General features: G+C 58.7%; 50 protein-coding genes and 2 pseudogenes (2 of these 52 running past the window's edge). 13 read left to right on the forward strand and 39 right to left on the reverse strand.

The window, feature by feature from the left end; all coding sequences use genetic code 11:
* From H8S56_RS05755 to H8S56_RS05770, 4 genes are all read right to left on the reverse strand, one after another.
* Positions 1-391 carry the beginning of a CheR family methyltransferase gene (locus H8S56_RS05755; protein ID WP_187518102.1) on the reverse strand. 884 nt of this gene lie to the left of the window's left edge, so 391 of the gene's 1,275 nt are visible here — the first part of the coding sequence; its start codon is at positions 389-391; its stop codon lies off the left edge, out of view.
* Positions 388-924 carry a chemotaxis protein CheW gene (locus H8S56_RS05760; protein WP_187518103.1) on the reverse strand — a complete coding sequence of 179 codons (537 nt, stop codon included), beginning with the start codon at positions 922-924 and terminating at the stop codon, positions 388-390. Before H8S56_RS05760 ends, H8S56_RS05755 begins: the two co-directional genes overlap by 4 nt.
* Before the next feature lie 9 nt (positions 925-933).
* A complete protein-coding gene (locus H8S56_RS05765) occupies positions 934-2,556 on the reverse strand; it encodes a methyl-accepting chemotaxis protein (RefSeq protein WP_187518104.1) in 1,623 nt (540 codons plus the stop codon).
* Positions 2,557-2,863: 307 nt separating this feature from the next.
* A complete protein-coding gene (locus H8S56_RS05770; protein WP_187518105.1) occupies positions 2,864-3,604 on the reverse strand; it encodes a tellurite resistance TerB family protein in 741 nt (246 codons plus the stop codon).
* Positions 3,605-3,894: 290 nt separating this feature from the next.
* On the opposite strand from H8S56_RS05770, the gene H8S56_RS05775 reads away from it, so the two are divergent.
* Positions 3,895-5,994 (forward strand): hybrid sensor histidine kinase/response regulator, encoded by a 2,100-nt coding sequence (locus tag H8S56_RS05775; protein WP_187518106.1) that lies wholly within the window; start codon positions 3,895-3,897, stop codon positions 5,992-5,994.
* 124 nt (positions 5,995-6,118) lie between these two features.
* Here H8S56_RS05775 and H8S56_RS05780 read toward each other — a convergent pair whose 3' ends face one another.
* The 3 genes from H8S56_RS05780 to H8S56_RS05790 form a co-directional block, all read right to left on the reverse strand.
* Positions 6,119-7,225, reverse strand: coding sequence for an NADH:flavin oxidoreductase/NADH oxidase (locus H8S56_RS05780; RefSeq protein WP_024685945.1), 1,107 nt, complete (start codon positions 7,223-7,225; stop codon positions 6,119-6,121).
* 111 nt (positions 7,226-7,336) lie between these two features.
* On the reverse strand, positions 7,337-9,052 hold the full coding sequence (gene recJ / locus H8S56_RS05785) for a single-stranded-DNA-specific exonuclease RecJ (RefSeq protein ID WP_024694832.1): 1,716 nt from the start codon (positions 9,050-9,052) through the stop codon (positions 7,337-7,339).
* 51 nt (positions 9,053-9,103) lie between these two features.
* Entirely contained in the window at positions 9,104-9,646 is a 543-nt protein-coding gene (locus tag H8S56_RS05790) for a YaeQ family protein (protein WP_003314240.1), read from the reverse strand.
* A 267-nt stretch (positions 9,647-9,913) separates the two neighbouring features.
* Between H8S56_RS05790 and H8S56_RS05795 the strand changes: the two genes are divergently transcribed.
* A complete protein-coding gene (locus H8S56_RS05795) occupies positions 9,914-10,801 on the forward strand; it encodes a TIGR02285 family protein (RefSeq protein ID WP_187518107.1) in 888 nt (295 codons plus the stop codon).
* Between the two features lie 161 nt (positions 10,802-10,962).
* Here the strand turns inward: H8S56_RS05795 and H8S56_RS05800 are convergent, their stop codons facing one another.
* On the reverse strand, positions 10,963-11,259 hold the full coding sequence (locus tag H8S56_RS05800; RefSeq protein WP_024685942.1) for a DUF3509 domain-containing protein: 297 nt from the start codon (positions 11,257-11,259) through the stop codon (positions 10,963-10,965).
* Between the two features lie 383 nt (positions 11,260-11,642).
* Here H8S56_RS05800 and H8S56_RS05805 point away from each other — a divergent pair, with 383 nt between their 5' ends.
* A complete protein-coding gene (locus tag H8S56_RS05805) occupies positions 11,643-12,305 on the forward strand; it encodes a response regulator transcription factor (protein WP_024685941.1) in 663 nt (220 codons plus the stop codon).
* On the opposite strand, the gene H8S56_RS05810 is transcribed toward H8S56_RS05805, so the two are convergent.
* The 11 genes from H8S56_RS05810 to ffh all read right to left on the reverse strand — a co-directional run bounded on the left by H8S56_RS05810 (position 12,278) and on the right by ffh (position 25,795).
* Positions 12,278-13,537 (reverse strand): EAL domain-containing response regulator, encoded by a 1,260-nt coding sequence (locus H8S56_RS05810; protein ID WP_456239163.1) that lies wholly within the window; start codon positions 13,535-13,537, stop codon positions 12,278-12,280. The two genes, H8S56_RS05805 and H8S56_RS05810, sit on opposite strands and share 28 nt — an antisense overlap.
* A gap of 124 nt (positions 13,538-13,661) precedes the next feature.
* Complete coding sequence (locus H8S56_RS05815) at positions 13,662-17,219, reverse strand: ATP-binding protein (RefSeq protein WP_408003781.1); 3,558 nt, start codon at positions 17,217-17,219, stop codon at positions 13,662-13,664.
* A gap of 187 nt (positions 17,220-17,406) precedes the next feature.
* Positions 17,407-18,816 (reverse strand): threonine synthase, encoded by a 1,410-nt coding sequence (gene thrC, locus H8S56_RS05820; protein WP_024694837.1) that lies wholly within the window; start codon positions 18,814-18,816, stop codon positions 17,407-17,409.
* A 63-nt stretch (positions 18,817-18,879) separates the two neighbouring features.
* Entirely contained in the window at positions 18,880-20,184 is a 1,305-nt protein-coding gene (locus tag H8S56_RS05825; RefSeq protein ID WP_024685937.1) for a homoserine dehydrogenase, read from the reverse strand.
* A 146-nt stretch (positions 20,185-20,330) separates the two neighbouring features.
* The gene (gene dsbC / locus H8S56_RS05830; protein ID WP_024685936.1) at positions 20,331-21,071 is read right to left on the reverse strand and encodes a bifunctional protein-disulfide isomerase/oxidoreductase DsbC; all 741 of its coding nucleotides are present in this window, start codon (positions 21,069-21,071) and stop codon (positions 20,331-20,333) included.
* Positions 21,072-21,216: 145 nt separating this feature from the next.
* Positions 21,217-22,113, reverse strand: coding sequence for a site-specific tyrosine recombinase XerD (gene xerD, locus H8S56_RS05835; protein ID WP_024685935.1), 897 nt, complete (start codon positions 22,111-22,113; stop codon positions 21,217-21,219).
* A 102-nt stretch (positions 22,114-22,215) separates the two neighbouring features.
* Entirely contained in the window at positions 22,216-22,566 is a 351-nt protein-coding gene (rplS, locus tag H8S56_RS05840; protein ID WP_002552524.1) for a 50S ribosomal protein L19, read from the reverse strand.
* A gap of 44 nt (positions 22,567-22,610) precedes the next feature.
* Positions 22,611-23,363, reverse strand: coding sequence for a tRNA (guanosine(37)-N1)-methyltransferase TrmD (gene trmD, locus H8S56_RS05845; protein WP_004878872.1), 753 nt, complete (start codon positions 23,361-23,363; stop codon positions 22,611-22,613).
* A 5-nt stretch (positions 23,364-23,368) separates the two neighbouring features.
* On the reverse strand, positions 23,369-23,908 hold the full coding sequence (gene rimM, locus H8S56_RS05850; protein ID WP_187518109.1) for a ribosome maturation factor RimM: 540 nt from the start codon (positions 23,906-23,908) through the stop codon (positions 23,369-23,371).
* A gap of 5 nt (positions 23,909-23,913) precedes the next feature.
* The gene (gene rpsP, locus H8S56_RS05855) at positions 23,914-24,171 is read right to left on the reverse strand and encodes a 30S ribosomal protein S16 (RefSeq protein WP_024685933.1); all 258 of its coding nucleotides are present in this window, start codon (positions 24,169-24,171) and stop codon (positions 23,914-23,916) included.
* Between the two features lie 247 nt (positions 24,172-24,418).
* Positions 24,419-25,795, reverse strand: a complete 1,377-nt coding sequence (ffh, locus tag H8S56_RS05860) for a signal recognition particle protein (protein ID WP_004878868.1) — start codon at positions 25,793-25,795, stop codon at positions 24,419-24,421.
* 213 nt (positions 25,796-26,008) lie between these two features.
* Here ffh and H8S56_RS05865 point away from each other — a divergent pair, with 213 nt between their 5' ends.
* The 3 genes from H8S56_RS05865 (at position 26,009) to H8S56_RS05875 (ending at position 29,700) form a co-directional block, all read left to right on the forward strand.
* Positions 26,009-26,821, forward strand: coding sequence for a cytochrome C assembly family protein (locus H8S56_RS05865; RefSeq protein ID WP_187518110.1), 813 nt, complete (start codon positions 26,009-26,011; stop codon positions 26,819-26,821).
* Positions 26,822-26,833: 12 nt separating this feature from the next.
* Positions 26,834-28,078 (forward strand): transporter associated domain-containing protein, encoded by a 1,245-nt coding sequence (locus H8S56_RS05870; protein WP_187518111.1) that lies wholly within the window; start codon positions 26,834-26,836, stop codon positions 28,076-28,078.
* A 299-nt stretch (positions 28,079-28,377) separates the two neighbouring features.
* Entirely contained in the window at positions 28,378-29,700 is a 1,323-nt protein-coding gene (locus H8S56_RS05875; RefSeq protein WP_187518112.1) for an MFS transporter, read from the forward strand.
* Between the two features lie 52 nt (positions 29,701-29,752).
* Here the strand turns inward: H8S56_RS05875 and purT are convergent, their stop codons facing one another.
* The 5 genes from purT to H8S56_RS05900 form a co-directional block, all read right to left on the reverse strand.
* Positions 29,753-30,934: a formate-dependent phosphoribosylglycinamide formyltransferase gene (purT, locus tag H8S56_RS05880; RefSeq protein ID WP_073163809.1), complete on the reverse strand. Its 1,182-nt coding sequence runs from the start codon at positions 30,932-30,934 to the stop codon at positions 29,753-29,755.
* Positions 30,935-31,037: 103 nt separating this feature from the next.
* Complete coding sequence (locus H8S56_RS05885; RefSeq protein WP_187518113.1) at positions 31,038-31,505, reverse strand: preQ0 transporter; 468 nt, start codon at positions 31,503-31,505, stop codon at positions 31,038-31,040.
* Between the two features lie 93 nt (positions 31,506-31,598).
* Entirely contained in the window at positions 31,599-31,817 is a 219-nt protein-coding gene (locus H8S56_RS05890) for a DUF1289 domain-containing protein (protein ID WP_024685927.1), read from the reverse strand.
* Positions 31,817-32,341 (reverse strand): gamma carbonic anhydrase family protein, encoded by a 525-nt coding sequence (locus H8S56_RS05895; RefSeq protein WP_024685926.1) that lies wholly within the window; start codon positions 32,339-32,341, stop codon positions 31,817-31,819. The genes H8S56_RS05890 and H8S56_RS05895 overlap by 1 nt, the downstream gene beginning before the upstream one ends.
* 58 nt (positions 32,342-32,399) lie before the next feature.
* Positions 32,400-32,996, reverse strand: a complete 597-nt coding sequence (locus H8S56_RS05900; protein ID WP_187518114.1) for a CoA pyrophosphatase — start codon at positions 32,994-32,996, stop codon at positions 32,400-32,402.
* 150 nt (positions 32,997-33,146) lie between these two features.
* On the opposite strand from H8S56_RS05900, the gene H8S56_RS05905 reads away from it, so the two are divergent.
* Both H8S56_RS05905 and H8S56_RS05910 read left to right on the forward strand, forming a co-directional pair.
* Entirely contained in the window at positions 33,147-33,698 is a 552-nt protein-coding gene (locus tag H8S56_RS05905; protein ID WP_024694847.1) for an NUDIX hydrolase, read from the forward strand.
* 54 nt (positions 33,699-33,752) lie between these two features.
* Positions 33,753-34,316 (forward strand): L,D-transpeptidase family protein, encoded by a 564-nt coding sequence (locus tag H8S56_RS05910; RefSeq protein ID WP_024685923.1) that lies wholly within the window; start codon positions 33,753-33,755, stop codon positions 34,314-34,316.
* A 115-nt stretch (positions 34,317-34,431) separates the two neighbouring features.
* Here the strand turns inward: H8S56_RS05910 and H8S56_RS05915 are convergent, their stop codons facing one another.
* Together H8S56_RS05915 and purL are read right to left on the reverse strand one after the other, a co-directional pair.
* A complete protein-coding gene (locus H8S56_RS05915; protein ID WP_187518115.1) occupies positions 34,432-34,743 on the reverse strand; it encodes a Nif3-like dinuclear metal center hexameric protein in 312 nt (103 codons plus the stop codon).
* A 17-nt stretch (positions 34,744-34,760) separates the two neighbouring features.
* Positions 34,761-38,657, reverse strand: coding sequence for a phosphoribosylformylglycinamidine synthase (gene purL / locus H8S56_RS05920; RefSeq protein ID WP_187518116.1), 3,897 nt, complete (start codon positions 38,655-38,657; stop codon positions 34,761-34,763).
* Positions 38,658-38,869: 212 nt separating this feature from the next.
* Between purL and mltF the strand changes: the two genes are divergently transcribed.
* The gene (gene mltF / locus H8S56_RS05925) at positions 38,870-40,360 is read left to right on the forward strand and encodes a membrane-bound lytic murein transglycosylase MltF (protein WP_080265998.1); all 1,491 of its coding nucleotides are present in this window, start codon (positions 38,870-38,872) and stop codon (positions 40,358-40,360) included.
* On the opposite strand, the gene tadA is transcribed toward mltF, so the two are convergent.
* The 5 genes and pseudogenes from tadA to H8S56_RS24835 form a co-directional block, all read right to left on the reverse strand.
* Entirely contained in the window at positions 40,357-40,869 is a 513-nt protein-coding gene (gene tadA, locus H8S56_RS05930; protein ID WP_024694850.1) for a tRNA adenosine(34) deaminase TadA, read from the reverse strand. The genes mltF and tadA overlap by 4 nt on opposite strands.
* On the reverse strand, positions 40,869-42,242 hold the full coding sequence (locus H8S56_RS05935; protein ID WP_187518117.1) for a multicopper oxidase family protein: 1,374 nt from the start codon (positions 42,240-42,242) through the stop codon (positions 40,869-40,871). The genes tadA and H8S56_RS05935 overlap by 1 nt, the downstream gene beginning before the upstream one ends.
* Positions 42,243-42,344: 102 nt before the next feature.
* Entirely contained in the window at positions 42,345-43,130 is a 786-nt protein-coding gene (locus H8S56_RS05940; protein WP_187518118.1) for a hypothetical protein, read from the reverse strand.
* A 486-nt stretch (positions 43,131-43,616) separates the two neighbouring features.
* Entirely contained in the window at positions 43,617-44,384 is a 768-nt protein-coding gene (locus tag H8S56_RS24830) for a methyl-accepting chemotaxis protein (protein ID WP_408003782.1), read from the reverse strand.
* A gap of 87 nt (positions 44,385-44,471) precedes the next feature.
* A pseudogene (locus H8S56_RS24835) lies at positions 44,472-45,557 on the reverse strand (cache domain-containing protein); the annotation flags it as partial.
* A 396-nt stretch (positions 45,558-45,953) separates the two neighbouring features.
* On the opposite strand from H8S56_RS24835, the gene H8S56_RS05950 reads away from it, so the two are divergent.
* Together H8S56_RS05950 and H8S56_RS05955 are read left to right on the forward strand one after the other, a co-directional pair.
* Positions 45,954-46,265, forward strand: a complete 312-nt coding sequence (locus H8S56_RS05950) for a hypothetical protein (RefSeq protein ID WP_187518120.1) — start codon at positions 45,954-45,956, stop codon at positions 46,263-46,265.
* A gap of 24 nt (positions 46,266-46,289) precedes the next feature.
* Positions 46,290-46,850, forward strand: coding sequence for a hypothetical protein (locus H8S56_RS05955; protein WP_235986749.1), 561 nt, complete (start codon positions 46,290-46,292; stop codon positions 46,848-46,850).
* A 363-nt stretch (positions 46,851-47,213) separates the two neighbouring features.
* On the opposite strand, the gene H8S56_RS05960 is transcribed toward H8S56_RS05955, so the two are convergent.
* Positions 47,214-47,387 carry a hypothetical protein gene (locus H8S56_RS05960; protein WP_187518121.1) on the reverse strand — a complete coding sequence of 58 codons (174 nt, stop codon included), beginning with the start codon at positions 47,385-47,387 and terminating at the stop codon, positions 47,214-47,216.
* A gap of 152 nt (positions 47,388-47,539) precedes the next feature.
* Positions 47,540-48,079 (reverse strand): AAA family ATPase, encoded by a 540-nt coding sequence (locus H8S56_RS05965; protein WP_187518122.1) that lies wholly within the window; start codon positions 48,077-48,079, stop codon positions 47,540-47,542.
* A gap of 282 nt (positions 48,080-48,361) precedes the next feature.
* Here H8S56_RS05965 and H8S56_RS05970 point away from each other — a divergent pair, with 282 nt between their 5' ends.
* Positions 48,362-48,934: a CHAD domain-containing protein gene (locus H8S56_RS05970; protein WP_235986750.1), complete on the forward strand. Its 573-nt coding sequence runs from the start codon at positions 48,362-48,364 to the stop codon at positions 48,932-48,934.
* Positions 48,935-49,322: 388 nt separating this feature from the next.
* Here H8S56_RS05970 and H8S56_RS05975 read toward each other — a convergent pair whose 3' ends face one another.
* The 6 genes and pseudogenes from H8S56_RS05975 to H8S56_RS06000 form a co-directional block, all read right to left on the reverse strand.
* Positions 49,323-50,945, reverse strand: a complete 1,623-nt coding sequence (locus H8S56_RS05975) for a methyl-accepting chemotaxis protein (protein ID WP_024685912.1) — start codon at positions 50,943-50,945, stop codon at positions 49,323-49,325.
* A gap of 824 nt (positions 50,946-51,769) precedes the next feature.
* Positions 51,770-52,379, reverse strand: a pseudogene (locus H8S56_RS05980) (tyrosine-type recombinase/integrase); the annotation flags it as partial.
* 164 nt (positions 52,380-52,543) lie between these two features.
* On the reverse strand, positions 52,544-54,121 hold the full coding sequence (guaA, locus tag H8S56_RS05985) for a glutamine-hydrolyzing GMP synthase (protein WP_024685910.1): 1,578 nt from the start codon (positions 54,119-54,121) through the stop codon (positions 52,544-52,546).
* A 105-nt stretch (positions 54,122-54,226) separates the two neighbouring features.
* Positions 54,227-55,696 (reverse strand): IMP dehydrogenase, encoded by a 1,470-nt coding sequence (gene guaB, locus H8S56_RS05990; RefSeq protein ID WP_024693960.1) that lies wholly within the window; start codon positions 55,694-55,696, stop codon positions 54,227-54,229.
* Positions 55,697-55,790: 94 nt separating this feature from the next.
* Entirely contained in the window at positions 55,791-56,339 is a 549-nt protein-coding gene (locus H8S56_RS05995; RefSeq protein WP_187518123.1) for a sugar ABC transporter ATPase, read from the reverse strand.
* Positions 56,340-56,414: 75 nt separating this feature from the next.
* Positions 56,415-57,194, reverse strand: coding sequence for a sulfite exporter TauE/SafE family protein (locus H8S56_RS06000; protein WP_187518124.1), 780 nt, complete (start codon positions 57,192-57,194; stop codon positions 56,415-56,417).
* A gap of 134 nt (positions 57,195-57,328) precedes the next feature.
* Between H8S56_RS06000 and xseA the strand changes: the two genes are divergently transcribed.
* On the forward strand, positions 57,329-57,671 hold the start of the coding sequence (xseA, locus tag H8S56_RS06005) for an exodeoxyribonuclease VII large subunit (RefSeq protein WP_187518125.1). 1,037 nt of this gene lie beyond the right edge of the window; the window shows 343 of its 1,380 coding nt (coding positions 1-343); it begins with the start codon at positions 57,329-57,331; its stop codon lies beyond the right edge, outside the window.

Raw genomic sequence — 57,671 nt, forward strand, 5'->3', positions numbered from 1 at the left:
CGATCTTGAACTGCCTGGGCCCCACCCCGGCATCGATAAGCGCCATGGCAATGGAGTACGGCTCCTCACCGGTCGAGCATGGCAAGCTGAGGATGCGCAACGGACGTGCGCCCGCGAGCCTGTCCAACTGCTCGCGCGCCAGCCTGCCAAGTGTTGTGAAGGACTCCGGATAACGGAAAAACCAGGTTTCCGGAACGATGACCGCCTCGATCAACGCTTGCTGTTCCTTCGGCGATGTCACCAGCAGGTGCCAGTAAGCATCGCTGTCTGAGCAGTGCGCGCTGGCCTCACGCTGGCGGAGGGCACGTTCGATGATGGCCTCGCCGACCGACGTGACGTCCAGCCCGATACGCTCCTTGAGGAAGCTGAAAAAACGCGAGTCGTCCGTCATGAAGCATCCTCGAGCAATTCCAGATCCAGCGGCGGCACCGGATACAGCAATTCGCGAACCGGCTCGCTCAGCAGTTCCTGCACATGAATCCATTGCAGCAGGCCCTGCTCGTCTTCCCGAACAGGCCCCAGATAAGGCGACAGGCGATTGTCCAGTCCGTACTCCTTGAACTGCGAAGCCGGGCAACGCAGGGTCTCGGTGGCCTGCTCAAGAATCAGGCCCAGCAGTTGAGCCGGATGCTGGTCGTCATGTCGATAGTGCACCAGCACCATGCGCGTGCTGGTGCGCGCGCTGGCAGGCTGGCCGCAGTTCAACGCACTGATGTCGATCACCGGAACGATCTCGCCCCGATGCGCAAAGATGCCCGCCACCCAGTGGGGCGCTCGCGCAATGGCCTTGAGTTTCACGCGTGGCAATATCTCGGCGATTTCGGTCGCTTCCAGCGCATAGCGGTCTTCGCCGATACAAAACAGCAGGAACAACTTGTTCGAAGCGGGCAGCGCAACGTTACGCCTGGGCGATTGATCCATCATGGGCGATGCTCAGACTTTGAATCGCGAAACGCCAGTGCGCAGCCCGACCGCCACCTGACTCAACTCGTCAATGGCGAAACTGGCCTGGCGCAATGACTCGACGGTCTGGCTGCTGGCATCGCCCAGTTGCACCAGCGCCTGATTGATCTGCTCGGCACCCGTGGCTTGCGCCTGCATGCCCTCGTTGACCATGAGTACCCGTGGGGCGAGCGCCTGGACCTGATGAATGATCTGCGACAACTGCTCGCCGACCTGGGTGACTTCGTACATGCCGCGACGTACTTCCTCGGAAAACTTGTCCATACCCATGACGCCAGCCGACACGGCGGACTGAATTTCGCGCACCATCTGCTCGATGTCATAGGTGGCGACAGCCGTCTGGTCGGCGAGGCGACGCACTTCGGTGGCAACGACGGCAAAACCACGTCCGTATTCACCGGCCTTCTCGGCCTCGATGGCGGCGTTCAGCGACAGCAGGTTGGTCTGGTCGGCCACCTTGACGATGGTCACCACGACCTGATTGATGTTGCCGGCCTTCTCGTTGAGGATTGCCAGTTTGGCATTGACCAGATTGGCCGCGCCCATCACCTGATGCATGGTGTCTTCCATGCGCGCCAGCCCCTGCTGGCCGGAACCGGCCAGAATCGAGGCCTGATCTGCGGCCGACGTGACCTCGGTCATGGTGCGCACCAGATCGCGGGACGTCGCCGCAATTTCACGCGAAGTAGCGCCGATTTCAGTGGTCGTTGCCGCGGTTTCAGTGGCCGTTGCCTGCTGTTGGCGCGACGTGGCGGCAATTTCAGTGACCGAGGTCGTGACCTGCACCGAGGAACGCTGAGCCTGCGCGACCAGCGCGGTCAGTTCGGTCATCATGTCGTTGAAGCCGGTTTCCACCACGTTGAACTCGTCCTTGCGCGACAGGCTAAGACGCGAACTCAGGTCGCCGGTACGCATGGTTTCCAGAATCCGCACAATGAGCTGCATCGGCGCGATGATCGAGCGCATAAGGAGCAAACCGCACGCTGCGGCGGCCATGATGGCGATCAACAGGGAGAAGACCATGCTGATCTTGGCACCCAGCACGGCATTGCCGATATTGTTGGTGGCGCGGTCCGCCAACTGCTTGTTGGCGAGGATCACTTCACCGAGCTGCTTGCGACCGTCAATCCAGGCTGGATTCACCTCGCCGTAAAACTGGGTGCGAGCCCCCTGGTAGTCACCCTGTTCATACTTGGCGTGAACGTCGGCGAGCAATCGGTAATAGGTGTCACGGTTTTTTTCAAAAACAGCAAAGCTGGCCCTGTCGGCATCTTCGAAAATGGACCTCTTGTAGCCGTCCATCTGAGTTTGCAGGTTGTCTTCGAACCCCCGAAGCTGGTCTTTTTCCTGCTTGGTCAACGCCCTGCCCTGGCCTTCGCCGATCAGCTCCAGCGTACGGATATAACTATCACTCCAGGCACTGCGCACCAGAGTGCTGTAATAAACGCCTGGCAAGGCGTCGAGACGAACCTGCTCTTCGCTGGACTGGATGGATAACAGACGGGAGTAAAACACAACAACCATTAACAGCATGATTGCAATGATGACGGCAAAACTCGCCAGAATTCGTTGGCGCAAGGTCCAGTTCTTCACAGTCAGCCCTCAGGAGTTCAACAACGGCATCCGGCCGTGTTCAAGAAGTGGACCGACAGACGGTCCAAGCCGCGTGAGTATAGCCCAGCGTTCTAACCATTAGCGTGTCATGTGAAAATGAAATCAAAGGCGGTTCTAACATGCCCGGATTTACAGCACGAAACCTGCGCTTGGGCGCAATAAAAAGAGTTTGACCAGGTGAAAAAAGGTCAACTATCGAAGCGATAAAGCTGGTGTGCACATGCGTCGGGAATGCACTGTCGGGGCGCGTGTGGGGTCGCACTCCGACAGGCACTTCACTAAAGCCTTACTGCGCGTCCCGGACCTGCCCCTCAAGCTCGGCCTTGAGACCAGGTTCCAGTTTCAACGCACGTACCAGCTCATCCAGATAGGCGCGCTCCATGAAATGCTCCTGATCCACCAGCATCACACTGGCGATGTACATTTCTGCAGCCATTTCCGGTGTGGTGGCCGCCCGGGCGACTTCAGCGGGATCCAGCGGCTTGTTCAACTCGGCATGCAACCAGCTTTGCAACGTCTGATCGGTGCTCAGCTTGTTGAATTCGCCTTCGATCAACTCACGCTCGCGCTCATCGACGTGGCCATCAGCCTTGGCGGCGGCAACCAGCGCGCGCAGTATTGCCTGACTGTGCAGCTCGGCTTCGGATTCAGGCAGGCGGTCAATGGTTTGCGGCTCGCGCTGGCCGGTCATGCCCTGGCTGGCCTGCCAGTTGTTGTAGGCCTTGTAAGCCAGCACACCCAGCGCTGCGAGGCCGCCATAGGTCAGTGCCTTGCCACCCATGCCCCGAGAGCGCTTGCCTTTGAGCAGGCTCATGGCGCCGGCCGCCAGCGCCCCGCCACCAGCACCTGAAAGCAGGCCGCCAAGTCCGCTCTGCCCGCCACTTTTGCCGCTGCCGAGCAGACTGCCCAGCCCGTTCATCAACGAATCACTGCCCGACGGCGTTTTGCCGGGCTTGCCGCTTGTCTTGTCCTGCAACATGTTCTGACCAGACTTGAGCAACTGATCGAGTAAGCCACGCGTATTCACAGAAACCTCCAGAGGGTTGTCAGATGAAATGATTGACCCGTAACTCAGCGAGATGTCGCTGAACGTTGACTACGGGTGTGCTTCCAGATGTTGCAAACGGGCATAATAAAGGTCCGGATTCGGCTGACCTGGCTGTGCGAAGAGCGTGCAACCCTGCCTGATTACAACGGTCAGTTCCTGTGAGCCTCAAAAAGAGCGGACAATGCAGGGCACTCCTATGAACGGGTCGTTACCGCTAACGCTCGTCGATACTTATTTACGACCCAGCAGCCATCAGGAGCTTGTCTGAAGTGATATCACATCTTGGTTTCCCCGCAGGCACCAGCGAAGCAGCCGGGGTAATCAGGTCCAGGGACTGGAGCCAGACCTCACTCGGCCCCATGGCCCAATGGCCTGCATCGCTCAAGCATGCACTGAACCTGATCCTGAACAACCCTGAGTCGATGTACGTGCTATGGGGGCGGGAGTTGGTCTTCTTCCACAATGACGCCTACGCACCGATCCTTGGCCCGCGCAAGCCGCATGCTATCGGTGCGCGGGTACATGAGCTGTGGGCCGATGTCTGGGATCAGGTGTCACCCCTGGCCGAGCAGGCGCTGAACGGCCAGCCAGGGCGCTGGACAGACATGCCGCTGACCATGGCTCGCTACGGAGAAATCGAACAGACCTGGTGGTCGTTTTCATTCTCGCCGTTGATCGATGAGCATGGCGTGACGGTGGGCGTACTCTGCGCGACCAACGAAACCACGCGGCACGTGCTTGACCAGCAAGCACTTGAAGAGAGCGAGCACAGGCGACAGGACCTGATCAAGCAGTTGATCGAGCTGGAAAGACAACAAACCGCCAAGCTTGAAGCGCGCACGCTGGAACTTGATACGTTCTGGACGATTTCACCCGACCCACTGGCCATGCTCGACTTCAACGGCATATTCCTGCGCGTCAACCCGGCCTGGACCTCAATCCTGGGCTGGACGGAGCACGAACTGGTCGGCACCTCGATCCTCAACCTGCTGCACCCCGACGATGTTGCCAGCACCCAAGATGCCTTAAAGCACACCGTCAACCACGTGTTGCCGCTGTTTGAGAACCGCTACCAGCATGTTGATGGTACCTACCACTGGTTCGGCTGGACCGCAGCACCTGGCAATGGCCTGATTTTTGCGCTGGGCAAGGACCTGACCGATGAGAAACAGCGCATTGAAGCGCTACGCCTCACTGAAGAAGCGCTGCGTCAGTCACAGAAGATGGAAGCCGTCGGGCAACTGACCGGAGGGCTGGCGCACGACTTCAACAACTTGTTGATGGGTGTGACCGGCAACATCGAGTTGCTGCAGTCGCGCGTGAAGCAGGAACGATTCTCGGAGCTGGATCGATACATCGGCTCGGCACTGGAAGGCTCACGACGGGCGGCCTCACTGACTCACCGTCTGCTGGCGTTTTCACGCCGCCAGACCTTGGCACCGAAGTCGACCGACCTCGACCAACTCGTGGCCGGCATGGACGAACTCATCAGGCGCACGGTCGGACCGTCCATCGACATGCAGGTACGTCCCTCACAAGGCCTGTGGTCGACCATGGTCGATCAGCACCAGCTGGAAAACTCCCTGCTTAACCTGTGCATCAACGCCAAAGATGCGATGCCTGATGGCGGCCAATTATTGATCGAAACCGCCAACCGTCATCTGGACGCGGTTTCCGCAGCGCGCTACGAACTGACAGCGGGACGTTACGTTGAGCTGACCGTCAGCGATACCGGCACCGGAATGACCAGGGACGTCATGGGACGGGCGTTCGATCCGTTCTATACCACCAAGCCCATAGGCATGGGCACCGGCCTGGGCCTGTCGATGATTTATGGCTTTGCCCGCCAGTCGGGCGGCGGTGTGAGCATTGAATCGCAAGTCGGGCGAGGCTCGAAACTCACCATCTTTCTGCCGATGTTTGAAGGCGAAGCGCAACTGCCCGAGCCCGACAGCAGCCTCATCCTGCCTGCACCGATCAGTGCCGGAGGCGAGACAATAATGGTTGTCGACGATGAAAAGGCCATCCGCCAACTGGTCACTGAAGTGCTTGAAGAGCTGGGTTATCAGGTATTGCAAGCCGAGCGTGGTGCCGAGGCGCTGGTCATTCTGCAATCGAAAACCGCAATTGATCTGTTGATTACCGATGTCGGCCTTCCGGGAGGCATGAACGGTCGCCAAGTGGCCGATGCGGCTCGGGCGGTGCGCCCGGATCTGAAAATCCTGTTCGTGACCGGCTATGCCGAAAACGCAGCCCTGGCGCACGACACCCTTGAGCCCGGCATGTACGTTCTGCCCAAGCCCTTCTCCATTGCGGCGCTGACCGCACGGGTCATGGAATTGCTGGAGAGTGCCAATGAGCGGTTGTAGCGCAGGCTGCCTGCCATGAAAAACACCCGACACTGAACAAAACCGGTTGTCTGTTTTCTGCAAGATGCCGCCATGCAAAAGACACGGCGGCATCTACCACACTACGCGCCAGGTGGCCCCTGCCTCAATCCCGAAGATCGGACTCGTGAATCGGCTGGTCCCGATGCGTTGCGCGCTGATATTGAGCGGGCCAGGTGGCCAGTCGGCCGCCCAGATCGTCATCGGCGTGCAGCGGCCAGTAAGGGTCGCGCAGAAGCTCGCGGGCCAGCAGGATGATGTCAGCCTGCCCGGTGCGCAGAATGTGCTCGGCCTGTGCGGGGTCTGTGATCATGCCTACTGTACCGGTTGCTATCCCGGACTCCTTGCGAACGCGTTCGGCAAAGCGGGTCTGGTAGCCCGGGCCGACCGGAATTTCTGCATGGGCAGCGGTACCGCCCGACGACACGTCGATCAGGTCTGCGCCCAGCGCCTTGAGGCGGCGCGCCAGCTCCACGGTTTCGTCCGGGTTCCAGCCATCTTCCACCCAGTCAGTCGCCGAAACACGCACGAACAGCGGCAGCTCTTGCGGCCAGACCGAGCGAACGGCCTCGGTCACTTGCAAGGTCAGGCGAATGCGGTTTTCGAACGAACCGCCGTACTCATCCGTGCGTTGATTGCTCAGCGGTGACAGGAATTGATGCAGCAGGTAGCCGTGCGCTGCGTGGATCTCGACCACTTTGAAACCCGCCGTCAATGAACGTCGCGCCGCGTCGACAAACGCCTTGATCAGCTCCTGAATCTGGATTTCGCTCAACTTCACGGGTGCAGTGTGCTGAGGATCGAAGGCAATCGCCGAAGGACCGACCGGGGTCCAGCCGCCTTCACTTTCGGGGATACTGCCATGCTTGCCCAGCCATGGACGCCAGGTGCTGGCCTTGCGTCCGGCATGCGCCAGCTGCACACCAGCGACAGCGCCCTGTGCAGTGATGAAACGCGTGATGCGTTGCAGCGGCTCGATTTGCTCGTCGTTCCACAGGCCAAGGTCTTCGGGGGTAATACGACCGTCAGGCGTCACCGCCATGGCTTCAGTAATCACCAGTCCCGCGCCGCCAACGGCACGGCTGCCCAGATGCACCAGGTGCCAGTCGTTGGCCAGGCCATCGACGCTGGAGTACTGACACATAGGCGATACGGCGATGCGATTACGCAGCGTCAATTGACGCAGGGTATAGGGCTCAAGCAGCAGGCTCATGGCAACCTCTCATGTTGAAAATTCGGGTGTCCCGGCTCGTTTTCAGTGAGCAGCTTTCAGTGGACAGAGCCTAGTCGACAACCTATGAGCCTGACGGGTTCCAGCTCATTCTCAACGTGGCGCGATGTGCACCACCATCAGTTGCACGGTTTCGTTGCCACGAAACTCGTTGAGATCCAGCTTGTAGGCCAGCTCGACCCAGCGGATGTTGGGGTTGGGCCAGATATCACGGTCCACGCTGAACGCAATACCGTCGAGCTTGACGCTGCCGCATTCGGTCTTGAGCACCATTTTCAAATGGCGTTCTCCGACCACCCGCTGTTCCACCAACTGAAACACGCCATGAAACAACGGCTCAGGAAAATGCTGGCCCCAGGGACCGGCGTTGCGCAGCGCGCGGGCCAGTTCCAGATGAAACTCTTCGACCGCCAACGAGCCGTCCGACAACAAACGCCCGGTCAAATCCTGTTCGTCGAGCTGACGCCGCACTTCCTGATCGAACGCCTCGGCAAAGGCCGGGAAATTCTCTTCAGGCAAGGACAAGCCCGCAGCCATGGCGTGCCCGCCAAACTTGCTGATCAGGTGCGGATGAGCTGCCGCCACAGCATCCAGTGCATCACGAATATGAAAGCCCGGCACCGAGCGAGCCGAGCCCTTGAGCACGCCCTCCCCTGCGCTGGCAAAGGCGATGGTGGGGCGGTGATAACGCTCTTTCATGCGCGAGGCCAGGATGCCGATCACACCCTGGTGCCAGTCCGGCTCGAACAGGCACAAGCCGAACGGCATCGATTCCAGCGGCAGATCCTTGAGCTGGGCCAATGCTTCGCGCTGCATACCTTGCTCGATGGATTTGCGATCCTGGTTCAACTCGTCCAGTTGCACGGCCATTTCCCGCGCCAGCGTCGGGTCATCGCACAGCAGGCATTCGATCCCGAGACTCATGTCATCCAGACGTCCAGCGGCATTCAGGCGCGGACCAAGAATGAAACCCAGGTCAGTGGATGTGATGCGTGACGGCTCGCGGCGGGCCACTTCCAGAATCGCGCGCAGCCCCGGACGCGCGCGACCGGCACGGATCCGCATCAGGCCCTGATGCACCAGAATGCGGTTGTTGGCATCCAGCGGCACCACGTCTGCCACGCTGCCCAATGCGACCAGATCCAGCAGCTCCCCCAGATTGGGCTGAGCGCGCTGATTGCTCTCGAACCAGCCGGTATCACGCAGACGTGCGCGCAACGCCATCAGCACATAGAAAATCACCCCCACGCCCGCCAGCGATTTGCTGGGGAACGTGCAGCCCGGCTGGTTGGGATTGACGATGGCGTCGGCGGCGGGCAGCTCATGGCCTGGCAAGTGGTGATCGGTGACCAGCACTTGCAGACCGGCAGCCTTGGCCGCCGCTACGCCTTCGACGCTGGAGATGCCGTTATCCACAGTGATCAACAACTGCGGTTCGCGCTGCAGCGCGACTTCGACGATCTCCGGCGTCAGGCCATAACCGTATTCGAAACGGTTCGGCACCAGATAATCGACGTGGGCTGCGCCCAGCAATCGCAGGCCCAGCACACCAACCGTGCTGGCGGTCGCGCCATCGGCATCGAAGTCGCCGACGATCAGCATGCGCTGGCCCTCGCGAAGTGCCGTCACCAGCAGGTCAACGGCGGCGTCGATGCCCTTGAGCTGCTGATACGGGATCAGGCGCGCCAGACTCTTGTCCAGCTCCGCCTCGCACGCCACGCCCCTTGCCGCATAAAGACGAGTGAGCAATGGTGGAAGATCGCCGAGGAATGGCAGGGTATCGGGCAACAGACGAGGTTCGATGCGCATGCGGGTCAGCTGATTCTCTTCGATGGGTCAGTAAATGTGGGCGGTGCGGTGTCAGCCGCGCTCGCCTGCGAGCCATTGCAATTGGACTTCGTGCTGGCCACGGTCATCGGTAACAAACACCGTGCCTTCGCTGATCATCACATCCCACTTGATGACGCGCGGCATGTCTTTGGCCAGTACCTCAAGCACCTCTTGCGGAACGGCAGCGATATTGACGTTCTTCAGATTCTTGATGGCCGGAATGACCTTGCCTTCCCAGACCCGCAGGCTGCCGTAAGCCAGCAGACTGGTGCGTTCGGTACGACGCGAGCACCAGGTCAGTCGGTCGGCATCGGGCTGGCCCACTTCGATCCAGTGCAGAACCCGGTCGTCCAGGCTTTTTTCCCAAAGCGCCGGTTCGTCTACATCAGACAGGCCGCGGCCAAAGGAAAGCTGCTCGTTGTACCAGAAGGCGTAGGCCAGCAAACGCACGGTCATGCGCTCTTCGGTTTCGGAGGGATGGCGGGCAATGGTCTGCTTGACGCTTTCGTAAACGCCCCGGTCGAGATCGGTGAGGTTCAGTTCGAATTTGTAGGTCGTGGACGGCTGGGCCATGAACGGGCTTCTAGAGTCTGGAGGAAAGAGCGCAAGTCTACCCGATGCGGGCCCGGCGAACGAATCGGCTCACCATCAAACCCAGAGACGGCGGCGTAATCAACGCGTAATCTGGCGGGCGTTCACTTGCCTGACAAGGAAATCGGGTTAGCCCGTTACTTGCCGTATCTACCGGCTGGATGTGACCCCGTCACGCTGGGGCGACTCAAAGCCTTGCAGTCTGGCAACCGTGACTGACTGAAAAACTTTCGGGGATGACACCAACGAATGACTTTTCGTGCCTCGTACTGCGCAATGCTCCGCATGCTGCTCGTGCTGCTGTTGCCTGCCATGTCGACCCCGAGTCAGGCACGCGAGACATTGACCTGGCTGCTGCGCGACCTACCGCCTTCGACCATCTTCTCGGGACCGATGCAGGGACAAGGCGCCATCGATCAACTCATGCCGCAACTGACTGCAAGGATGCCTGAATACGACCACGTACTGGTGCGAGTCAACAGGGCCAGGGCGATGCAAATGCTGACCGAGGGCACCTCACTCAGCTGCGACCCGACCATGCTCTGGACACCAGAGCGTGCCAGAACCATCGCTTTTTCAATCCCCACGTTCGTCCTGTTCAGTAGCGGGTTGATTGTGCGCAAAGAAGAAATGGACCGGTTCGAACCCTTCATTTCGCAGGGAAAGATCGACTTTGACGAGCTGATGGCCAGCAAGACGATCAAGCTGGGGATCGTGGCCGAGCGCAGCTATGGCGGGATGATCGACAAGACGCTGCAGACCAGCCAGAAGCAGGACTTGAGCCTGCATTACGGCACTGATGCCGTCGGCAGTCTGCTGCAGATGGCGCGAGCAGGCCGCTTGCAAGGGGTGCTTGGTTTCTGGTTCGAGGTGCGCTATCAGGCGCTGCAGCAAGGCATTGATCCAGAAGAGCTCGCCTTTGTGCCGATCAAGGACAACCCTGCCTACCAACCGGCCTACATCGGCTGCAGCAACACACCACAGGGCAGACAGGCGATTACTTTGATCAATCGGGAAATGCGCACCCTGCGCGAGAGCAGCCTGATGGGGCTTTACGCCCAGTGGCTGGCACCTGAACAGCGTGCGCAATACCTGCAGGACGTGAAGGCGATATTCGAGGCCAGCCAGGCCCCGTAACACCTGTATCCACAAAAAAGAAACCCCGGACAGCGGAGCGGCTGCCCGGGGTAAACATGGCCTTTAAGACCAGTACGTCAGACCCTGATCACCGGAGCACAATGCTCAGTCCTGACATACCGTATAAGAGCGCCGGACAACCATAAGGTTCCGGCCGGCAATCACCCGAAGGTCGGAGCGCCGACGAATGTACGACTGACTTCGGCATTGCGCATCGCGGCAATCATGCAGGGCTCGATCCTGCCCTCGGCGACCATCAGATCGCGGTGAAGCCCGTCGACAACGTCCGTCAACTGGCGTTTGTCACTGAGCTGATCTGCAGTGAATGTGCGTTCGATCACGCAAGCACCCGACATATCTTTCAGCGTCACCAGACGCTCACCGTGAGCGCCCGCCGGGCCGATACTGGCCTGATAGGGAGCAAGCGCTTCACTTAGCAGTAAGCTGATATTTTCCATATAGATCACCACTCAACAGTTTGAATGCAAAGGTGCTTATCAATGACCATTGGCACAGGCACAAAGTTCTTTCCTGCTGCCCGGTCACAGCGACTCTTTCGGCATTCGAGCATGCCTGTCGAATGTGACAGGGAAAAAACTGCACTTCAGAAGCCTATATTTGCGCCATGTCATGCATGAGCAAGTCGTTCAGGGTCATCAGGCCGTCATCATTGCGTAGGATTTTTCATCAATTATCAGATCAACATCCTACAAATCGCTTATCCACTGCCTGCCCTTACAAACAGCTACGTCAGATGCAATACCATTAGGAACTGTACGAAACGTCGGCGAGCGCAACCACTGTTCGTACCGAACCTAGCCATCCTTCATGGAGCCAGACCTTGAGCGCTTCCAACGCCCCGCCCTTGCGTATCATCGTGGCTGATGACCACCCTATCTTCCTGATCGGACTGCGAGTCGTTCTGGAGCAGGACGACACTGCAACCGTCATCGCCGAGGCAAGTGACCCGGACGAGCTGTTGGTGGCGCTCAAAAATCACGCCTGTGATGTGCTGGTGACGGACTTCATGATGCCTGCCGAAAAGCAGGGCGATGGGCTGCGTCTGCTGCAACGCATTCAACGGGATTTCCCCACGCTGCCTGTAGTGGTGGTGACCACGCTAAGCAACGCCGGCCTGTTTCAGTCCATGCTGGCGCTTAACGTCAAAGGCCTGTTGAGCAAAGCCAGCGTGGCGGGCGAGTTGCCGGTTGCGATTGAAAGCGTTCGCAGCGGTCAGGTATTTCTGGCCGACTCGGTGCGCAGGGTCCTGCAGGACGCACAGCATCACGGCCCTGACGCGCCTCTCGCGTTCGAGCATTTGTCCCCCCGAGAACTTGAAGTGCTGCGCCTGTTGTCAGCGGGCCATGCGGTAGGCCAGATCGCCACTCAGCTCAACCGCAGCAAGCAGACGGTGAGCGCCCAGAAGGTCAGCGCAATGCGCAAACTCGGGCTGGCGAACGAGGCCGCCCTGTTTATCTATTTGCAGGAACATGGGCTGTCCTGAACCACAGCATCATGGACAGCCACGCGCGTCCTGCTGCGCTCATCCAGCCAGCGAACAAGGTCCGCCGCGGCCATGGGACGCGCAATGAAGTAGCCCTGAATTGCCGATGCCTCCAGCGCCAGCAGGCTATGGTAGTCATCCAGAGTCTCGACACCTTCGACCACCACCGTCATCGACAACCGTTGCGCCATGAGCATCGCGCCCGCCACCACCGCTGACTTGCGCGCATCTTCGGCCATTCCCCGAACGAAGTCGGTCGGGATTTTCAGCTCACTGAAAGGTAGCAGCAGCAGGCGATCGATGTTCGACGCCCCCATGCCAAAGTCGTCGATCGACAGCTTGCAGCCCTGCATGCAAAGACGTAACAGCACCTCCAGCGGCCAGGCCTGCAGGCCTGCGTCATCCTGCTCGAGAATCTCCAGAGTCAGGGCATCGGCCGGCACCTGATGACGCGCCAGCGCTTGTGTGACCTGCTCCATGAAATCGGTCTGCTGCAAGACCTGCGGGGCGATGTTCACAGATACCGGTAGCGTCTGACCCCGCTCGCGCAGACACTGCGCAGACAACGCCAATGCCTGGTCCAGTACGCGCCAGGTCAACGGGACAATCAGCCCCTGCGCTTCGATGATGTCCATGAAGCTTCCGGGAGCCAGCAGACCGAGCACCGGGTGCTGCCAGCGAACCAGCGCCTCGACGCCCAGCACATCGCCATCCAGGCTGACCTTTGGTTGAAAGTGAGCAATCCACTGCGCTGCACTGGATGCATTCGAGGAGCCGCAGAACAATTGATGCGCACTCAAGGGTTCCTGCAATGGACAATCCGACCCGGGCTCATGGCGCTCGGCCGCAGTGTGCTCATAGGCATCGAGCAACTCGCGCAAGACCGCGGCCGAAGCTGGCTTCTGCAAACAGCCCAGGACTTCAAGCCCCTGGTCGGCAGCCAGTCGGGCTACGCCCTCCAGCACGTAGCTGGTCGTGCTGCTGAGCACGATCAAAGCGTTCGCCTGGCGTTCGGACGCCAGATGGCGAATCAACTCAAGACCGTCCGCCCCTTCCATCTGCAGATCACAAATGGCGATATCGACAGGACCACGACTGTGCAACGACTGCAGGGCATCCTCGACACTCTCGGCCGTGCGCACATCGAAAACCTGCAGGGCGTTGAGCATCTGATGCAACGCCATCAGTTGAAAGGGATGATCTTCGAGGATCAGAACCTTGAGTGAGCGCACAATCATGCCTATCGAGTCGCAGCCGTCAGGCCAGAAGAGCATTCACTCTAGACACTTGCGGTTCTGTATCCCATAGGACAAGTCTTAAAACGCACCTTGGCGTTCACGCGTTGTGCTCTGGCACTCAATCAGACTGAGGAGACAGTTCAGGCAGCTCGACGAGATGAACCTCTATGTCCTGACGCAAGCTGTCGATGGCCGCCTCAAGAACAGGCCAACGCTCGCGCAATTGTGCCGAGGCCTCGCGCAAGACGCTTTCGTCCAGAGCCGCACAAGCCTTTGCCAGCGGCAACGCATCGACCAGGCATGCTGCGCCCTTGAGACGATGCAGCGACGCACCCAGGCCCTGCCAGTCCTGCGCATGGACTGCCGACTCCAGGAGCGAATGCTCATGCAGCAGGTTTTTCCAGAGTTCAGCCAACAACCGCTGCATCTGTTGTTCATTGGCCTGAGTCATACGATGCAGCGTCTGGATATCGAACGTGGGTTCGGGAACCAGTCTTGCCAGCGATTGCGCCAGATGCTCCAGCGATACGGGCTTGGTCAGCAGGCCGTCCATCCCCGAACGCTCACAACGCTGCACCTCATCGTTCATGGCGTTGGCCGTACAGCCGATGACCGGGCAACGCCGATGCAACGTCTGCGCTTCGATCCGTCGAATGGCTTCGGTCAGGGTATAACCGCTTATACCGGGCATGTTGCAGTCGGTGATCACAGCGTCGAACCTGCCCTCCCGCCACGCCTGCAACGCCGCCTCTCCGCTCTGGACAGGGACGACCTGATGCCCCAGGAACTCCAGTTGCCGGGTCAGCACCATGCGATTGGCAGAAAGATCGTCGACCACCAGCAATTCCAGGCTCTTGTGCTGGGCGAGCGAACCAGGCATTTCGTTATCGGGCGCGATAGCATGCTCAACTCTGGCAAGCGTCAGGTCGATCGTCACCCGAGTACCTTTTAAAGGCTCGCTCTGCAGGCTGATCTGGCCGTTCATCAGCTCCACCAACTGACGAGAAATGCTCAGACCCAACCCACTGCCGCCATAACGGGCTGCGGTATCGACGCTGGCCTGGGTGAAGGGTTTGAACACCTGCTGCTGGCGCTCCGGCTCAATGCCTGCGCCACTGTCCTGAACATCGATGCGAATGTGCGAAGCCTGATCGGACCTATCAAGCAGCCGGACCGTCACTACCACCGCCCCCTCATCGGTAAACTTCAAGGCGTTGCCTACGACGTTATGCAGAACCTGCCGCAACCTTAGGGAATCCAGCCAGTAATCACCTTCGACCTGTGCAGAAAATTCCAGCCGAAGCTGCAGCCCCTTTGCCTTGGCCTGAGCGGAAAACAGCTGAACCACGCCTTCGAAGAACCCACGCAGCGACGTCACTGCGAGTGACAATTGCATTTCCCCGGCCTCGATCCTGGCCAGATCGAGGCTGTCGCCCACCAGTGCAACGAGTTCAGTGGCTGAACGGTGTGCCACCTTAAGGCCTTCGGAGGGCTCATGCCCTTCACGCAGCGCCTGCTCGCATTCCAGCTCAAGCAGCCCGATGATTGCTGCCATCGGTGTGCGAATCTCATGACTCATGCTGGCCAGAAAGGCGCTCTTGGCTTCGTTGGCCTGATCGGCGTGGCGCAGCGCTTCTTCGAGCTGATGCTCCAGACGCTTGCGCTCGGTGATGTCGACCCAGCCACCCAGCAAACCCTGCAACTGGCCATCAGCCCCGAAGAACGGCACCGTCCACTGCCAGGCGTCCAGGCGCTTGCCCAGGACTTCAAGTGTGCGATCGGCAAAGATCGGACGATGGTCTTCCAGTAACTTCAGGTAGTCCGTATGCATCTGCTCGGCGACCGGGCGCGGAATCAGGTCGACGTCCGTCAGGCGACGGCCGTTGAGCTGCTCGAAGCTGACACCCAGGCTGTCTTCGTAACTGCGGTTGCAGGAAATAAGACGTCCTTTCAGGTCGCGTACGTAGATGGGGTTGGGAATGCCGTCGAGCAACGCACGCTTGAAGGCCAACTGGTCGTTGAGTTGTCGCTCTACCTTGAGACGCTGGCGAATCTGCGTTTTGAGCCGACTGCTCCACACCAGCGAAACCAGCCCGACCAGCATCGCCACGGTCATTACCCAGATCGCCCAATCGGGAATGCGGCTCCAGAGGGAGGGCTGGGGCAGCATCGAACCCAGCCATTTCACCCGAATGGAGCGCAACTCGGCGACGGGAAACTCTTCGAGCGCCTTGTTCAGGATGCCGAGCAGTTCGGGCTGTGACTTGATCACCGAAAAGCGGTCGGGCGACCATTTCCCGTCCACACTGCGAGCCACCTTGAGCTTGCCGGAGGGAAACAGATAAGCGCCGGCCTCGTTCTGGATCGAGGCATCGGCAACGCCACTTTCAACCAGCGCGCGCGCCTGATCGTAGGTATGAACAAGCTTCAACTGGATGCCGGGGTACTCACGCCTGATCTGGTCTTCAAGCGCGTGACGAGCAGGTAACGCGAGCACACGCCCCTCAAGACCTGCCAGCGAAACATCCGAAGAGCTTTCGGAGCGCACCACGAACACCCAGTTGTTTCCGCCGAAGGAGTAGGTGAAATCGAGAAACCCTCGACGCTCGGCGTTCTCGGCAAGGGTCGTGTTCATGTCCGCCATGCCGTTACGAAGCGCTTCCATACTCTCACGGGTGGAAGGCACTTCGCGGTGGACGAACTGCAAGCCGGTCATGCGTGATATACGCGCCAGCACATCGATGTTGAGCCCCACCCAATGGCCGTGTTTGTCCTTGTAGATATAGGGTGGATGCTGAGTGGTCGATACAGTGACGACGGGATGTTTGAGCATCCAGCGCCGCTCGGCACCGGTGACGCTGACCCGCTGCCCTGCCAGATCAGCACCCAGCCCCATGGTCCAGCGACTCAACACCTCGCGACAGACCGAAGGATCGATAGCGGCCAGCGCACGGTCAAAAAGCGCAAGCAAACGCTGCTCCTGCTCGCGTACCGCAAACGCAAAGCCTACGGGAGGCAACGCGCTTTCGAATTTGATCTGCAACCCGAGATAGGGTCGCAACGCGATGTAGGAACGTACGATCACTTCATTGCCGATGAAGACATCCACCTCACCCTGGCTCAAGGCTTCCAGGGCACTGTACAGGTTGGGCGCGATGATAATCCTGCTGCCGGGATAAACACTGCGCACAACGTCTGAGTCGGCATAGCCGTCCAGCAGAACGACTTTCTTGCCCTCAAGCCCCAGAGACGGACTCAAGTCGTTGCCACGGCCCACCACGACAGAGCGGTCCGGCATGTACTCGGTGGAAAAGGCCAGGCCTTTGACGCCGCGCTCGAAGCCATTTGCGCTGGTCAGTACATCGATGATGCCCTTGCGCAATGCTTCGATGGCCTCGTCACGCTGGGCAAACCCGGTCACTTGCATCGACACGTTCAACTGATCACCGACCATGCTCAGGTAATCGGCGCTGATGCCTTGATAGCGGTTGCGGTCACTGGTGATATCAATGGGCTCGTAATCGGCAATGGCGATGCCGACCCGAATGACTTTGTGCTGGTCCAGCCATTGTCGATCCTGCGCATCCAGAGGCAGGTCCTCGGACACCAGAAACGGAGCGGTCAGGGTAAAGGGCAGACTTTGCGTTGCACCGACCGACTGAGTGAAGAAAACCATCAGCAGCAGGAACAACAGGCGCCATGCGCTGCCCTCCTCGACCCTGACTGTCATCCTGACGATCCTTCGCATACTTGCCTGCTTCACAACACCCGACCCGACTGAACTGAAAACATCCGAAGTTTGGCACGTAGAAACGAGAAGGCCCGCCAGATGGCGGGCCTAAAGTTGTTACACAACGATTCTGTCAGAGGGGCTTGCCGCGGTTCCCGTGCTGGCTGACGAACGCCTGTATGGCTTTCAGGTCATTTGGCAGGACCGTGCAGCGCTCGTCACGCTCGAAAAGATCAGACATATGTGCAGGTAGCTCTAGCGCTTTTCCTACGCCTGCCTTCTCCACAGCCTCGGGGAATTTGACCGGATGCGCCGTGCCCAGAATCACCATCGGCGTATCCAGGCTGCGACGGCATTCACGAGCCGCTTTGACACCGATCGCCGTGTGCGGATCCAGCAGCTCGCCGGTCTTGGCAAACACGTCGGCGATGGTTTCGCAGGTTTGCTCGTCACTGACCGCCAGGGAGTCGAACAGCTTGCGCGTTTCGGTCCAGCGCTCTTCTTCGACGCTGAAACCACTTCCTTGCCTGAAGCTGTTCATCAGTTCGGCAATGGCCAGACCGTTACGACCGTGCATGTCGAACAGCAAACGTTCGAAGTTGGAGGACACCATGATGTCCATCGACGGCGACAGCGTGGCGTGCAGGGTTTCCTTGACGTACTGATTGCCGCTCATGAAACGGTGCAGGATGTCGTTGCGGTTGGTGGCCACGATCAACTGATTGATCGGCAGACCCATGTTGCGTGCCAGGTAGCCGGCGAAGATATCGCCGAAGTTGCCGGTCGGCACCGAGAACGATACGGAACGCGCCGGGCCGCCCAGCTGCAGCGAGGCGTGGAAGTAGTAGACGATCTGGGCCATGATCCGTGCCCAGTTGATCGAGTTGACCGCGACCAGACGCGTACCTTTCAGGAAGCTCTGATCGGCGAAGCTGGCCTTGACCATTTCCTGGCAGTCGTCGAAGTTTCCTTCCACGGCGATGTTGTGGATGTTGTCACCGAAGATTGTGGTCATCTGGCGGCGCTGAACATCGGACACACGATTGTGCGGGTGCAGAATGAAGATATCGACGTTGTCGCAGCGGCGGCAGCCTTCGATGGCAGCCGAGCCGGTATCGCCGGAAGTGGCGCCAATGATGACCACGCGCTCGCCGCGCTTGGCCAGCACGTAGTCCAGCAGACGACCGAGCAATTGCAGCGCGAAATCCTTGAACGCCAGGGTCGGGCCGTGGAACAGCTCAAGCACCCACTCGTTGCCGTTCAATTGACGCAGCGGCGCGATCGCGCTGTGAGCGAAGACGCCGTAGGTCTCTTCAAGAATCTGTTTGAAGTCGGCGTCCGGGATGCTGCCGGTCACGAAGGGACGCATCACCCGGAAGGCCAGCTCGTGATACGGCAGGCCGGCCCAGGAAGCAATTTCTTCCTGGGTGAAGCGCGGCAGGTTTTCAGGAACATACAAGCCGCCATCGGTGGCCAGGCCAGCCAGCAGCACGTCTTCGAAATTCAGCGCAGGCGCTTGGCCGCGAGTACTGATATAGCGCATGGGATCAAACCTTTGGTTTGAGCTTCAAGCCCGCAGCGTGCTGCCGCAGGCTTGCAGCTGAAGTTAATTCAGATGTTCGACACGGATGCGGACCACCGGGCCCACTACGTCCTGCAAGGCTTCCAGAGCCTTGATGGCATCGTTGATGCGCTGTTCGATCACGCGATGCGTCAGCAGGATCATCGGTACCAGACCGTCATGCTCTTCGACTTCTTTCTGCATGATCGACTCGATATTGATGCCGCGCTCGGACAGAATGCTCGCCACCTGAGCCAGCACGCCCGGATGATCCTTGGCCTGAATGCGCAGGTAGTAGGCGCTTTCGCAGGCTTCGATTGGCAGAATCGGATGAGCCGACAGCGAATCGGGCTGGAAGGCCAAATGTGGAACACGGTTCTCGGGGTCGGAGGTCATGGCGCGGACCACGTCGACCAGATCGGCGATGACCGACGACGCTGTAGGCTCCATGCCAGCTCCTGCACCGTAGAACAGGGTCGAGCCCGACGCATCACCGTTGACCATCACCGCATTCATCACGCCGTTGACGTTGGCGATCAGGCGATCGGCCGGGATCAGGGTCGGGTGTACTCGCAACTCGATACCTTGGGCGGTACTGCGCGCAACACCCAGATGCTTGATGCGGTAGCCCAGCGCTTCGGCGTAGTTCACATCAGCGGTAGTGAGCTTGGTGATGCCTTCGGTATAAGCCTTGTCGAACTGCAACGGGATACCGAACGCAATGGACGCCAGAATCGTCAGCTTGTGCGCCGCATCGATACCTTCGACGTCGAAGGTCGGATCGGCCTCGGCGTAACCCAATGCCTGGGCTTCAGCCAGCACGTCAGGGAACGTGCGGCCCTTTTCACGCATTTCAGTGAGGATGAAGTTACCAGTGCCATTGATGATGCCGGCGACCCAGTTGATGCGGTTCGCCGACAGGCCTTCACGAATCGCCTTGATAACCGGGATACCGCCCGCGACGGCTGCTTCGAAGGCGACAATGACGCCCTTCTCGCGCGCCTTGGCAAAGATCTCGTTGCCGTGAACGGCAATCAGCGCCTTGTTGGCGGTGACTACGTGCTTGCCGTTCTCGATGGCCTTGAGCACCAATTCGCGCGCGATGGTGTAGCCACCGATCAGCTCGATGATGATGTCGATTTCAGGGTTGCTGGCAACGGCGAACACATCACTGGTCGTAGGCGTACCGGTAATCTGGCAGTTGGGGTTTGGTGTACGAACCGCAATTTGCGCGACCTCGATTCCACGCCCGGCACGGCGGGCAATCTCCTCGGCGTTACGCTTGAGTACGTTGAAAGTACCGCCACCGACAGTACCCAGCCCACATATGCCTACTTTGACCGGTTTCACTGATGAACTCCCCGAAAAACAGCCGAACCTGAATCGACTGTGAAAAACAGTCGCGTATCGCCACGCGACCACAATTTAGCGAGACGACGGCAGGGCCGTCATGTCAGGTCGCGGGCGTGCCCGACGACCAGAACGCCTGACACGAACTACTTGGCACCCAGTGCCAGTTTGGCAACCTGGGCTGCGGGTTGATAGCCCGGAATGACCTGACCGTCGGCCAGGACAATCGCCGGCGTGCCGTTTACCCCAATGGACTGACCCAGTTCGTATTGCCGGGTGACCGGGTTGTCGCACTTGGCGGCCTTGATGTCTTTGCCATCGACCATGCGATCCATGGCCGCTTTACGATCCTTGGAGCACCAGACAGCCTGCAACTGCTCGTCACCCGGCGAACCCAGCCCCTGGCGCGGGAACGCAAGGTAACGCACCTCAACACCCATCTTGTTCAACTGGCCGACTTCTTCGTGAAGCTTATGGCAGTAAGGGCACGTGGTATCGGTGAATACCGTGATGTGCGACTTGGTCTCGCCGACCGCCGGATAGACCACCATTTCGGCAGCGGGAATGGCGTTGATGGTCTTGGATATGGCCAGACGCTCGGTCTTCTCGGTCAGGTTGACCGGCTTGCCGTTCTGCACCTGAAACAGGTAACCCTGGACCACGAACTGCCCGTCGGCGCTGGCGTACAGAACGCGGCCACCTTTGAGCTTGACCTCGTAGAGGCCATTGAGCGGACTGGGCGCAATGCTTTCAACCGGCAGCTCCAGTTGGAGCGTATCAAGGGTCTTGCGAATGGCCTGCTCAGGGGCGGCATCGGCCTGGGCAAACGTACTGAACGTGCCAGCCAGTGCGACGACGGCGGCAGCGAAAATCTGGGGCAAGCGCATGAAAACTCCTATGACGGCGGACAGACGAACCACTGCAGAGATGGAGAAGGTCGGTCTGGTTCTGCGAAACCGGCAAAGCCTATCACATTAGGCCTGTAACACCGACCCGGACTGACGTCGGACGCGTCGGAAATTGCAGCCGTAACTACCCTCGGGGATGGTGTCTGGCATGCAGGTCCTGCAACCTGGCGCGTGCTACGTGAGTATAGATCTGCGTCGTCGACAGGTCGCTGTGCCCCAACAGCATCTGCACGACCCGAAGGTCGGCACCATGGTTGAGCAAATGAGTGGCAAACGCATGGCGCAATGTGTGAGGTGACAAGGATTTATCGATGCCGGCAACCACGGCCTGGTGCTTGATCCGGTGCCAGAAGGTCTGCCGGGTCATTTGCTCGCCGCGCTGACTGGGAAACAGGACGTCACTGGGACGACCGTTCAGCAACTCGTCCCGAGCACCGCGCATGTAGCGCTCAACCCAGACAATAGCCTCTTCGCCCATCGGCACCAGACGCTCCTTGCTGCCCTTGCCCATCACCCGCAGTACACCCTGACGCAGGTTGACTTGCTCCAGCGTCAGACTGATCAGTTCCGTGACGCGCAGACCGCAGGCGTACAGCACTTCCAGCATCGCCCGATCCCGCTGACCGATAGCTTCGCTCAGGTCCGGTGCCGCCAGCAACGCCTCGACATCCGCTTCGGACAGTGACTTGGGGAGCGGCTTGCCCAACTGGGGCATGTCGATCTGCAGGGTAGGATCGACTGCGATCAGCTTTTCACGCAACAGATAGCGGTAAAAACCACGAGCACCCGACAAAAAACGCGCGGTTGAGCGCGGCTTGTAGACCTGATCCACGCGCCACGCCAAATGATCAAGAATCGCTTCGCGCCCCGCGCTCGGCAGATCGATGTTGCGTTCCTGCAGCCAGCCGTTAAACAAGGCCAGGTCACTGCGATAGGCGTCACGGGTGTTGTCGGACAGGCCTTTTTCCAGCCAGAGTGCGTCGAGAAACTGGTCAATCAGTGGATGGTCGATGGCAGGCATGGCTACTCGGGGCTTGTACAGGAGCGGGAAGGTCAATCATTAAACACCAGACAACAAAAAAGCAGCCCGAAGGCTGCTTTTTTTATGCATCGAAAAACTGTATCAGGACAGTTTTTCCTTGATGCGAGCTGCTTTACCGGACAGGTCACGCAGGTAGTACAGTTTGGCCTTGCGAACGTCACCGCGACGTTTCACAGCCATGCTGTCGATTTGCGGGCTGTAAGTCTGAAAAGTACGCTCAACGCCAACACCGTTGGAGATTTTACGAACAGTGAAAGCACTGTTCACGCCACGGTTACGCTTGGCAATTACAACGCCTTCAAAGGCTTGCAGACGAGCGCGGTCGCCTTCCTTCACTTTCACCTGAACGACAATAGTGTCGCCCGGGGCAAAGGTAGGGATCTCTTTGGTCATCTGCTCTGCTTCGAGGGCAAGAATGATTTTGTTAGTCATGCTGGTGCTCCTAAGGTAATCCGTCTGGATCGACCATCGATACGTTAACTATCGTCCCGCTCGCGGATGTATTCCGCCAGCAGCTTCTTCTCTTCTCCAGAAAGCGAGCGGCTTTCCAGAAGATCAGCGCGTCGTTCATAGGTCCGCCCGAGGGACTGCTGTAAACGCCAACGCCGGATGTGCGCGTGATTGCCACTTAGCAACACGTCGGGAACACGCTGATCCGCATACACCTCAGGTCGGGTGTAATGCGGGCAATCCAGCAGACCGTCCGTGAAGGAATCCTCCTCCGCGGAGTCCACATGCCCTAAAGCTCCAGGCAGCAGCCGCGTAACCGCGTCAATCAGGACCATCGCCGGCAGCTCGCCACCGGAAAGAACATAGTCACCAATCGACCACTCTTCATCGACATGAGCCTCAATAAAGCGCTCGTCAATGCCTTCATAACGACCGGCGATGAGGATAATCGCGTCCTCCTGCGCCAGCTCGCGTACCGCAGACTGATCCAGCTTGCGGCCTTGTGGCGACAGGTAGATCACCTTCGCCGCATCCCCCGCCGCTTGCCTGGCCTGAACCAGAGCATCTTCAAGGGGCTTGATCTTCATCACCATGCCCGGACCACCGCCAAATGGGCGATCATCCACAGTGTGATGGCGATCAGTGGTGTAATCCCGCGGATTCCAACAAGTGAGCTGCAACAGCCCTTGTTTCACCGCACGGCTGGTAATGCCGTATTCGCTGATGGCGGAAAACATCTCGGGAAACAGACTGATGACTTCTATGCGTAGGCTAGCCATGGCACTCAGAAGTCCGCATCCCAATCCACCTTCATCTCGCCAGCATCCAGGTTAACTGCCAACACGCATTGCTCTGTATAAGGCAACAAGCGTTCACGATCATCCAGGCTGCCTGCGCAGGGCTTTACAACCATTACATCGTTCGAACCGGTTTCGAGCAGGTGATCGATTTTCCCGAGCAATTTCTCGTGTTGATCAATGACCTTGAGGCCTTCAAGCTGGTACCAGTAGTACTCGCCATCGTCCAGATCAGGGAACAGGTTGCGCGGCACGCAGATTTCGTAACCGGACAGAAGACGTGCTTCTTCACGATCATCGAGATCTTTGAGCTTTGCGACCAGAAACTTGCTCTGCAAGCGTCCGCTGACCAGCTCAACCTGCTTCTCAACGCTGCCTTCGCGCCGAAGCGTCCAGGTTTTGTAGTCCAACAGGTTTCCAATCGGATCAGTAAAGGAAAAGACCTTCACTTCGCCGCGAACGCCATGAACTGAGTAAATCTTGCCAATGACGATCAGATCGTCGGCAGGTGCAGGCGTCGCGTTCATAAGACTCAGGCCGCAGCCTTTGCCTTGTTGTGCTCTTTGAGCAGCTGTGCAACGCGCTCAGAAGTTTGTGCACCCACGCTCAACCAGTAGTTGACGCGTTCTTCGTTAACGGACAAACGGATTTCCTGACCACGGGCAACCGGGTTGAAGAAACCTACTTGTTCCTTGTGGGAACCGTCACGAGCGTTGCGGCTGTCGGTAACGGTCAAGTGGTAAAACGGGCGCTTTTTGGAGCCGCCAAGGGCAAGACGGATGGTTAGCATTGAACATCGTTCCTGTAGTCGGTGCTGCAAATCTAAGATGCACAGCGGGCATAGGTGCCCGAAAGGCCGCATATTCTAAGGAATATCCCGACTTTTGCAAATGTCTTTTTCCGGTGCCTATCGGCGTGCCGTCCAGATTTGCCAGAGCGCTGTCGGTATGACAGCAGGTAGAAGCCCGCACAACGCGGGCTGAGCGGGGGTCACCCCCCATGCGGGACGCGCGCAAGACACTCCGCGCGCGACACAATCACATCTTTGGCATGCCGCCGCCGGGGAACATTCCACCCATGCCGCGCATCATTTTTGCCATTCCGCCCTTGGCGGAGAATTTTTTCATCATCTTCTGCATCTGCTTGTGCTGCTTGATCAGACGCCCGATGTCCTGAACCTGAGTGCCAGAGCCCATCGAAATGCGGCGCTTGCGCGAGCCGCTGATCAGATCAGGATCACGACGCTCGGCCGGGGTCATCGAGTTGATGATGGCTTCCATCTGCTTGAACTGCTTCTCGGCTGCGCCCTGAGCGTTGCCCATCTGAGAGAGATTCACGCCACCGATGCTTGGCAGTTTGTCCATCAGGCCGCCAAGGCCGCCCATGTTCTTCATCTGTTGCAGTTGATCGCGGAAGTCTTCGAGGTCGAAGCCCTTGCCCTTCTTCAGCTTCTTGGCCAGTTTGTCGGCCTTGTCCTTGTCGAGGGTCTGTTCGGCCTGCTCGATCAGGCTGAGCACATCGCCCATGCCCAGGATGCGCGAGGCAATACGGTCCGGGTGGAACGGCTCGAGCGCGTCGCTCTTTTCACCCATACCGATGAACTTGATCGGCTTGCCGGTAATCGCCCGCACCGACAATGCAGCACCGCCACGCGCATCACCGTCGACCTTGGTCAGGATCACGCCGGTCAGCGGCAGCGCATCACCGAAGGCCTTGGCGGTGTTGGCGGCATCCTGGCCGGTCATGGCGTCGACGACGAACAGCGTCTCTGCCGGCTTGACTGCGGCGTGCAAGGACTGGATCTCGCCCATCATCTCGGCGTCGATGTGCAGACGGCCGGCGGTGTCGACAATCACGACATCAATGAACTTGAGCTTCGCTTCTTTAATAGCAGCCTGAGCGATGTCCACAGGCTTCTGGCTGATGTCGGACGCGAAGAACGTGACGCCGATGTCGTTGGCCAGCGTTTCCAGCTGCTTGATGGCAGCGGGACGATACACGTCGACCGACACCACCATCACGGTTTTCTTCTTTCGCTCTTTGAGAAAGCGCGCCAGCTTGCCTGCGGTGGTGGTCTTGCCCGCACCCTGCAGGCCAGCCATCAGCACGACGGCCGGTGGCGTGACGTTAAGCACCAGGTCTTCGTTGGCAGCGCCCATCAGGCTTTCGAGTTCGGCCTGAACGATCTTCACGAACGCCTGGCCCGGCGTCAGGCTGCGCGACACTTCGGTGCCGACTGCACGTTCCTTGACGTTGTTGACGAAGTCCTTCACCACAGGCAAAGCGACGTCGGCCTCGAGCAAAGCCATACGCACTTCGCGCAAGGTATCTTTGATGTTGTCCTCGTTCAGCTTGGCTTTGCCAGTTACGTGGCGAAGCGTCTGCGAGAGGCGGTCTGTCAGATTTTCAAACATGCGCGATCCTTTCAGGCTCTCGTCGAACCCCGGTTGATGCGGCCCGGCCCGTGATGCAGAAATGGCGCTCGGCGAGCCTGCGGCTTGAGCAGGTGGCGGATTATAGCGAAGACTCCGCTGCACGGACACCACGCAGACTGCTTCTGTGGTCTTTCGTGATTTGTGGGTTCTATGCCAAACTCAGCGTCTTTCCAGGCCCGTCCCTCAGGATCTATGTCCCCTTTGCCACCCAGCCTGCTTCCCAGCCTCGCCGCCGCCAGTCTTTACGCCGCGGCGACCGCCTATCAAGGCCTTCGCCTGAGCCAGACCACAAGGCCCGACAAGCGGCTGCTTTGCCTGCTTGGCACACTGGCCGTCATCGCTCACGCCATCGGTCTTTTCTCGCAACTGGCGCGCCCCGTAGGCCTTGGCCTGGATTTTTTCAATTCGGCCAGCCTGATTGCAGTGTCGGTCATCGCCGTGACCTTGATCGCCACGGCGCGCATTCCGGTTGAAAACCTTCTCGTCCTGCTGTTTCCGCTGGGCATGATCACCGCCCTGCTGGCGCAATTTGCGCCCAGCGGCACTGTTCAACCGATCGAAGAAGAACCCGGCATCCTGAGCCATATCCTGCTGTCACTGCTGGCCTACGGCATGTTCACCATTGCCGTGTTCCAGTCGTTGCTGCTGCTGGTCCAGGACCATCAGCTCAAGCACAAGCACCCGCTGGGCCTGATCAAGAACTTTCCGCCGCTGCAGACCATGGAGAGCCTGCTGTTCGGCTTCCTGTGGGCGGGCTGGACCCTGCTGTCACTGTCGCTGATCTCGGGCTGGCTGTTCGTCGAGAATCTGTTTGCCCAGCACCTGGTTCACAAAACCCTGTTGGCCTGCCTGGCTTGGATAGTGTTCAGCGTTCTGCTGTGGGGCCGTAACCGCCTCGGCTGGCGTGGACACAAGGCTATTCGCTGGACGCTGGGCGGTTTCTGCCTGCTGATGCTGGCTTATTTCGGCAGCAAGCTGGTACGCGAATTCATTCTGCACATCTGACGGGCGACGATCATGGATAACCTGCCCATCGGCCCGCTGCTTGGCGTGCTGGCGCTATTGATACTCTGGTCCGGCCTGTTCACTGCTGTGGAAACCGCACACCAGCAACTCAAGATGCTGCGTGCAGGCAGCCGCCCCGGCGGTGCGGAATTTCCCGAACTGGCGTTCAATCTCAACAGCCTTATCCTCAGCAACACGCTGACCAAAGCGCTGATCACCGTCATCGCGACCCTGATTGCAGCCGACTACTGGTTCTACAACGGTCCGACTATTGCGTGGCTAAGCACGGCTGGCGTGATGCTGGTGTTCGCCGAATACATGCCGCGCCGCCTGGCGAACCGTTATCCTGTTTCAACGCTGCTGCTGGGCAACGGCCTGCTGCGCATTCCGATGAAACTCCTCTGGCCAGCGACGTACGTGTTCAACGTGATCGCCAAAACCCTGCTGCGCCCGCTTCTGAAGGGCAACGTGCAGGATCCTGGCCGGGAATTCGACGAGGAAGCGCAAAAGTCCGTTCATCACGATGGAGTTCACGAACATTATCCGCGGGCTAACGTGTTGTCGGGTGTCCAGGCGCTGGACAGCATTACGGTCAATGACATCCTCATCCCCCGCAGCGAGGTCGATGGCGTCAACCTTGATGACGCCATCGAGCTGATCATCGAGCGGCTGATCATTTCGCGCCATACGCGTCTGCCAGTGTTTCACAACGATATCAATCAGGTGCAGGGCGTGATCAACACGCGCGACATCAGCCACCTGCTGCCCAAGGGCACTCTGACCAAGGAGCAATTGCTGGCGGTCTGCTATGAGCCGTATTTCGTTCCTGAAAGCACGCCACTGCAACTGCAACTGCTCAACTTCCACAAACAGCAGCGTCGTCTTGGCGTGGTGGTCGATGAGTACGGCGAAGTGCTGGGGATTGTCACGCTGGAAGACATCCTCGAAGAAATCGTGGGCGAATTCGAAAACGAGCAGGCACTGGACAACCCGCACATCAAACGCCAGGAAGATGGGCGGCTTGAAGTGGAAGGCGCGGCTTCCATACGCGACCTGAACAAAAGCCTGGGCTGGCACTTGCCGTCGGACGGCCCGAAAACTCTGAACGGGCTGGTGACCGAAGCGCTTGAAACCATCCCCGACGCCCCGGTCTGCCTGAAGATAGGTCCGTACCGGCTGGAAATTCTTGAAACCGAGGACAACCGCGTCAAACGGGTTGCCATGTGGCAGAACGCGCCCAGCAGGGTTTTCAAGTAGCCATCAACGGCCAGCGGCTCTGTAAGCACTTGTTTCAGAGCCAGCCTGCTTCCTATAATCGCTTCGCTTATCCAAGCCCGGCTTTCGTTGTGCTACCCGCACAGGACGCGAACACCCGGTAGCCTGATCGCCCCACGCCTTATCTGGCTCGCGCTCCATCCACGAGCGTCGCCACGCCCTTGCCCAACCGGGCTGCGCTGCTCAGCGCTGCGCCAACATGACACGACTATCACAATAATGAATGCTTGCTGGCGTGCATCCACGCACCGACAGACAAGCCGACCGTCAGGGATAACCGCATGACCAGCACCTCAACCGCTCATGAAGACGACACTGTCGCAACGCCACCCGTGAACTCTGCGACTCGCGTTGCGACGGCCAGCTTCATTGGCACTGCCATCGAGTTTTACGATTTCTACGTATACGCCACCGCCGCTGCCCTGGTGATTGGTCCGGTGTTCTTTCCGCAGACGTCCGGCACTGCACAGATGCTGTCGTCGTTTCTGACTTTCGGCATCGCCTTTCTCGCACGCCCGCTGGGCTCGGCGCTGTTTGGCCATTTCGGTGACCGTATCGGCCGCAAGTCGACGCTGGTCGCCTCGCTCTTGCTGATGGGCATCTGTACCACCTTGATTGGCGTGCTTCCCGGCTACGCAACCATCGGCGCCTGGGCTCCGATCCTGTTGTGCGTACTGCGCTTCGGCCAGGGGTTGGGCCTGGGTGGTGAATGGGGCGGAGCCGCGTTGCTGGCGACGGAAAACGCGCCCAAGGGCAAGCGCGCCTGGTTCGGCATGTTCCCGCAACTGGGGCCCTCCATCGGCTTCCTGGCCGCCAACGGCCTGTTCCTGACGCTGGCCATGACACTGAGCGACGAACAGTTCCGCGCATGGGGCTGGCGGATTCCGTTTCTGCTCAGCGCCTTGCTGGTCATGGTCGGGCTGTACGTGCGCCTGAAGCTGGAAGAAACACCGGTCTTTGCCCAGGCCATGGCGCGTCATGAGCGGGTCAGGATGCCGATTGTCGAGACCTTCCGCGATCACTGGAAGCCCATGCTGCTGGGCGCCGCCTCGATGGTGGTGTGCTATGCGCTGTTTTACATCTCGACGGTTTTTTCACTGAGCTACGGCGTTTCAACACTGGGCTACACCCGGGAAACCTTCCTGGGCCTGTTGTGCTTTGCGGTGCTGTTCATGGCGGCTGCCACGCCGCTCGCGGCGTTGGCGAGCGACCGTTATGGACGCAAACCGGTCCTGCTGATCGGTGGCGTACTGGCAATTTTGTCAGGTTTTGCGATGGAACCGTTGCTGACCCACGGCACCACATGGGGCGTGGCGTTGTTCCTGTGCATCGAGCTGTTCCTGATGGGCGTGACCTTTGCACCGATGGGTGCGCTGCTGCCTGAACTGTTTCCGACGCAAGTGCGTTACACAGGCGCGTCGGCGGCCTACAACCTGGGCGGAATCGTCGGGGCTTCGGTTGCACCCTTCTTCGCACAGAAACTGGTGGCGATGGGCGGACTGAGCTGGGTGGGCGGGTATGTGTCGGCAGCAGCGCTGATCAGCGTGCTGGCGGTGCTGTGCCTGAAAGAGACACGCAATGAGGACTTGAACCGGGTGGGTTGAACACATCCACAATTAACCCTGATCGTGCCCATGGGCACGATCAGGGACAATTTTACAGCTCGACCTTGACCGCCTGCGAAGCGCGAGTGGCCTTGGCGCGAGCGGCTTCGATGGACTCGTCACGTGCCAGGGCTACGCCCATGCGGCGCTGGCCATTGACTTCCGGCTTGCCGAACAGACGCAAGGCAGTGTCCGGCTCGGCCAGTGCGGCACCCAGGTTGGAAAACGCGGTTTGCGTCGACTGACCCTCAACCAGAATCACTGCCGAAGCGGACGGACCGAACTGACGGATCAGCGGAACCGGCAGGCCAAGAATGGCGCGTGCGTGCAACGCGAACTGCGACAGGTCCTGGGAAATCAGTGTGACCAAGCCCGTGTCATGCGGACGCGGCGAGACTTCGCTGAACCATACCTGATCACCCTTGATGAATAGCTCGACACCGAAGATGCCGCGACCGCCCAGCGCCTCGGTCACGGCCTTGGCCACACGCTCGGACTCTGCCAGCGCTGCCGGGCTCATGGCCTGTGGCTGCCAGGATTCCTGGTAGTCGCCTTTTTCCTGACGATGACCGACCGGTGCGCAGAACGTGGTGCCGCCCACATGGCGCACGGTCAGCAGGGTGATTTCGTAATCGAAGTCGATGAAGCCTTCGACGATAACCCGACCTTTACCGGCACGGCCACCTTCTTGAGCGTAATCCCAGGCCTTCTGTACGTCGTCAGTGCTTTTAAGCAGGCTCTGGCCCTTGCCAGACGAACTCATGACCGGCTTGACCACACACGGGAAGCCCAGGTCCTCGACGGCCTTGCTGTAAGCCTCGAAGGTGTCGGCAAAGTGGTAAGGCGAAGTCGGCAGCTTCAGCTCTTCAGCGGCCAGGCGACGGATGCCTTCGCGGTTCATGGTCAACTGGGCGGCGCGCGCAGTCGGGATGACGGTGAAACCTTCCGCTTCCAGCTCCACCAGGGTGGCGGTGGCGATGGCTTCGATTTCCGGAACGATGAAATGCGGCTTCTCGGCCTCGATCACGGCGCGCAGTGCAGCGCCGTCGAGCATGTTGACCACGTGACTGCGATGAGCCACCTGCATGGCTGGGGCGTTCGCATAGCGATCGACCGCAATCACTTCGACGCCCAGGCGTTGCAGCTCGATCACGACTTCCTTGCCCAGTTCGCCGCTGCCGCAAAACAGTACGCGCGTCGCAGTAGGCGACAGTGGAGTTCCGATTTGAGTCATCTCAGGTCCTCGTGGAGCAGATATCGAGGGCAGCCCGCCGTGTGCGAGCGACCGCTGTGGAGAAAGGCGCGCAATTTACCACGAAGCCCCGGCAAATGGGGGCTCAACCCGGACAAGCGTTGTTGCGTGCCCGCCAGGCCATGATCATCCAGACGGCCGTCACGCCAGCGAACTTGGAGAGCAACGCGGTCAGTACCACCGGCGCTGTCAGGGCATCAATCATGCCGAAGAAGATGAAGGTGTCCAGCGGAATACTCAGCGCCGAGCTGATCCACAAACGATCACGCAACGGACGTCTGGTGATGCTGAATACCAGCCAGTCTATGCACTCGGACACTGCGAACGCCGTGGCGCTGGCCAGGGCAATGGTTGGATCACTGGTGATGTACGACAGCACCAGCGCGGCCAGCATGGCGAGAATCGCGCCATGGCCGAAACGGATCTGCACCATATCGCGCAACACAAAGACCAACCCTCCCCAGGCCGACCAGATGATGTCCAGGTGCGGCGCGCTGGAAAATGCGAAGTTGATCAGCACAACGCTGCCGATATAAGCGATCAGAAAAAGCATGGCGGTACTGCTGCCTGAAAAAAAGGGGGCCAATGGTAGCAGCCGGGAAAGCAGGAGGGTTTAAGGATATTCGTTAAAAACCATCGCCAGGGCTCAGCCCTTGCCACCCACCGTCCACATCATCCCGCTGGCCCTGGCCCGGTCATCGCACAGACCAAGCACGACACGACGCTCGTCATTGCTCATGCGGCTCCAGCGGGTGATTTCGCTCACGGTGCGCTGGCAACCGGTGCAGACATCGTCCTCATCCAGTGCGCAAATGCTGACACAGGGTGAACGGACCGGCTTTTCGATAATCGATTCAGTGCTCATCACTCTTCCTGCACGGCCAGGTCGCGGGCGTAGCGCTGGGCGTTGTGTACGTAATGGGCGGCGCTGGCTTCGAGCATTTTCTTCTGCACATCGGTGAGTTCGCGGACGACCTTGCCCGGAGAACCCATCACCAGCGAGCCATCAGGGATGACCTTGCCCTCGCCGATCAGCGAATTGGCGCCAATGATGCAGTATTTCCCGATCTTCGCCCCGTTGAGAATGACCGCGTTGATCCCGATCAGGCTGAAATCGTCGACGCTGCAGCCATGCAACATCGCGTTGTGGCCGATGGTCACGCCTTTGCCGATATTCAGCGGCGAACCCATGTCGGTGTGCATGACTGTGCCGTCCTGCACGTTGCTGTTCTCGCCAATATGAATCAGCTCGTTATCGCCGCGCAATACGGCGTTAAACCAGACGCTGGCACCCGCCTCCAGCCTGACCTTGCCGATCAATACCGCATTGGGCGCAACCCAACTGTGCGGGTCGGTCTGGACGCGGGATTCTCCCAGTCGGTATTTCATGCAGTTTCCTCAGGCTGGCCATGCTCATGGGCATGACTCTTTATTGATGACACAGCGTTCAGGTGGTGGAGCGTTCGGGCGGGTGATGCAGGCTGATCTTCGTCCCGTACATCACATTGACCAGCTCGACGATCATGATCGCCGTCAGCCCCCAGATCTTGTACTCGCCATAGCGATAGCTGGGGACGTACCAACTGCGACCTTCGTAATCGATGCGATGCGTGTGTTCGCGGGTGTCCTGACTAAAGAACTCCAGCGGCACACTGAATACAGCAGCGATCTCGCCATCGTTAGGCCGATACTCGACGAAATCGGGAACCACACCCACGTAAGGGGTCACTTTGATACCGTGCTTGGAAATCAGCGGGCTCAAGGGGCCGACGATTTCAACAAGACCAGGCGGCAGGCCGATTTCTTCCTCGGCCTCACGCAATGCGGTGAAAATCAGGTCGGGATCCCCGGGGTCGCGGTGCCCACCGGGAAACGCGACTTCGCCACCATGAGTGGAAAGCCCGCTGGCACGCAGGGTCAGGATCAACTCAGGTTCGTCACTGCGCGTGACAGGCACCAGCACCGCAGCCTCGGGAAAGCGTCGATCCGTCTCGAGGGCGTCTGGTGTGTGACTGACTACACGGCGAAGTAGCTCATCCAGCATGGGAAATCTCGATCTGTTGCCTGTCTGGCATCATGCACCAAAGCAGCCAAGTGCCCAACCCCTTGTAGGACAAGTCGTGTGACATGGACGCTTGCTCATGGACGGCGGGACGGGCCAAGATAGCGCCTGCATCCACTATCGACTGACACCATGAATTTTTGCAGCCAGTGCGGCAAACCCGTTATTCAGCGCATCCCCGAAGGCGACAGCCGTCTGCGCTATGTCTGCGAACACTGCCAGACCATCCATTATCAAAACCCGAACATCGTCGCCGGCTGCCTGGCTACGCTGGGCGATAAAGTGCTGTTGTGCCGTCGCGCCATCGAGCCGCGCCTGGGTTTCTGGACGCTGCCCGCCGGTTTCATGGAGAACGGCGAGACGATCGAACAGGCCGCCCGGCGCGAAACCGTCGAGGAAGCCTGCGCGACGCTGAGCGAACTGGCTCTTTACGCAATCATCGATGTGCCGCATATCAATCAGGTGCACGTGTTCTATCGCGGCGAAATGGCCACCGAAGACTTCGCGGCCGGTGTCGAGAGCCTCGAAGTGCAATTATTCGAAGAAGCCGACATTCCATGGCAAGACCTGGCTTTCCTGACGGTCAGGCGTACCCTAGAATGCTTCTTCGCGGATCGGCGTCGGCAGGCTTACCCGGTTCATACCAGTGCCCTTCCCCCATCGCGCCCGATACATACCTCTTAATTCAAGTACGCACAGTCAGGATCGGCTTGCTCACGAGTCGTCAGGGAAATGGTAATGCGCTGGTTGCTCGCTTTCGTTTGTATCATGTTCGTCCCGTTGTCACAGGCTGCGTTCACCCAGACCATCGTGCCCAAGGGCAGCGAACAGAAGATCATCAACAACAAGGTCATCAATACCGAGCCTATTGCCGGCAAGAAGATCGACAAGGTGCTGGTGCTCAAATCAGTACGGCAGTTGCAGTTGATCAGTGGCGGCGAGGCGCTCAAGACCTACCGTATTTCTCTGGGCAAGAACCCCAAGGGCACCAAGCTTCAGGAAGGCGACCAACGTACCCCGGAAGGCTTCTACTGGCTCGACTGGCGCCAGCCAAGCGGCAATTACAATCTGTCGATGCACATTTCCTACCCGAATATCGCGGACTCGGCACGTGCGCGTCGCGAAGGGGTTAAGCCGGGCAGCATGATCATGATTCATGGCACGCCCGTGGACGAAGAGTACCCTGAATGGTACTTCCATACCCTGGACTGGACCAACGGCTGTATCGCGCTGAAGAACAACGACATGCGCGAGATATGGGATCTGGTGAAAGACGGGACAATGATCGAGATACGGCCTTAGCCTGACCGCTGAATGCGCATTTCGTTGGCGTGCGCCTGTTTACGAACAAGCCGACACAATGGCCGAAGATGCAGCGCGTTTATTACGATAAGCGCGAGAACGATGTGGCAATGACCTAGAAGTCTTCCAGTCGCCACACTTCATAAGCCGGCGTTTCATAGGGATGGCTTTGCTTGAGCGCCACCACCACCTGCTGAATCAGCTCGTCAGCCACGACCAGCTCGACCTTCCACTCTTCCACCTGCTCGACCACACCGCCCTGCCCGATAAATGGCTGACTGCCATCCAGCGGGCGGAACTGACCGTGGCCAAGCACTTGCCAGCAGCATCGGTCGTAAGCACCGATTCGCCCTGCACCAGCAGCGAATATGGCGCTCTTGACCTCGTCCACATGACTCGGCGGAACAAAGAAGGCGAGCTTGTACATGTGCTGGCCTGCCCGGCTTAGTTCACCCAGACGCGGGCGTTGCGGAACATGCGCATCCAGGCGCCGTCTTCGTTCCAGTCTTCTGGACGCCACGAGTTCTGCACAGCACGGAATACGCGCTCAGGGTGCGGCATCATGATGGTGACGCGACCGTCCAGAGTGGTGAGACCGCCAATACCGCGCGGCGAGCCGTTCGGGTTGGCCGGGTAGGCCTCGGTGGTCTTGCCGTGGTTGTCCACGAAACGCAGGGCCACAGTCCCGGACACATCGGCTTCCAGCAGCGCATCGGCATTGCGGAACTCTGCGTGACCTTCGCCGTGAGCAATAGCGATCGGCATGCGCGAACCGGCCATACCCTGCAGGAAGATCGACGGCGACTCCTGAATCTGCACCATTGCAACGCGAGCTTCGAACTGCTCGGAGCGGTTACGCACGAAGTGTGGCCAGAACTCGCTGCCCGGAATCAGCTCGTGCAGGTTGGACAACATCTGGCAACCGTTGCACACACCCAGCGTGAAGCTGTCAGTACGCTCAAAGAAGCCCTGGAACGCGTCGCGTGCGCGGCTGTTGAACAGCGCCGACTTGGCCCAGCCCTCACCGGCACCCAGCACGTCGCCGTAGGAGAAACCGCCGCAGGCAACCATGCCCTTGAAGTCGTTCAGATCGACACGACCAGCCAGAATGTCGCTCATGTGCACGTCGATGGCATTGAAGCCTGCGCGGTCAAACGCCGCCGCCATTTCGACCTGCCCGTTGACGCCCTGCTCACGCAGTACGGCAACCTGAGGACGCACACCCGTCTTGATGTAAGGCGCGGCGATGTCATCGTTGACGTCGAAGCCCAGCTTGACGGTGAGGCCGGGATTGTCTTCTTCCAGCAGTGCGTCGAATTCCTGATCGGCGCATGCGGCGTTGTCACGCAGACGCTGGATCTGATAACTGGTCTCGGCCCATTGACGCTGCAGCAGACGACGTTGGCCGCTGAAGACCGGCTCACCAGCGTAGCTGATGACCACTTCGTCGTTATTCACCGGCTGACCGATGACCGACACGCAGTCTGCCAGACCGGCAGCACTGAACTGAGCCAGCACCAGCGGCGTGGCGTCCTGACGAACCTGGATGACCGCACCCAGTTCTTCGTTGAAGAGAATCTCGTTCAGCTCGGCGGCATTGTCTGCCAGACCGTCGAGGTGCAGTCTCAGACCACAATGGCCGGCAAAAGCCATTTCCAGCGCACTGACCAGCAGACCACCGTCGGAACGGTCGTGATAAGACAGAATATGGCCATCGGCATTGAGCCCCTGAACCACAGCGAAGAACGCCTTGAGGTCTTCAGCGTCATCGACGTCTGGTGCCAGGCGGCCCAGCTTGCCGTGAGTCTGGGCAAGAATGGACGCGCCCATACGGTTCTGGCCACGGCCCAGATCGATCAGGATCAGGTCAGTGATGCCCTTGTCCATACGCAGCTCTGGCGTCAGGGTCTTGCGAATATCAACCACAGGCGCGAAGCCGGTCACGATCAGCGACAGCGGCGAGGTCACGCTCTTCTCTTCGCTGTCATCGCTCCAGCGGGTCTTCATGGACATCGAGTCCTTACCCACCGGAATGGTCAGGCCCAGCTCAGGGCACAGCTCCATACCGACCGCTTTCACAGTGTCGTACAGACGCGCGTCTTCACCTGGGTGGCCAGCGGCCGACATCCAGTTGGCCGACAGTTTGATGTCGGACAGCTTTTCGATGCGCGAGGCGGCAATGTTGGTCAGGGTTTCGCCAATGGCCATGCGGCCCGATGCAGGCGCATCCAGCAGCGCCAGCGGAGTCCGCTCACCCATGGCCATGGCTTCGCCCGTGTTGACGTCGAAGCTGGTGGCGGTCACCGCACAGTCGGCGACAGGAACCTGCCACGGACCTACCATCTGATCGCGTGCCACAAGACCTGTAATGCTGCGGTCGCCAATGGTGATCAAAAAGCTCTTGCTGGCAACGGCCGGGTGACGCAGAACGCGCTGTACGCTCTCTTCGAGGTCCAGCGTGCTCGGGTCGAAATCATCGCCCATCTCCGCTTCACGCTCGACCGAACGGTGCATGCGTGGCGCCTTGCCCAGCAACACTTCCAGCGGCATGTCCACCGGATTGTTGCCGAAATGGCTGTCGGTCACGGTCAGCTGTGGCTCGGCAGTCGCCTCGCCCACGACAGCGAACGGGCAGCGCTCGCGCTCACAGATTGCCTTGAAGCGGTCGAAGTCTTCGACGCCCACGGCCAGCACGTAACGCTCCTGGGATTCGTTGCTCCAGATTTCCAGCGGGGCCATGCCTGGCTCGTCGTTGGGCACGTTGCGCAGTTCGAAACGACCGCCACGACCGCCGTCGTTGACCAGCTCAGGGAACGCATTCGACAGACCACCGGCACCCACGTCGTGGATGAAGCTGATCGGGTTACGGTCGCCCAGCTGCCAGCAACGGTCGATGACTTCCTGGCAGCGACGCTCCATTTCAGGGTTTTCACGCTGAACCGAAGCGAAGTCCAGGTCCGCAGAGCTGGTGCCGGTTGCCATGGAAGAGGCTGCACCGCCGCCCAGGCCGATCAGCATGGCCGGACCGCCGAGCACGATCAGCTTGGAACCGACAGTAATCTCGCCCTTCTGGACGTGATCTTCGCGAATGTTGCCCATGCCTCCAGCCAGCATGATCGGCTTGTGGTAACCGCGAACTTCATCGCCATGCGGTGTGGTGATCGACTGCTCGAACGTACGGAAGTAACCGGTCAGGGCCGGACGACCGAATTCGTTGTTGAAGGCCGCGCCACCCAGCGGGCCTTCAATCATGATGTCCAGCGCGGTCACGATACGATCAGGCTTGCCGTAGGGCACTTCCCACGGTTGCACGAAGCCAGGAATCTGCAGGTTGGAAACGGTGAAACCGGTCAGGCCAGCCTTTGGCTTGGCGCCGCGACCGGTTGCGCCTTCGTCGCGAATCTCGCCACCGGAACCGGTCGATGCGCCAGGAAACGGAGCAATCGCCGTCGGGTGGTTGTGCGTCTCGACCTTCATCAGAATATGCACCGGCTCCTGCACCGCGCCGTACTGGCGGGTTTCGGGATCCGGGAAGAAGCGACCGGCGACATTGCCGACGATCACCGAAGCGTTGTCCTTATAAGCAGACAGAACGCCTTCACTGTGCATCTGATAGGTGTTCTTGATCATGCCGAACAGGCTTTTTTCCTGGCTCTGGCCATCGATATCCCAACTGGCGTTGAAAATCTTGTGGCGGCAATGCTCGGAGTTGGCCTGGGCAAACATCATCAGTTCGATGTCGTGCGGGTTGCGACCCAACCCGTTGAAGCTGGTGACCAGATAGTCGATCTCGTCTTCGGCCAGGGCCAGACCCAGTTCGACGTTGGCCTTCTCCAGGGCAGCGCGACCGCCGCCCAGGATATCAATGGCCGTCAATGGCTTTGGCTGAGCGTGGCTGAACAGGCCAGCGGCCTGTTCGTGGTCGCCCAGCACCAGTTGGGTCATGCGGTCGTGCAGGCTGTCGGCGATGGCCTGAGCATCGGCTTCACTGAACTGGCCTTCTACATAGAAGGCAATCCCGCGCTCGATGCGCTGAATCTTGGCCAGCCCGCAGTTGCGAGCGATGTCGCTGGCCTTGCTCGACCACGGCGAAATAGTGCCAAACCGCGGCAATACCAGAAACAGACGGCCGCTCGGCTCTTGAACCGGCACACTGGGGCCGTATTTCAGGAGACGGTCGAGAACCTGCTGTTCTTCGCTGGACAGAGCGTCAGAGACGTCGGCGAAGTGGGCGAATTCAGCGTACAAGCCACTGACAGCTGAAACTTTTTGTTTCAGTTGTTCTAGTAATTTGCTGTGGCGGAAGGCAGAAAGGGCAGGAGCACCGCGCAGGATCAACATCTTCGGGACAGCCTCGGGAAGGGGGTGTGCTTTGAGGCCGCACATTCTAGCCTAAAGTAGGTCGTTGATCACCCAAAACGGCAGCATTGCATGCGCCCGAATGTCGCCTCTCTCGGAAAGCGAGACAAATGCCACTAAAACGCCTTCGCTTATCAGACGCAAACGCTACTGTCGAGATATGGCGCCCGGTGCGCTTTGCGTATACTGCACCGATGTTCTTCAGACCAGATTTCCGCACTCGTTGCGCCAGATGGCTCATCGCAACCGGACTCTTCCTGATGCTCAGCGCCTGTGTGGATAAACCCAACACACTGGAGCGAGTCAAGGAGGACGGCGTACTGCGCGTGGTCACCCGCAACAGCCCGGCCACCTACTTCCAGGATCGCAACGGCGAAACCGGCTTCGAATACGAGTTGGTCAAACGATTTGCCGAGGATCTGGGCGTCAAGCTGGAGATCGAAACCGCCGACAATCTTGACGACCTTTTCGACCAGATGAACAAGCCGGGAGGCCCGGTACTGGGTGCCGCTGGTCTGATAGACACCGAAAAACGCAGGCAGCAGGCGCGCTTCTCGCACGCCTATCTGGAAGTCACCCCACAGGTGGTTTACCGCAACGGCCAGTCACGCCCTACCGACGCGGCCGATCTGGTGGGTAAACGCATTGTTGTGCTCAAAGGCAGCAGCCACGCCGAACAGCTCGCAGCGCTAAAGGTGCAGAATCCCGGCATTGAATACGAAGAATCCGACGCCGTCGAAGTCGTCGACCTGCTGCGCATGGTCGATGAAGGCCAGATTGACCTGACGCTGGTGGACTCCAACGAGCTGGCGATGAACCAGGTGTACTTCCAGAACGTACGCGTGGCCTTCGACCTGGGCGAGGCCCGTGAACAGCGTTGGGCGGTCGGGCCGGGCGAAGACAACAGCCTGCTCAACGAAATAAATGCGTATCTGGACAAGGTCGAGAAGAACGGCACGCTACAACGTCTGAAAGACCGCTACTACGGCCACGTCGATGTACTCGGCTATGTCGGTGCCTACACCTTCGCCCAGCACCTGCAGGAGCGTCTGCCCAAGTACGAGAAGCACTTCCAGACCTCGGCCAAGAAAGAACAGGTCGATTGGCGCCTGCTGGCCGCCATCGGTTATCAGGAGTCGATGTGGCAGCCGACCGTGACCTCCAAGACCGGCGTGCGCGGCCTGATGATGCTGACCCAGAACACGGCGCAGGCGATGGGCGTCACTAACCGGCTGGACGCGAGACAAAGCATCCAGGGCGGCGCCAAGTATTTTGCCTACGTAAAGGATCAACTGGACGAGAAGATAGAAGAGCCAGATCGCACATGGCTTGCTCTTGCGTCCTACAACGTTGGCGGCGGTCATCTTGAAGACGCACGCAAACTGGCTGAAAACGAGGGCCTGAATCCCAATAAATGGCTCGACGTGAAAAAAATGCTGCCGCGCCTCTCGCAGAAGAAGTGGTACAGCAAGACACGTTACGGGTACGCCCGAGGCGGCGAGCCGGTGCATTTCGTTGCCAACATCCGCCGCTATTACGACATTCTGACCTGGGTCACGCAGCCGCAGCTCGAAGGCAATCAGGTGGCTGAAGGCAATCTGCACGTACCCGGCGTGGATAAGACCAAGCCAGCTTCCGACTCGACGCCCCAGCCTGCCGCCAGCGATGACAAAAGCGCGCTTTAACCCTCGCCCTTTACCTTTCCCGCAGCATCTTTCGCAGCACGCCGCATCCTGAAGAACTCACTCAACATCGCCCCGCACTCTTCCCCCAAAACACCGCCCTCGTACAGAACGCGATGGTTGAGAAAGCCCTGCGTGAAGAACTGCCCCTGGCTTTGCACTATCCCGGCCTTGGGCTCAAGCGCCCCGTAGACCACGCGCGCGACCCGCGAGTGAACGATCAGCCCCGCACACATACTGCACGGCTCAAGCGTCACGTAGAGCGTACTGCCGGGCAGACGATAGTTGTCCACGGCTCTGGCAGCCTCACGGATGGCGACCATTTCGGCGTGCGCACTCGGGTCGCTGCCACTGATCGGACAGTTGTAACCACGACCGATGATCTCGCCGTTCTGCACCACAACCGCACCGACCGGCACCTCGCCCAGCAGCGCACCCTGAGCCGCAAGCGCCAGTGCCTCGCGCATGAAATATTGATCATGGCTGCGGTCGATGATCTGCGGCTGCCTCATCAGGACACCTCGATTGCAGCCATGAGGCCGGTTTCCATGTGATCGATCACGTGGCAGTGAAACATCCACACACCCGGGTTATCCGCCACCAGTGCCACCCGCGCCCGTTCGTTTCTGCCCAACAGAAAGGTGTCTGTGAAGTACGGAATGATCTTGCGACGATTGGACGCGATCACCTTGAAACTCATGCCGTGCAGATGAATCGGGTGCTGGTACTGGGTCATGTTCTTCAATTCGAAGATGTAGCTCTTGCCCAGCTTGAGTTTGGCGATAGGCCGATCGGCACACGTCTTGTCGGTGATGTCCCACGCCTCGCCGTTGATCTGCCACAGGCTCGGCGGTTTGCCGTTATCGGTATTGACCGACATGGAGCCCACCCACTCGAAGTTGAAGTTGATCTTCTCGGCACTCTCCAGATCCGGCTCGGCGACCGGATTGGCTGGCAACTCGGGCGGCCACTCGCCCGGCGCATCACTGTTGGCGACCGAGCGAAAGGTGCCCAACCGAACCGGTCCGTTACGCAGGGAGATCTCCTCGCCCGCCGCCGGTGCCTTGATCGCCAGACAGATCCGCATGCCAGGCCCGAGCCAGTAGTCGTCGCCAAATGGACGCGGCGTGACCGGGTTACCATCCAGCGCATAAATCTGCGCCTCGGCGTCCGGCAGGTTGAGGCGATAGGTCACGGTGTTGTCAAGATTGAGCAGGCGCACACGGGTGATCTGTCCGGCGGGCAACTCGATGACCGCCTGTGGAATACCGTTCAACGTCGACAGCCGCCCGGCCGTGCCTTCACGGGCCGCTTCACGCAGCACACTGAACTCGGTGAATGCGCCCTCTTGGTCCACATGCCAGCTTTTCAGGCTGACGGTGCGCTCATGCTTGAAACCGGTCGGCTCGCGCTCTTCGACAATCAACGGCCCAACCAGCCCACGCCCCAGCTCCTCGCTGCTGCTGACATGCGGGTGATACCAGTAGCTACCGGCGTCCGGCACCCGGAATTTGTAATCGAAATACTCGCCCGGCTTGACCGGCAACTGCGAGACATACGGCACACCGTCCATCTCCAGCGGCAACCGAATGCCATGCCAGTGAATCGTCGTCTCGACCGGCAACTGATTGATGAACCGCAAGCGCAACCACTCCCCCTGCCGCACCCGCAACTCAGTGCCCGGCGCCGAACCACCGAACGCCCAGGCAGGCGTCCGGTGGCCGGGAACCAGCTCGACGTCCAACGGCGCGGCGATCAGCACGAAATCCGAACCGGCTTGCGACTCCTTGCGCCCCATCCAGTATCGCGAAGCCCCACCTGCGCCCAGGCCGACTACGGCAAGACCGGCGATGCCCGTGAGAATTTGGCGGCGGGTGAAGGACATAAAGCAAGAACCTCAAAACGACTGCGGGGACGCGTCCAAAGGCGGATGCGCGGGGGCGAATACGATACACCTGCATTTGGGGAAAGATAAGGGTCAACAGGCTCAGGCAGGCGCCTTGATTTTCCTGAGCCCCTCAGCGCCGCTCTCGTGGTAAGCGGACACGCCCAGATAGGCTGCAAGGCTCAAAGCCTGCTCGCGGTCCTGCCTGGCATCGTGATGGCGGGCAACCAGCAGCCTCCCGTTCTCGTAGACGATAAAGGTGCGAAAGCTGAGCACGCGCGCGAAATCGCAGCTGATAACCACCCGCTGGGGTGCCCGATACGCGCGCGGCAGACCCGCGACCACCGCGGCACCTGAAGGGTCTACCGTGAGGGAGGTGCGACGGTAGATACCCTTGGCAATCCTGTACGCCATAAGCACCACCACCAGCGCGCCGAATAACAAACCTGCCCACGCTTTATTATCGTCATCCTGAGGCGACCATGACGAACCGAGCAGCCATATCGCAATCAGTCCCAACGGGGTCTGACCTAACAGCACTGGAAAGACCAGTCGCCAGAAACTCAACTTCGGCCGCAGGACCTTATAGGCTGGCACCGGAGGCGGCAGTGGCTCTGCACTGAGGTAGGGTTCGAGTATCCGGCTTGCTTTGGCTATCAGCTCAGCATCAAGACGAGCATTCGCCGGCTCGTTTTCAACGACCAGCATGATCCCGAGATAGTGCTCCAGATGCAGCGTAACCACCCCGCCGTCCACCGCCAGATCCCAATAGCGCTGATCCAGCCCATCCGCCTTTACCAGCCATTCCCCGCCCAGCTCATGCTCCAGCGTCGCAGCGATAGCGTTGAACAACGCCCAGTCAGAAACATCGCAGATGTGCAGTTCCATGAGAGGCCTGTGTGGTCTGCCGGTCGATCGCGGCTTCGAGTTGAACATAAAGGCTTTGACTGCAAGAGCAACAGTCTTTGAGGCGTTGCTGCGTGGAGATTACAGATTTTTTTGAGGGTTTGTATTCGGGCCAGGCTCTCTGCAAGAGCGTTGATCATAAGCGGATCGTAAGTTGCCGCCGAGGGATGGCAGACAGTCATCCAGCGCTAACAAAGCAATTAGCGTCCTCACCCCCTTCAAAAAAACCAAAAGCCCGCAAAACGCGGGCCGTTGTGCATTCATTGCAAGTGGGTGCCGGACAATACCAGACGTCCAATCATTTCCACCCCATTGCTGATAACCGATAAACATTTATCAATTTCAACAATCTATCTATCGCAAAAAATTAAATGCCCAGCAATGCGCCACAGCGTGAGGTTATCCATTCACCGAGTCCAGGGAGGAATGATTTGCGTTGAACATATCATGCCTCCCCGCCCTCACGTGTTACGACTTGAAGCGCCCTACCAGCCCGTTCAGCTCATTCGACAGATGCGAAAGCCGACCCGAGTCTTCCTGCGCAGAACTGGCGAGGCTCTCGACCAGTTGCGCCTCGTCGTAGATCTGTTGGATATGCCTGTTGATTTCTTCGGCTACGCTATGTTGCTCTTCGGCCGCGGCGGATATCTGCAGGTTCTGATCCCTGATTTCATTCACCGACAGTTGTATGCCTTCAAAGCTTTCACGTGCGCTTCCAATGGAGGACACGCTGGCGCGTGACAGCTCAAGGCAACTTTCCATCTTCTGCGACACTTCCTGAGTCTTACTACCGAGCGCGCTGAGCAACTGATCGATTTCCCCAGTGGAATCCGAGGTACGCTTGGCTAGCGCGCGGACTTCATCAGCGACCACCGCAAACCCTCGCCCCTGGTCACCGGCCCGTGCTGCTTCGATTGCCGCGTTCAATGCCAGCAAGTTTGTCTGCTCGGCGATGGCGCGGATAGTGCCCAGAATCTGGTTGATACTGCGACTACCCTCCTCCAGCTCCACCATGGCCTGCGAAGACTCGGTAAGGCGACGCCCCAAGCGATTAACGTTGTCGGTGGTCAACTCAATCTGCTCTTTGCCTTCGGCGACACGATGATGGCCACTATCGGCGGAATTGGCCGCAGCGCTGCACGAGCGCGCCACTTCGTTGGCAGTGGCTACCATTTCATTGAACGCCGTGGACACCAACTCCACCGCCTCACGCTGGCGTCCAGCCGCCTGGTTCATGTTAGTGGCCACTTCGCTGTTCACACGCGAAGCATCCTGCAGGTTGGTCGATGCCGCGCCGATGCTCTGGATCAACTGGCGTATTGCAGCGAGAAACTTGTTGAACCAGCCTGCCAGCTCGGCGGTTTCGTCTTTGCCCTGCACATCAAGATCACGGCGCAGGTCGCCCTCACCCTCAGCAATCGACTGCAGCCCGGTGCTGACCTGGCCGATGGGCTTGACGATGACCTTGGCGAAAGCCGCCGCCAGCAGTGCGAAAAGCAGCACCAGCACCACGACGATCGCGACCGTCAGGTAGGTCATACGTGTGGCCTCGGCCATAACTTCGCTGTACTCAATCAATCCCACGTAACGCCAGCCCAGCCCCGGCGATGTCCATACGTTTGCCATGTACCGGACGCCGTTGATTTCCACTTCGGTGGAACCTTGCGCAGTGGCGGCCAGTTTGGCGTAAGGCTCACCCAGATCCTTGAGCTGCTTGAAGCTGTGTCCGGCATCACGCGGATCGACCAGCACTGTGCCGTCTTCGATGAGCATCACATAGCCGCTTTCACCGAGCTTGATACTTTTGACCAGTTCGGTGAGGTTGGTCAGCGATACGCTCACCACAAACACGCCCTTGGCCTTGCCTGCTTCATCGAGCATGGCCCTTGCGCTACCGACCAGTGCGACCGCATCCTTTTCGTAGTAATACGCCGCGGTCCTTACAGCTTTACCGGGGCTGGCCATGGCGGCCTTGTACCACGGGCGCGTACGCGGGTCGTATTTCGACAACTGCGGGTCATCCGGCCATTTCGCATAACTACCGTCTTCCAGGCCAATGGACAGGATTGCCGCTGCAGGATGCGTCGCGCCATATCGCGCAAACGCATCTATGACTTGCCGGGCTGCCGCAGGCAGCGGCTGGCTGGCTGCATCGGCAGCCTCGTAGTGCTTGAGGCTGGCAACCGATGTATAGAAAGGGTCTGTGGCCATTTGATCAACGTTTTGCTGCGTACCATCAAAAAATCGCCGGATGTTACCGTCGATCTGGCGTATTTCTCGGGTGCTGCCATCCATGAACTGGTTGACCGCTTCGGACCGGGTATTGAGCACAGAGATCACGGCCACCAGACTTACGGGGATGAACGCGACGAGTACAAAAGCCAGTACGAGCTTGTTTTTTATTTTCATTCTGCAGATCACTCCCTGAATAAGTGAGATCACGCACCCGAAGCAAATCTGCTGGACGCGAGTCGCGGCAACAGCGATATCGGCCTGCGTCGCGCAATCTTTACCGTCACCTACTCGAATGCCGTTTAGTGGCTGTGAGCCCTGCAGATGTCGCTGCCCTCAAATGATCACGAGGACAAACGACAGCATTCCGCCCTCTGCCTCTGCCCGGACAGTAATCAATAAAGACGCACTACCAGTAAAGCCCGGACGGCAGCGTTTGCCTGCAGGAGTGCCTGAAAGCGTTCGGCGGCGATAAACAGTGAATAACGACCAGGGCGTGTGCAGGCCTTTCTAGAAAGAGTCAGACGACGGCGTATCATATGCTTTCCGAGTCATACCATCAGAGAAGACGCCATGTTTACCAGGAACCTGCTGTCGAGTTTTTGCGCGTTATTATTGATCGGCTGCACAGGTAGGGGCTTTCAACCGCCGCCGCCGGAATTTACCAATTGGAAAAAAAGCGGGGTCTCGCAAGAGGGTGTCAAGAGCGCGATGAAGGCATGCGGCTATATCAACCTTACAGGAACGGGGGACACGACGCCTATTGACGAGGTACTCACGCAGTTTTATTGCATGAAAGACTCCGGTTTCAAGCGCACAGATAATATTGACCTGTGCAAGGAAGGCCGCATCGGCGAATCGCCGGTGTGCGAAGGCCGTCGGTAACCCATCAGAAAGAGAAAGCAGGGAATGAACGATCTACGCAACGGAATGTACGGCATTGCATGGGTGTTGGCGGTAGCAGCGCTCGGCGGCTGCGGCCAAGTGGCGAACGTGCGTTCGCTGTCCACCGGCTACGTGCCCCCTAAGGGCGGCGAGACTGCCCGTATCCGCCTGCTCACTGACGGCCTGGTGCGCGCCGTACCGGGGCGCGACTGCATCGACTGGAACGTGCCTGGTGCCGGGGTAATGGCGTCGGCGAAATCCGGCTTCCCCGACCATAACGGCGAAAACCTCGGCATTCCCGGACCGATCTACTCGTTGACAGGTGCGGTCTCGTCAGAGCTGGTAGTGCCGGCGAACAGGCCGATCGCACTCCATTACCTGGGACGCCTGCAATATTCGCGGCAGTGTGCCAAGACCATGACCTTCGTACCTCGGCCTGGGGTGGATTACATGGTGCAGGCGTCTATGTCGGCAGACTGTTCATTCCAGCTGGATGAGCTGTCAACTGACGGTATGCAATGGGTAGTTGTCGCGCCGAAGCCTGATGACAAGGTGGCGATGTGTAACGCGATTGATAACTTCTAGCCCGAAATCAGCACGGGCTGAGGGCTGCGCGTGATTTTTTTCAAAAAACACGCCCTATTGGAGACTGGCGAACAGTTACTGCTGGCATCTACGCTACCAAGCGTTCTCGATACCATGTTGGTATTCCTTATCCGGGACATGGTATCAGTAGAGCTTTCTCACATACGTACGATGTGCGCCATTAAAAACGCCATCAATGACGTATCAAACACAACTATTCAATTTTATTTTTTAAATAAAATCAAATAGTTATGATCCATCTTTACTCTAACTCCATTATCAATAGAGACTTAAAACACATATAAAACAAGGGTTTAATACAAAAAAATCTAAATGCCGTGAGAAATACCATGCACAGTAAATTCAAGAAGTCGAATTAACTTCTCTCGCGGCAAACGCTACCGATAGCTGCCTCTCCAAAGTGGCCAACTCATCCGCGCTACCATCCTGAACAACCTCCGCCAGCAGCTCCCCCGCATAAGACGGATCGGCCTGGAAAAGCTCGGCCATTGCCTCGTCGTGACTACGGTCTTTCATCAATCACCCCTAGTTCATGGATACCCTCAGCCTTAAGAATAGCCTGCTCAGGCCACTAAAAATCCGTCCGTTCCTGGCAGTACCGCTTCAGAAACCGACCAATAGCAGCCACTCGTAAACGGCAGTTCCGCATTGAATCAGGCAACCGTCGATCAATCTAGCGGAGTCTGGACAGTCGAATTTCCAATGCTCGCGAGAAAAATGCAGGTATCCCGATTAGAGCGCAGAATAACCACGCGGCAAGCTAATGGTGCTGTTGCAACAAGTTGTTGCATCTTTTCTCGCGCTGATTTTTTCGTCCGCCACATAAATCTAAAAAACTCCGGTAGGTTCATCAGCAGTTCGGGGCAGCTCTCCGGCAAGTCAGGCCGAGACTGACCGCGTTGGAGCAGGGTTCTGCGCAGTACGCGCAAGAATCGGAGCGGCGCCGAACGATCAATCCATATCAAAAGATCTGCACGGGCCAGCCGGTTGTCCCAAGTGGCTGAATGGCCACCTTCGAATATCCAACAATCTCGGGCCTCTACATCGAGACAAAGCTGTGTCTTCTCGTCCCGACTTCGTTCGATCCACCCTGGCTGCCAGTGAATAGTGTCGATATGAACGACCGGCAAACCCGTGCGCTGACCAAGCTCACGCGCCAAAGTGCTTTTGCCTGACCCAGGTTGACCAACAATCATCACACGTTGCATCGAAGCTCCTTCTCGCTATGCAAGCTGATTTTTTGGGGGTGGCGATTTTACGTCAATGCCTATCTCGGTCAACAACAAGCGGTCAGCATGACAGGCAGCTTCTGGCCGATTGCTGCCTCTCGTGAGGAGCAGGAAACGACCCAAAGAAGCTATTCCCACATCCGCTTGTGATTGGTGACTTTTCCCTGGTGGATGCGCGTAATTTCTTCGGAGTTCAGTCAGAAATTGACGGTCCACACTTCTGCTATGCTCGTGACCATACCGTTTCAAAGCGATGACCGAATGTCATTCGTAGACAAGTTTGTCGCTGAAATATTGTCTCTACGGATTGCGCTGTATCACTTGCGTGCTCGATTGGAAGCAGGCACTGATAGCGAGGCGTTGCACGACCTTAGGATAGCCGTGAGGCGCATCCGAAGCTTGCTCCGGCCGATGCGCTCTCTGAGCGAAGTCGTGGCGCTGAATAATGCTGCAGCGGACGTGGGGAGGCTGACCACACCCGCTCGCGATCGTGAGGTAACGATTGAGGAATTGGAGGAAAGGGGATTTCTTGATCAGGCTCAACTCAGAAAAGCACGCTTGGCAACCGGCCACTCCAATCTATTGAAGAGCCCAGCCCTCAAGAACCTATTTACTGAATTGGATGAATTGCCTTTTGCCTTCCGATCAGTCGAAGTTAAAGGCGGCTTAAAACACCTACAGCACCACATTGAAAAATCGCTTAAAAAGCAGATTGACCGTTTGCGTGCTGCGGTGGACGACACTGGACTTGATCGCCACGAGTTGCGCATTCTGGTAAAGAGGACTCGCTATCTCAACAGAGGCGTTTCCCAAACTGTCACCGCTCTCTCGTAAAGCAGCAAGTTCTCTGAAGGCCCTTCAATCGGCTTTGGGTGCCTGGCATGACTATTTTCAATGGCGCCAGAAAGCCTTGACTGAATCTGACCTGCGGCCACTTGAAAAGGTTTGGCAGCGCTACGCAGTTACAGCGCTTGAAAAAGCGGAGACCCAATTATTGGACCTGGCGCAGTTGCTGCCACAATTACCTGGCAAAAAAACTGCCCCAAGTGGCACCAAAAAAAGCATACGTTTAGTAGATTAAGTATCACCGTCGGAAGGTTACACAAATGCTGAGAATCTTTGGTCAGAGCATTTGCCCCGTATAGGGCTATGACTAAATACGGGGCTCGGTCTTCCAACATGGCAGCTCAGCCTGAAGCCGATCTAACCACTAACGGTCCGGCTAAGCACTCAGACGTGCCGTCACTTCATTCAACTGCCCTGATAACCCGTGAAGGTTCCGGCTTGCCGCTTCGGTGCGCTGCATGTTGTCCAGGTTGGTAGTGGCAATCGTGGTGATTTCGGTGAGGTTGCGCGAGATGTCTTCCGCCACCGAGGTTTGCTCTTCGGCAGCGGTGGCAATTTGGCGGTTCATATCGCGAATGGCTTCCACAGCATGGGTGATGCGCTCCAGCATCGCTCCGGCCTCATTCACTTGCGCGACACTTTCTTCACTGCGCGACTGGCCACTTTCAATGGCCTGAGCCGCGTCCACCGCGCCCGTTTGCACCGTTTGGATGATCTGGTTGATTTCGATGATCGACGTCGCCGTACGCTGGGCCAGGTTTCGCACTTCGTCGGCCACGACCGCAAAACCACGTCCGGCTTCACCGGCACGGGCCGCTTCGATCGCCGCGTTAAGCGCCAGCAAATTAGTCTGCTCGGCGATACCGCGAATCACTTCCAGCACCTTGCCTATGCGGCCACTGTCGGTTTCCAGGCGACGGATGACCGTGGCTGTGTTGGCGATCTCGCCACGCATTTGGGTGATGGTGTGAATGGTGCCCCGCATGACTTTTTCGCCCTGCTGCGCGGATTGGTCGGCATCATCGGCGGCGCGTGCGGCATCGGCTGCGTGACGAGCCACTTCCTGGGCGGTGGCGGACATTTCGTTCATCGCCGTAGCCACCTGATCGGTACGGTTGAACTGCTCGTTAGTGCCGCTGGCCATGAGACCGGCGATGGCGTTTAACTCGCCACTTGCGCTGTCCAGATCCTTGGCGCTGCGCTGCAAGCGGTTGAAGGTTTCGGCGAGAAAGTCGCGCAAAGTGTTGGCGGCCATGGCTAGTTTGCCCAACTCGTCTTCGCGGCTGCTGGCCACACGTTCGGCAAATTTCCCTTGGCTCAGTTGCGCCACGTAGTCGATCAGCTTGCGGATGGGGTCAACCAAGTTGCGGTTGATCAGCCAAAGACTCAACAGGCCGATCAACAGACCCGAGGCGAGCATCACGATAATCCCCAGCATCACCGTGCGATTGGCAGCGGCGCTGATCAGTGTAGATTGCTCGGTGCCCTGCTTGCGCAGTTCACCAACAAGTTCGCTCATCTGATCGCTGGTGGTACGGTCAACTCCTTTGACAGCGGCGTCGCCTGCAGTGGGGTCTGCACCCGCGGCGATATAGGCATCGCGACCTTTCTGGTAAGCGCTGCCCAACTGACGGTGTTCTTCACGCAGGCGTTCGATGCGGGTCTTGAGTTGGCCGTCCAGTCCTTTCTGGTTAGCCAGTTCGCCAAGGATCCCCTGTACGTCACGTTGACGGTCTTCGAATTGCTTCCAATATTTATCCCGGTCTGCCGGCTGCTTGCCCCGTAGTAATACGTTTTTCCATTCCTGAACCTGCACCTTGAATTGCAGGTTGGCCTCGTCGATCAATTGCGAAGTGTGCAGCGGACCTTCGATTAAGTTGGCGTAGTTTTGCACACCGTTGGACAGGAAATGAAAGCATGCTAAAGCAATCAGCAACATCGCCAACAGGCTGCCGCTCAGCAGCGCAAGGATTTGAGTTCTCAGGGATTTTTGCAGCATCGGATGATACTCATGACAGGAATGAAGTACGCCTGGTTAGGCGTGAAAGACGTCCAGACATCCCTGTCTGCGGTTACGGTTCGTGGCCGGAGCCGCGCAAACTATCACTTGAATCATCGGCGTGCCAGAGCGGTTCTTGAGGGGAGTCAGACCGCTGGTGCCTTGTAAATTCTCGGTTATCGTCCTCCCTATCATTTCCGTTGGTTTGGAGATCAGATGAATGACAACTTTTGGCCGATTCCTGCCGTTTGGCGACAGGCAGAAACCAGCCAGAAGCGGAAAGTTAGGCTAATAAATTTATCACCTTGTTGGTCATCGATATAAAAGGTGCCAGCGGTCAGCTTCGAATGGCAGTGACAACACTGTGACTGAGCACACGCTGCCTTATCTGGGAACTCGGTGTCCAGCACAAGACCTGTCAACCGGCCACTGCTGTTCGTGATTTGCCTGATAGAAAGCGCACACTCTACGAAAAATTGAGCTGTCACTTTTCCGGCTCGCGACTCGGGTATATCTAGATTACTTTAGGAGTAAACCGCAACGCTTCCAATGTTTTTAAACTCGCGAATATTAAAGTTCTCCCCATCCAGCTAATCTTTTAAAGCGCTAAAAAAATCAGAGATCGCGATCATGTCTTTGACAACCTGAGCAAGGTCACCATTCACTGTATTGAATGTTAATCGCGCCGATTCAATTGCGGTGTGCGACTTTATGAAATGGAGGATTAAGGCTCCGAATGCACATGCGTAAAACAGGGCTAACCGTCCATAAGTGGGAATCGTTGTTTGATTATCTTTCATCAACGCAATTTCGTCAGGCCCTCAAGCGCGGTCACGTGGCCCAAAATTTAGCGATACTTGCAGGAAGTACCAAATCAGCCGGGTTCTCGACCTTCTGGCCACGCTCAATAGCCCATAGGAACACCTGCATCACAATCTCGCGGGAGTGCACGGCCGTGGCTGGAGCTCCACGCTCCACAATTGCATCTGTCCGCGTTCGCAGATCCTCATGATTGATTTCCACCAGTTTCTGATTACCGAAGTGCGGCTTTAGCTCGCGCTCGTAAACCGATCGGCGCATCTCACGCGTCGAGTCAGCAATCTGATACCCATGCAGCCATTTCTCAGCCCACGCATCAAACGTCTCTGCCCCTTTGGTGCGTGCCTTGGCACGGGCTTTCTCTTTGGCAGGTGACTTGCCAGCCGAAACCATCTTTTTAGCCTCGCCCAGGCGCTCTCTGGCTTCAGCAAGTGTGATGCCACCCACGCCATAACGACCGAACGTAATAGTCTCCTGACGGCCGTTGATGGGCTAGTTGTAGCGAAATGAGATGGAACCGGCAGCGGTGACGGCCACGTACAACCCGCCGCGGTCGTTCACCTTGTAAAGTTTTTCTTTCGGTTTGAGGGTACGCAGCCTGGTATCAGTCAGCAGGGCATTTGGCTCAGTCAATGTCCCGTACCGTGCCTCAAAAACACGATGCCTGGTAATGCAAAAAGCTGCCAGAGTTTGCCAGACCCAAAAAGCCAAAAGCCCGCAATTACGCGGGCTCCAGGGTATTTCTTGCTAGATCGTGCCGGTCAATGCCGGACGTCCAATCATTCCCACTCAATCGTCGCAGGCGGCTTGCTCGACACGTCATACGTCACGCGGGAAATACCCTCGATCTCGTTGATGATGCGGCCACTTACGGTTTCCAGCAGTTCGTAAGGCAGGTGTGCCCAGCGTGCGGTCATGAAGTCGATGGTTTCTACTGCGCGCAGTGCGACGACCCATGCGTAGCGACGACCATCGCCGACGACGCCAACCGATTTGACCGGCTGGAACACGACGAAGGCCTGGCTGACTTTGTGGTACCAGTCGGCTTTGCGCAGTTCTTCGATGAAGATGTGATCGGCGCGACGCAGCAGGTCGGCGTATTCCTTCTTTACTTCACCGAGGATGCGCACGCCCAGGCCTGGGCCCGGGAATGGGTGGCGGTAGACCATGTCGTACGGCAGGCCGAGTTCGAGGCCCAGACGGCGGACTTCGTCCTTGAACAGTTCGCGCAGTGGCTCGACCAGTTTGAGGTTCATTTCTTCTGGCAGGCCGCCCACGTTGTGGTGCGACTTGATGACGTGTGCCTTGCCGCTTTTCGCGCCAGCCGACTCGATCACGTCCGGGTAGATGGTGCCTTGCGCCAGGTACTTGATGTTGTCCAGCTTGCAGGATTCGGCATCGAACACGTCGATGAAGGTGCGGCCGATGATCTTGCGCTTCTTCTCTGGATCGCTCTCGCCTTCCAGGTTGTTCAGGAACTGCTCTTCGGCGTTGGCGCGGATGACCTTGACGCCCATGTTCTCGGCGAACATGGCCATGACCTGCTCGCCTTCGTGCAGGCGCAACAGGCCGTTGTCAACGAAGACGCAGGTCAGCTGGTCGCCGATGGCCTTATGCAGCAGGGCAGCAACCACGGAAGAGTCAACGCCGCCGGACAGGCCCAGCAGAACGTTGTCGGTGCCGACCTGAGCGCGGATGGTGGCGATGGCGTCGTCAGCGATGTGCGACGGCGTCCACAGGGCTTCGCAGCCGCAGATGTCGAGGATGAAGCGCGACAGGATGCGACCGCCCTGCTTGGTGTGGGTCACTTCCGGGTGGAATTGCACGCCGTAGTAGCCGCGGGTGTCGTCGGCCATGCCGGCAATCGGGCAGCTCGGGGTGCTGGCCAGGACGTGGAAACCGTCCGGGATTTCGGTGACCTTGTCGCCGTGGCTCATCCACACGTCAAGACCGAACACACCATCGGCGTCGATGTGGTCTTCGATACCGTCGAGGATGCGGCTCTTGCCGACGACATCAACACGGGCGTAACCGAACTCGCGCAGATCGGAACCGGCAACGCGGCCGCCCAGTTGCTCAGCCATGGTCTGCATGCCGTAGCAGATGCCGAAGACCGGTACGTTCAGGTCGAACACGGCTTGCGGCGCGCGAGGACTGTTGGCTTCGTGCACAGACTCTGGGCCACCGGCGAGGATGATGCCGCGCGGGGCGAATTCGCGAATCGCTTCGTCGTCCATGTCGAACGGATGCAGCTCGCAGTACACGCCGATTTCACGCACGCGGCGGGCGATCAGCTGGGTGTACTGGGAACCGAAGTCGAGGATCAGGATACGGTGGGCGTGAATGTCGAGGGCCATGACTCAATCTCGTCAAAAAACAGAAACGACACGGGGCTGCGTCAACAGCCCCGGCTATGAAACTTGCTGAATTGCATCGCGGCGCGAACCCCGATGCAATCCGGATCAACCAACGCGATAGTTCGGCGCTTCCTTGGTGATCTGCACGTCGTGAACGTGTGACTCAGCCATGCCGGCACCGGTAATGCGCACGAATTCAGGCTTGGTACGCATCTGTTCGATATCGGCGCTGCCGGTGTAACCCATGGAGGAACGCAGGCCGCCCATCAACTGATGGATGATGGCAGACAGCGGGCCTTTGTAGGCGACACGGCCTTCGATACCTTCCGGCACGAGCTTCTCGGCACCGGCGGACGAATCCTGAAAGTAGCGGTCGGACGAGCCTTGCGCCTGGGACATGGCGCCCAGCGAACCCATACCGCGATAAGCCTTGTAGGAGCGGCCCTGGAACAGTTCGATCTCGCCTGGCGCTTCTTCAGTACCGGCGAACATTGAGCCCATCATCACGCAGGAAGCGCCCGCCACGATGGCCTTGGACAGGTCACCGGAGAAGCGGATGCCGCCGTCGGCGATCATCGGAACGCCCGTGCCTTCAAGGGCAGCGGAAACGTTGGCGATGGCGCTGATCTGTGGAACGCCGACACCGGCAACGATACGGGTGGTGCAGATCGAGCCAGGGCCGATACCGACCTTGACCGCGTCAGCGCCAGCGGCGACCAGCGCCTTGGCCGCTTCGCCAGTGGCGATGTTGCCGCCGATGACCTGCACTTGCGGGAAGTTTTCCTTGACCCAGCGAACGCGGTCGATCACGCCTTTGGAGTGGCCGTGCGCGGTGTCGACAACCACCACGTCAACGCCGGCAGCAACCAGCGCGGTGACGCGCTCGCCGGTGTCCTTGCCGGTGCCGACGGCTGCGCCGACCCGCAGACGACCCTGGTCGTCCTTGCTGGCCAGCGGGTACGCCTTGGCTTTTTCGATGTCCTTGACGGTCATCATGCCCTTGAGCGCGAACTTGGCGTCGACGATCAGGACTTTTTCAAGACGGTGCTTGTGCAGCAGTTCGCGCACTTCGTTCTTGTCAGCGCCTTCGCGAACAGTGACCAGACGCTCTTTAGGCGTCATCACTTCGCGGACAGGAACATCAAGACGGTTTTCGAAACGCACGTCGCGGGACGTCACAATGCCGACCAGGTCGCCATTATGCAGCACGGGTACGCCGGAAATGTTGTGCATGCGGGTGAGTTCGAACAGGTCGCGAACCGTAGCGTCGGCCTCGATCGTGATCGGGTCCTTGACGACACCGGCCTCGAACTTCTTGACCTTGCGCACTTCGGCAGCTTGCTGCTCGATGGTCATGTTCTTGTGGATGATACCGATACCGCCTTCCTGGGCCATGGCAATTGCCAGACGGGCCTCAGTGACAGTGTCCATTGCAGCGGAGACCAAAGGAATATTCAGCTCGATGCCACGGGTCAAACGGGTTTTCAGACTGACTTCGTTGGGCAGTACCTCGGAATAACCGGGCACAAGGAGAATGTCGTCGAATGTAAGGGCTTCTTGACTGATACGCAGCATCGCGGGGGCTCCCGGGCGGGAAATTGGAAGCGCGCCATTATACCTACACACCCCGCCCGGCTCAATGTAAACCTCAGTCTATTATCAAAGCCACTTATAAGCGGACTTTGACGAAGGACACAGGGCGATCCAGACGCTCGGCGAAGTCGTCGAGAAAAGTCTGGGTGAAGGACGCATCCAGCCAGTTATTGAAGATGAATCCCAGGTTGGAAAAGCCGCACGCATCCAGAAACAGAAAGCCATTGATGTCGTCTTCGTGACGGCATTCCGGGCACGTGAAGTTGTCGGTGTGGCCGGGCATCCAGTCTTCGAGGCTGTCGAACAGCGCCTCGCCGATCTCGCGACGACATTCAGGGCAGCCGGCTTCTTCGGCGAAATGGTTCAGCGGCGTGAAGATGCAGCGCTTGGTCACGATTTCCAGACCGTTAATGATGTGCCCGAACGGCAATGCGTCCGGGTTCTGCACCACACGTCTGGCGCCCGGTGCCACGGCATAGGCCATTTTGTTCCCGGCGCGCCCACAGGTGGTCAGTTCTGGCTCGACCACGTTAAGTTTGATCAGCCAGCGCAGGATCAGGCGCGCTCTGGCCTCATGGGCCGGGAAAGTCGAGATTTGCGGGACGATGATGCTTTGGGTGTTCATGACGGCGTGTCGCTTGACGCTGAGTGAGGCCGCAGCTTAATCGGCCCTCATGTCAGGTCAAGCGTCAAATCGTTTTCATCCCGTCAGATAGCGGCCGATCAAGGCAATGCCGCTGATCAGCACCAGCCAGGTCACCAGGCGCACGAAGGCTTCGCGGGACAGCCTGTTGCTCAGCCATCTGCCCACCAACGATCCGATCAGCATCGCCGGTAACAGGCAGACACCGAGTACCAGCAACGGGATTTCGGCAAAGACACCGGCGATCAGGAACAGGCTCAGACGCACCACGGTGCTGCAACTGATCAGCGCGCTTTGCGTGGCGCGTGCCTGCTCTTTTGAGGTCAGGCGGCTGTTGAGGTAGATCGCGTATAAAAAGCCGCCGCTGCCAAACAGCGCACCGAACAACCCGCCCACAGTGCCCATCGGGATCGCCCAACCTGCTGCGAGTTGAGTCGGTCGCACTTTGACTGCCAGGCTGTAAAGCGCGTAAGCCGTGACAAACAGGCCCATTAATAGAAGCAGCAGATCGGACTTGAGGTTAAGCAGAAACAGTACGCCCAACGTGCAACCCACGGCCATGCACGGCAGCAGACGCAGAAGTTCGGATCTGACCACCGACTGGCGGGACGGCAGCAGATTGCCGAATGCAGCGAGAAAATCCAGCATCACTAATAAAGGAATGATGCGCGACAGCGGCATGAAGTGGATCAGGATGGGCCCTGCCACCAGTGCCGTGCCGAAACCCGCGATGCCGAAGACGATATAGGCAGCCGCCACGCTCAACTCGATGATCAACCAGTCGAGCGGCGTAAAGCCCAGTTGCGTGAATGCCGCGAACAATCCGATATCGCCCACGATGCTTCCTTTCTGGAGGACCCGAGGGGGACTGTAGCAAAAGTGCTGGCTTACAACCGTTACGCTCTGCGTGACCTTGCCATCTGAGTGCAGAGCCCGTGCGCTCAACCGGCATTGCCTTTATGATGCCCGACATGATCAAAGACCCTTTCGCAAGACTCGGCCTCGACCGGGAAGTCCTTACTGTCAGCCAGCTCAACGGCCGTGCGCGGGTGTTGCTGGAGGACGTGTTCAGCAGCATTTGGGTCGAGGGCGAGATCTCCAACCTCTCGCGTCCGGCGTCGGGCCATGTGTACTTCACCCTGAAGGACTCGGGTGCCCAGGTGCGGTGCGCGCTGTTTCGCCAAAGTGCGGCGCGCGTACGCCAGGCGCTCAAGGACGGCTTGCAGGTCAAGGTGCGCGGCAAGGTATCGCTGTTTGAAGGTCGCGGCGACTATCAACTTATTCTCGACACCGTTGAACCGGCAGGCGACGGTG

This window comes from Pseudomonas triticifolii (assembly GCF_014358015.1).
Taxonomy (GTDB): Bacteria; Pseudomonadota; Gammaproteobacteria; order Pseudomonadales; family Pseudomonadaceae; genus Aquipseudomonas; species Aquipseudomonas triticifolii.

Excerpts from the sequence above, each read along its gene's own strand:
- H8S56_RS05760 (WP_187518103.1), bottom strand. The coding sequence starts at position 924 with ATGATGGATCAATCGCCCAGGCGTAACGTTGCGCTGCCCGCTTCGAAC.
- H8S56_RS05780 (WP_024685945.1), bottom strand. The coding sequence starts at position 7,225 with ATGAGCCTGCTGCTTGAGCCCTATACCCTGCGTCAATTGACGCTGCGT.
- recJ (WP_024694832.1), bottom strand. The coding sequence starts at position 9,052 with ATGCGCATCGAACCTCGTCTGTTGCCCGATACCCTGCCATTCCTCGGC.
- H8S56_RS05790 (WP_003314240.1), bottom strand. The coding sequence starts at position 9,646 with ATGGCCCAGCCGTCCACGACCTACAAATTCGAACTGAACCTCACCGAT.
- H8S56_RS05795 (WP_187518107.1), top strand. The coding sequence starts at position 9,914 with ATGACTTTTCGTGCCTCGTACTGCGCAATGCTCCGCATGCTGCTCGTG.
- H8S56_RS05800 (WP_024685942.1), bottom strand. The coding sequence starts at position 11,259 with ATGGAAAATATCAGCTTACTGCTAAGTGAAGCGCTTGCTCCCTATCAG.
- H8S56_RS05815 (WP_408003781.1), bottom strand. The coding sequence starts at position 17,219 with ATGGTTTTCTTCACTCAGTCGGTCGGTGCAACGCAAAGTCTGCCCTTT.
- thrC (WP_024694837.1), bottom strand. The coding sequence starts at position 18,816 with ATGCGCTATATCAGTACTCGCGGCCAAGCGCCTGCGCTGAATTTCGAA.
- dsbC (WP_024685936.1), bottom strand. The coding sequence starts at position 21,071 with ATGCGCTTGCCCCAGATTTTCGCTGCCGCCGTCGTCGCACTGGCTGGC.
- xerD (WP_024685935.1), bottom strand. The coding sequence starts at position 22,113 with ATGCCTGCCATCGACCATCCACTGATTGACCAGTTTCTCGACGCACTC.
- rplS (WP_002552524.1), bottom strand. The coding sequence starts at position 22,566 with ATGACTAACAAAATCATTCTTGCCCTCGAAGCAGAGCAGATGACCAAA.
- trmD (WP_004878872.1), bottom strand. The coding sequence starts at position 23,363 with ATGGCTAGCCTACGCATAGAAGTCATCAGTCTGTTTCCCGAGATGTTT.
- rimM (WP_187518109.1), bottom strand. The coding sequence starts at position 23,908 with ATGAACGCGACGCCTGCACCTGCCGACGATCTGATCGTCATTGGCAAG.
- rpsP (WP_024685933.1), bottom strand. The coding sequence starts at position 24,171 with ATGCTAACCATCCGTCTTGCCCTTGGCGGCTCCAAAAAGCGCCCGTTT.
- ffh (WP_004878868.1), bottom strand. The coding sequence starts at position 25,795 with ATGTTTGAAAATCTGACAGACCGCCTCTCGCAGACGCTTCGCCACGTA.
- H8S56_RS05865 (WP_187518110.1), top strand. The coding sequence starts at position 26,009 with ATGTCCCCTTTGCCACCCAGCCTGCTTCCCAGCCTCGCCGCCGCCAGT.
- H8S56_RS05870 (WP_187518111.1), top strand. The coding sequence starts at position 26,834 with ATGGATAACCTGCCCATCGGCCCGCTGCTTGGCGTGCTGGCGCTATTG.
- H8S56_RS05875 (WP_187518112.1), top strand. The coding sequence starts at position 28,378 with ATGACCAGCACCTCAACCGCTCATGAAGACGACACTGTCGCAACGCCA.
- purT (WP_073163809.1), bottom strand. The coding sequence starts at position 30,934 with ATGACTCAAATCGGAACTCCACTGTCGCCTACTGCGACGCGCGTACTG.
- H8S56_RS05885 (WP_187518113.1), bottom strand. The coding sequence starts at position 31,505 with ATGCTTTTTCTGATCGCTTATATCGGCAGCGTTGTGCTGATCAACTTC.
- H8S56_RS05890 (WP_024685927.1), bottom strand. The coding sequence starts at position 31,817 with ATGAGCACTGAATCGATTATCGAAAAGCCGGTCCGTTCACCCTGTGTC.
- H8S56_RS05895 (WP_024685926.1), bottom strand. The coding sequence starts at position 32,341 with ATGAAATACCGACTGGGAGAATCCCGCGTCCAGACCGACCCGCACAGT.
- H8S56_RS05900 (WP_187518114.1), bottom strand. The coding sequence starts at position 32,996 with ATGCTGGATGAGCTACTTCGCCGTGTAGTCAGTCACACACCAGACGCC.
- H8S56_RS05905 (WP_024694847.1), top strand. The coding sequence starts at position 33,147 with ATGAATTTTTGCAGCCAGTGCGGCAAACCCGTTATTCAGCGCATCCCC.
- H8S56_RS05910 (WP_024685923.1), top strand. The coding sequence starts at position 33,753 with ATGCGCTGGTTGCTCGCTTTCGTTTGTATCATGTTCGTCCCGTTGTCA.
- H8S56_RS05915 (WP_187518115.1), bottom strand. The coding sequence starts at position 34,743 with ATGTACAAGCTCGCCTTCTTTGTTCCGCCGAGTCATGTGGACGAGGTC.
- purL (WP_187518116.1), bottom strand. The coding sequence starts at position 38,657 with ATGTTGATCCTGCGCGGTGCTCCTGCCCTTTCTGCCTTCCGCCACAGC.
- mltF (WP_080265998.1), top strand. The coding sequence starts at position 38,870 with ATGTTCTTCAGACCAGATTTCCGCACTCGTTGCGCCAGATGGCTCATC.
- tadA (WP_024694850.1), bottom strand. The coding sequence starts at position 40,869 with ATGAGGCAGCCGCAGATCATCGACCGCAGCCATGATCAATATTTCATG.
- H8S56_RS05935 (WP_187518117.1), bottom strand. The coding sequence starts at position 42,242 with ATGTCCTTCACCCGCCGCCAAATTCTCACGGGCATCGCCGGTCTTGCC.
- H8S56_RS05940 (WP_187518118.1), bottom strand. The coding sequence starts at position 43,130 with ATGGAACTGCACATCTGCGATGTTTCTGACTGGGCGTTGTTCAACGCT.
- H8S56_RS24830 (WP_408003782.1), bottom strand. The coding sequence starts at position 44,384 with ATGAACCAGGCGGCTGGACGCCAGCGTGAGGCGGTGGAGTTGGTGTCC.
- H8S56_RS05950 (WP_187518120.1), top strand. The coding sequence starts at position 45,954 with ATGTTTACCAGGAACCTGCTGTCGAGTTTTTGCGCGTTATTATTGATC.
- H8S56_RS05955 (WP_235986749.1), top strand. The coding sequence starts at position 46,290 with ATGAACGATCTACGCAACGGAATGTACGGCATTGCATGGGTGTTGGCG.
- H8S56_RS05960 (WP_187518121.1), bottom strand. The coding sequence starts at position 47,387 with ATGAAAGACCGTAGTCACGACGAGGCAATGGCCGAGCTTTTCCAGGCC.
- H8S56_RS05965 (WP_187518122.1), bottom strand. The coding sequence starts at position 48,079 with ATGCAACGTGTGATGATTGTTGGTCAACCTGGGTCAGGCAAAAGCACT.
- H8S56_RS05970 (WP_235986750.1), top strand. The coding sequence starts at position 48,362 with ATGTCATTCGTAGACAAGTTTGTCGCTGAAATATTGTCTCTACGGATT.
- H8S56_RS05975 (WP_024685912.1), bottom strand. The coding sequence starts at position 50,945 with ATGCTGCAAAAATCCCTGAGAACTCAAATCCTTGCGCTGCTGAGCGGC.
- guaA (WP_024685910.1), bottom strand. The coding sequence starts at position 54,121 with ATGGCCCTCGACATTCACGCCCACCGTATCCTGATCCTCGACTTCGGT.
- guaB (WP_024693960.1), bottom strand. The coding sequence starts at position 55,696 with ATGCTGCGTATCAGTCAAGAAGCCCTTACATTCGACGACATTCTCCTT.
- H8S56_RS05995 (WP_187518123.1), bottom strand. The coding sequence starts at position 56,339 with ATGAACACCCAAAGCATCATCGTCCCGCAAATCTCGACTTTCCCGGCC.